A 56478-nucleotide genomic window follows, 5' to 3' on the forward strand; every position below is an offset into this window, starting at 1 on the left:
GATTGATGACGGGCGGGAGGGTTCGGCCCTCCCCCTTGTGCGACCGCCACGCTGTGCAACAGTAAAAGGTTCGATGACAGAGCCATAAAAAAACCGGAGCAGCTGCTCCGGTTTTTTGTATCTGCATTACCCGTTCTATCAGAACTTGTAGGTAACGGAGAAGTAGTGGCTGAAGCCAGAGCTCTTCCAGGGGGTACCGTCGTAGGCGGTAGAGCCATCTTTGGTGCCGTAGGCATCCATGAAGTACTTCAGGCCGTAACCGACAGCGTAGCGGTCAGAGTGCCAGTAGATACCGTGGAAGGTCGCCAGGTTGTCGCTGGTACGGTCGGCACGGTCGTGGGTGTCCAGATCGAAAGCGTAGTCCAGGTAGCCCTGGTAGGAGACGAAGCTGCCGTTGCTGAAGGTGTAGAAAGGCTTGAACCAGTTCATGGCGAACCAGTAACCGTTCCACTCACCTTCTTCTTCGGTGAAGAACTGGTTTTCGGTGGCGTGGCGGGCATACAGGTTCATACCCACTTTACCGAACCAAGGCACCTGTACGTCAGCACCCAGACCGATCATGTTTTCCATCTGGTTGTCGCCGATGTTGTTCAGGGAGGCGATGTACACCTCTTGCACCGGGCCGAAGGAGAGATCTTTACCAGTCAGCGCATCCAGAGACATACGCGGCGCAAACTTCATGAAGAGGTTCTGACCCTTGTGCTTGTCGCTGTGACGGGAATCGAAGATGTCGAACACATCGACGTAACCGTACAGGTCAAACAGACCGGAACGACCGCCAAATTCCATTTCGAAGTAGGTGTCGTTGTAATCTTCTGCACCAGTGGTGAAAGGACGTTGGTCGATGGTATGCATGACGTTGAACTGCATCCACTTGTAATCGTTCTTGTGGATGTCACCACTGTAGTCAGCAGCGAAGGCCGGGGTGGCGGCAGCAGCCAGCAGACCGGCAGCGATCAGAGTCTTGGTAAATTTGGCCATTTTATTGGTCTCTTGTGCGTTAGTTGAGGTTTTCCGTAGCCTGCCCACAAGGAGCGGAAGGGATTCTAGCCAAATAAATTCATCGGAGAAACAAGAGCCGGGGAACTTTATTCGGAAGTGTGAATCTAATCACCCCCAATTTCACGCAAACGCTTGCTATTTATCCTGTTGCGAGAGCAAGTCTCTTCCTCGTTTGGCAACCAGCAAGATCAGGATCAACACAGGAATGCCGAGCAGGCTGGTGCCGATAAAGAAGGTGCTGTAGCCGAACTGTTCGACAAAACGCCCGGAGAAACCCGCCAGCAGCTTGGGCATCAGCAGCATGACGGAGCTGAACAGGGCGTACTGGGTGGCGGAGAAGGCCACGTTGGTCAGGCTCGACAGATAGGTCACGAAGGCGGCCGTCGCTATGCCGGCGCTGAGGTTGTCGACCGAGATGATCAGGGTCAGCAGCTCCAGGTTGTGGCCCACTTCATTGAGCAGGGCGAACAGCAGATTGGTACTGGCGGTGAGCAGGGCGCCGAGGAACAGGATGCGCAGGGTGCCAAAGCGCATCACCAGCACGCCCCCCAGGGCGGCCCCCACCAGCGTCATGATGACGCCATACACCTTGGTGATGGTGGCCACTTCCGTCTTGCTGAACTGCAGGTCCACGTAGAAGCTGTTGGACATCACCCCCATCACCACATCCGAGATGCGATAACAGGCGATGAGCCCCAGGATCAGCATGGCCGAGCCGCCGTAACGGCGGAAGAAATCGGCAAACGGACACCAGATGGCCTCGTAGATCCAGGCGCCGATGCCGGCCAGCGAGGTGGGCCAGCCACGGGAGAGCAGCAGCGCCTTGCGCGCCTCCTGCTGATCGTTCTGACCGGCGAGATCTATGTCCGGTTCGTGGCAGATCAGGGTGGTGATGACGCCGAGGGACATGAGCCCCGCCATCAGCAGATAGGTGAGTTGCCAGCCACGGTAGTCATAGCCGCTGTTGCTGCCGAGCCAGGCCGCTAGCGCCAGTGCCCCCGCGCCGGCCATGATCATCGCCAGCCGGTAACCCGTCATGTAGGAGGCCGCCATGGCCGCCTGCAACCGCTCCGGCGCCGACTCGATACGATAGGCATCGATGACTATGTCCTGCGTCGCGGAGCAAAACGCCACCAGCAGGGCAAACAGGGCGAGCTGGGCGAGCTGGGTCTTGGGATCGCAATAGGCCATGCCCACCAGCGAGAGGGCAATCAGCACTTGGGAGAGCAACATCCAGCTGCGGCGCCGCCCCAGCCAGCGGGAGAGCAGCGGCAGCGGCATCCGGTCAACCAGCGGCGACCACAGCCATTTGAAGCCATAGGCCAGCGCCACCCAGCTCATGTAGCCGATGTCGGTCAGGCTGACATCGGCCTCGCGCAGCCAGAACGAGAGGGTGCCAAACACCAGCAGCAGAGGCAGGCCGGACGAGAAACCCATGGCAAACAGTATGAGGACCCGAGTCTCAAGGTAGACGGCGAGCGAGTCTCGCCAGCTCGGTGTGCGGACAGTGTTCAAATACCTGACTCCTCTGGGAAAATTGCGCCATTTTGTCAGGTTCGAGGGGGATAGCCAAGGCAAGCCGAGCGTGGCGGGTCTGGATTCAGGGGCGCGAACCCATGCAGTGGCGCGGGCAGGGGCCCTCTGTGGTCAGATAGTTGGCACATTCCATCAGCTGCAGGCGCAGCCAGACGTCGGCGATGATCTGCTGCTCATCCCACTGATGCAGGCTGTGCAGCAGGTGCCAGAACACCCCTTCCCGGTCGGTGGCCGGTTGTTTATCTGCGGGTATATGGGGCAAGTCTTGCCAGTGGGAGAGGAGCTGCCAGCTCAAGTCTTCCAACTGCTGATAGGGGATTTCTCGTGCCAGAAAATGACAAACCGCCTGGGCCAGCGGGACTGTGTGTTGGGCTAGGTACTCGTTGCAGGTCACCGGAACCTCCTTCTCCTCATGTGGGCCATACCCCGGGAACATGGGGCAAGGCCAGAGTATAGAAAGGGACGCCGGTGACCCGGGCAAAGACGCGGCGGAATGTGATCCGGCCCGCGTTATTTCTCCGCCAGCAACACCACCTTCTTCAGGATGATGGGGCTGGTGGGCACGTCGTTGGCGCGCAGGATGGAGCTGTAACCCGTCTGCACCTGGGCCAGCTTGTCCAGCACCTCCATGCCCTGCACCACCTGGCCGAACACGGTATAACCGGCGCCGGCATTGGCGTTGAGGTTGTTGTTGTCGGTCAGGTTGAAGTAGAACTGGCGGGTGGCGCTGTCCACGGCCTGGGTGCGGGCCATGGCGATGCTGCCACGCTTGTTGGGCAGACCGCCCTTGGACTCGTTGACCACGGGATCCAGGGTCGGCAGTTGCTGGAACTGCTGGTTATAGCCGCCCCCCTGCACCACGAAGTCCTGGATCACCCGGTGGAACAGGCTGCCGTCATAGCTGCCGTCCGCCACGTAGCGCAGGAAGTTTTTCACCGTCTGCGGCGCCTGCTTGGAGGCCAGCTCCACCACTATGTTGCCGTGGTTGGTCTCCATCCTGACCTTGGGGCCGGCGAACGCCAGCGGGGCGATCAGCATGGCCAGTAACCAGAGTTTTTTCATTTGACTCTCCTCGCTCAGCTCGGCTGACCCTTGAGATAACCACGCAGGGCATTGTCCGCCATGATCTGTTGCAGCAGGCTGCCCAGCTGCTGGTTCAGGATGGATTCCAGCTCGGCCATGGTCGGTTCACCCGGGCCTTCCTTGCTGGAGGACATGTTGAACTGCTTGGTCAGCTTGCTGCCCTGGAAGTCGGCCATCACCTGCAGGCTGACGCGGGACTTGGTGACATAGGTGAAGGTTTTCTCTTCCACCGTGACCGCGGCGCTGGAGATGGCCAGGGTCAGGTTGGTGGTACCGCTGTTGCCCACTTCCAGCCCCTGGCTGCGCAGGCCTTCGGCCAGTTTCTCGGCCAGCAGGTTGTTGAGCGGCTGCTCGCTGTTGACCAGCACGGCGGCCTTCTCTTTCTTCTTGATGGAGAAGACGTAGGCGGCTTCACGCTTGTCGACCCCTTCCAGGGTGATGCGGTTGCCCGAGTAGTACTGCTGATTGGAAGGAATAACCTGCGGGTTGAGCAGGGCGGTTTCCGGCCAGTGAGTCGCACAACCACCCAGCGTCAGGGCGGCCAGCAGCAAGAGTGACTTTTTCATCATGGGTTTCCTTTATCTTTCTGTTTAGCGTTTGATGGCTTTCAAAATAACGAATTTGCTGTTTGACGCAACGACTTGTGCATTGGCAAACAGGCGCTTGAGTTTGTTGTGATAATCCAGGTGACGGTTGCCTACTATCCAGAGTTCGCCCCCCTGGGGCAACACCCGGTGGGCATCGCTGAACATCTGCCAGGCGATATGATCGGTGATCGCCTGCAACTGATGGAAGGGCGGGTTGCAGAGGATCCGATCCGCCGAGCCGACGTCCACCCCATCGAGACAGTTGTTGACCATGAAGCGGGCGCGGGGCAGGGCATCCGGCAGATTGTGTTCGACGTTGAGCCGCGCCGAGGCGACCGCCATGTGGGATTCGTCGATGAAGGTCACCTCCACCTCGGCATCCCGCGCCAGCAGCGCCAGCCCTAGCACACCGTTGCCGCAACCCAGATCGATCACCTTGCGCGCACTGTGCACCGGCAGGTTGTCCAGCATAAAGCGGGCGCCTATATCCAGGCTAGTGCGCGAAAACACGTTGGCATGGTTGTGGATGAGCATGTCTGTACCCTCCAGCGGCCAGACCGTGGGGAAGGGATTGGCCAGCACGGGGCGTTCGGCGGGCGTACCGGCCGGGGTGCAGTGAATGAGGCGTGCCTTCTTCCAGGCCAGCGAGGTGCGGGTCGGCCCCAGGTATTTTTCAAACAGCGCCAGAGTGGAGCTGTGAATGTCCTTGGCCTTGCCGGCGGCGAGGATGCGGGTGGCCGGGGTTGCCACCTGGCGCAGGGCCAGCAGTTGCTGTTCCAGCAGTGCCTGATACTTGGAGACCTTGATCACCACCAGCGCGGGGGACGCAGGCAATGGCGCCAGCGCATCCTGCAGCGTGATGGCATGGGGATCCAGCCCGTTCTCCGCGAGGTTGGCCAGGGTGGCCCGCTCGCTGATATGGGAGTCGCTCACACAGACGGGGGCATGGCCGTGCAGGTAGGTGGCCAGGGCCCCGAAGCCGTCGTTCATGATGATGACGGGGCCGGTCTGCTCGAGTGGCGCCTCTGCCAGGGTATTGATCAGGTACTCGTCTGCCGCATCCCAGGCCTGCAACGGATCCTGGCTCTGGCGTGGATAGCGATACAGGGTCAGACGACAATGAGCCGTGTCGAGAAGGGTTTGCATAAGCGAAGCGTCCAGATGATTCATAAAACAGGCGCCGGCGGGGCGCAAAGTGGCGCTATTCTAGCGGGGGCGGAGAATTTCACCAGCCCGGCGGCACCGGGCGAGGGGCAAAACCGCGCCCCTTTTCCCGTGCCGGACGATTTCGTCATACCGCCAACCCTGGCTACAATGGCCGGACATCCATTTTGGGAGTTTTGCTCGTGACCATGCAACAACAGATCGAGGCCAAGCTGGCCGCTGCCTTGTCCCCCAGCCACCTGGAGGTGATCAACGAAAGCTACATGCACAGGGTTGCGCCGGGCTCAGAGAGCCATTTCAAGGTGGTGGTGGTGAGTCAGGCCTTCGAGGGCCAGCGACTGCTGGCCCGCCATCGCCAGGTCAATGGGGTGCTGGCCGACGAGCTGGCGGGTGCCATTCATGCACTGGCGCTGCATACCTATACGGAGCAGGAGTGGCAGCAACGGGAACAGGCGCCGACGACCCCGAGTTGCGTCAGCAAGAATGGCCCGGCCTAATGCTATTGACGAGTTGATTACTCAATCCTCGATTAGTTAACAATTAATAAACGTTTTTTGGCGGCGCCCCGAGTCCTGGCTCGTGGCGTCGCTCTCCCGCCCAGACATCAAAATTTCTAATCTATTTTCGAACATAAACGCCATTACCTATTTTGAGGTATTAATGGCTAACTCGAGGCAAATCCTGAGGTTTAGTGAAGAAATCGGCGTGATTAAATTTCGATGATTTTGTGATAGAGCGGGGATTTTCCCCATTTTGCATGGCAGTAAACTTGCCATAAGTGCTAAACTCAGGCGCTTTTGAATGACCCTGTATGTTGCTGATTTGTTTGTTTCTTCGACATTTTTTCGCAACATGAACGGGCTCATTCAACAACTCGTCGTGATGTATTTCTCGGCGCTAACCAACCTGTCTTCCCTTAACGGTAGTGCAAGTGAGTATGATTACAATTAAAAGAGGACTGGACATCCCCGTGCTGGGTGCTCCGGAGCAAGTAATCTACGATGGCCCGGCCATCACCCGTGTTGCTACACTCGGCGAAGAGTTCGTGGGGATGCGACCTACTATGTTCGTCAAAGTAGGTGATCGCGTCATTAAAGGTCAGGAGCTCTTCGAAGATAAGAAGAACCCCGGCGTTAAATTCACGGCCCCCGCCACCGGTGTGGTTTCTGAGATCAACCGGGGTGCCAAGCGCATTCTGCAATCTGTCGTCATCGAACTCGATGGGTCCGACGAGCAGGTGACCTTTGAACACTTTGCGTCTGCCGAGCTCGCACAGCTCGCGCGCAGCAAGGTGCAAGAGATCCTGGTCGCGTCAGGCCAATGGACTGCGTTGCGTACCCGCCCATTCAGCAAGGTACCGGCAGTGGGCTCAACCCCGCGCGCCATCTTCGTCACCGCGATGGACACCAACCCGCTGGCCGCCAATAGCGACCTCATCATCAAGGAACAGGCTCAGGCTTTCCTCGATGGTCTGGCGGTATTGACTCGCCTGACCGATGGCGCAGTCCATGTCTGCAAGGGCGAGGCCAGCCTGCCGCACGCTGCCCTGGCGCAAGTCAAAGAGGAAGTGTTCGTCGGCCCGCACCCTGCCGGTCTGCCTGGTACCCACATCCACTTCCTGGATCCGGTCAGCGCCAAGAAGGTGCAGTGGTACATCAACTATCAGGATGTCATCGCTTACGGCAAGCTGTTCACCACTGGCCAGATCTTCACCGACAAGGTGATCTCCCTGGCCGGTCCGAACGTGGTCAAGCCACGCCTGCTGCGCACCCGCATGGGCGCCTGCATCAGCCAGCTGACCAACAACGAGCTGCGTGCGGATGAAAACCGTGTCATTTCCGGTTCCATCCTGAGTGGTGCCAAGGCCGAAGGGGTGCATGACTACCTGGGTCGTTACCACAATCAGGTGAGCGTGCTGGGCGAGGGACGTGAGAAAGAGTTCCTGGGTTGGGTCAATCCCAGCGCCAGCAAGTTCTCCATCACCCGTACCACCCTCTCTCATCTGATGAAGGGCAAACTCATCAACTTCACTACCACCACCAACGGTAGTGATCGCTCCATGGTGCCTATCGGCAACTATGAGCGCGTGATGCCGCTCGACATCCTGCCGACCCTGCTGCTGCGGGATCTGGTCTCCGGTGACATCGACAGCGCCCAGGCGCTCGGTTGTCTGGAGCTGGATGAGGAAGATTTGGCGCTCTGTACCTTCGTCTGCCCCGGCAAGACAGAATACGGCCCAGTCTTGCGTGAGTGCCTGACCAAGATAGAACTGGAAGGTTAAGCGATGAGTTTCAAGCAACTTCTTGAAAATATGGAACATCACTTCGAGCCGGGCGGCAAGTACTCCAAGTACTATGCCCTGTTCGAGGCGGCGTACACCCTGTTTTATACCCCCGGGTCCGTGACCCGCAATGCTGCCCACGTCCGTGATGCGATCGATCTGAAACGCATGATGATCATGGTGTGGCTGGCCGTGTTCCCGGCCATGTTCTGGGGCATGTTCAACGTCGGCAATCAGGCGATTGCCGCCATTGCCCATCTGGGCACGGCTGTCGGTGCCGACACCTGGCAATATGCGCTGGCGCAACTGCTGGGTGCCTCGCTGGATCCGGCGGTTGCCGGTATCGGCAGCAAGATGCTGATCGGTGCCACTCACTTCCTGCCCATCTACCTGACCGTGTTCCTGGTCGGCGGTTTCTGGGAAGTGCTGTTCGCCATGGTGCGCAAGCACGAGATCAACGAAGGCTTCTTCGTGACCTCCATCCTGTTCGCCCTGATAGTGCCGCCGGAGCTGCCCCTGTGGCAAGCCGCGCTGGGTATCACCTTCGGTGTGGTGCTGGCCAAGGAAGTGTTCGGTGGTACCGGCAAGAACTTCCTGAACCCGGCCCTGGCGGGTCGTGCCTTCCTGTTCTTCGCCTACCCTGGCCAAATCTCAGGTGATGCCGTCTGGGTTGCCGTTGACGGCTACTCGGGCGCGACCGCACTGAGCCAGTGGGCCCAGGGCGGCCAGATGGCGCTGATCAACGGTGCCACCGGTCAGGCCATCAGCTGGATGGATGCCTTCCTCGGCAACCTTCCGGGTTCCATCGGTGAAGTCTCCACCCTGATGATCCTCATCGGTGCCGCCATGATCGTCTACATGCGGATCGCCTCCTGGCGCATCATCGCCGGTGTGATGATCGGCATGGTCGCCACCTCCCTGCTGTTCAACGTCATAGGTTCAGACACCAACCCCATGTTCAACATGCCGTGGCACTGGCATCTGGTGCTGGGCGGCTTCGCCTTCGGCATGGCCTTCATGGCAACCGATCCGGTTTCCGCCGCCTTTACCAACAAGGGCAAGTGGTGGTATGGCGCCCTGATTGGCGTCATGGTGGTGCTGATCCGTGTCGTGAACCCCGCGTTCCCGGAAGGCATGATGCTGGCCATTCTGTTTGCCAACCTGTTTGCCCCCTTGTTTGACCATTTCGTGGCGCAGGCGAACATCAAGCGGAGGATCGCTCGTGGCGTTTAATAAAGACTCTACTGTCGGCACCCTGACGGTTGTAACCGGTCTGTGTCTGGTCTGTTCCATCGTGGTCTCAGTGGCCGCCGTGGGGCTGCGTCCGGCTCAGCTGGAAAACAAGGCGCTGGACAAGCAAAGCAACATACTGTCCGTTGCCGGTGTCGATGTCAGCAGCGTGGCCAAGCGTGACCTGGCCCAGCTGTACGGCGACAAGATTGAAGCGCGTCTGGTGGACCTGACCACGGGTGAATTCGTTGACGGCGATGCCGACAACTTCGACACCAAGCTGGCAGCGAAAGACCCGGCCAAGAGCATTCGTCTGGCATCTGCCGACGACAAGGCTGGTCTGCGTCAAATCTCCAGACTGATCCCGGTGTTCTTCGCCAAAGATGCCGAGGGCAAGGTCGACAACATTATCCTGCCGATCTACGGCCAGGGTCTGTGGTCCACCATGTATGCCTTCGTCGCCGTGGCGGCTGACGGTCAGACCATCAAGGGCATCACCTACTATGACCACGGTGAAACCCCGGGTCTGGGCGGCGAGATCGAGAACCCGGCCTGGCAAGGTCTGTTCATCGGCAAGAAGCTGTTCGATCAGGACGGCATGCCGGCATTGCGCGTCATCAAGGGCCATGCTCCGGCAGGTTCCGAGCATGAGATCGATGGCCTGTCCGGTGCCACCCTGACAGGTAACGGTGTACAGCACACGTTCGACTTCTGGATGGGACCCAAGGGCTTCGGTCCTTTCCTGGCCAAGATTCGTGCAGGAGAAATCAACAATGGCTGACAAGAGCGAAATGAAGAAGTTGCTGTTGACGCCTGTGCTCGGCAACAACCCCATCGCACTGCAGGTGCTGGGTGTCTGTTCCGCGCTGGCCGTTACCAGCCAGATGAAGACGGCGTTCGTGATGACGCTGGCGGTGACCGCGGTCACCGCCTTCTCCAACCTGTTCATCTCCCTGATCCGCAACCAGATCCCGAACAGCGTGCGGATCATCGCCCAGATGGCGGTGATTGCCTCGCTGGTTATCGTGGTTGACCAGGTGCTCAAGGCGTATGCCTATGACATCTCCAAGCAACTGTCGGTATTCGTGGGCCTCATCATCACCAACTGCATAGTGATGGGTCGTGCCGAAGCCTATGCCATGAAGAGCGCCCCGCTGCCCTCTTTCCTGGACGGTATCGGCAACGGTCTGGGCTATGGCGCCGTGCTGCTGGTCGTGGCGACCGTGCGCGAGATCCTGGGCTCGGGTACCTGGTTCGGTATCGAGCTGCTGCCGCTGGTGAACAATGGTGGCTGGTACGTGCCTAACGGCCTGTTGCTGTTGCCGCCGAGTGCGTTCTTCATCATTGGTCTGATCATCTGGGGCGTTCGCACCAGGGATCCCAAGCAGGTGGAGGCGAAGGATTAAGGTATGGAACACTATCTGAGTCTGTTGATTCGTTCGATTTTCATCGAAAACCTGGCCCTCTCCTTCTTCCTGGGGATGTGTACCTTCCTGGCTGTGTCCAAGAAGGTCAAGACCGCCATGGGTCTGGGGATTGCCGTTATCGTGGTTCAGACCGTTGCCGTGCCGGCCAACAACCTGATCTACAACTACGTCCTCAAAGATGGCGCCCTGGTCTCCGGCTTGGATCTGAGCTTCCTGAGCTTCATCACCTTCATCGGTGTGATTGCGGCCCTGGTGCAGATCCTGGAAATGGCGCTGGACAAGTATTTCCCTGCGCTCTACAACGCGCTCGGCATCTTCCTGCCGCTCATCACTGTGAACTGCGCCATCTTCGGTGGCGTCTCCTTCATGGTGCAGCGTGACTACAACTTCGTGGAGTCCGTGGTCTATGGCGTGGGGTCGGGTGCAGGCTGGATGCTGGCCATAGTCGCGATGGCAGGGATCCGCGAGAAGATGAAGTACTCCGATGTACCGGAAGGCCTGCGTGGTCTGGGCATCACCTTCATCACCGCGGGTCTGATGGCGCTGGGCTTCATGTCCTTCTCTGGTATTTCCCTGTAATCGGAAAGGAAATATAGATGGAAATTATTCTGGGTGTGGTCATGTTCACCGTGATCCTGCTGGCCCTGGTAGCAGTCATTCTGTTCGCCAAGTCCAAGCTGGTGACCGCAGGTGACGTGACAATCAGCATCAACGGCGACCCGGCCAAGGCTGTCACCAGCCCGGCGGGTGGCAAGCTGCTCGGCGTACTGGCCGGCAGCGGTATCTTCGTCTCCTCCGCCTGTGGCGGCGGTGGCTCCTGTGGTCAGTGCAAGGTGCGGGTGAAAGCCGGCGGCGGCGATATTCTGCCGACCGAGCTGGATCACATCAGCAAGGGCGAGGCCCGTCATGGCGAGCGTCTGGCCTGTCAGGTCACTGTGCGTGGCGACATGGACATCGAGCTGCCGGAAGAGATCTTCGGGGTGAAGAAGTGGGACTGTACCGTCATCTCCAATGACAACAAGGCCACCTTCATCAAGGAGCTCAAGCTGCAGATCCCCGATGGCGAGAGCGTCCCGTTCCGCGCCGGTGGTTATATCCAGATCGAAGCCCCTGCCCACCATGTGCAGTACAAGCACTTCGATATCCCCGAGGAGTATCGCGGGGACTGGGATCGCTTCAAGATCTTCGAGCTGGAGTCCAAGGTCAACGAGCCGATCATTCGTGCTTATTCCATGGCCAACTATCCGGAAGAGTTCGGCATCATCATGCTGAACGTGCGGATCGCGACTCCGCCGCCGAGCAACTGGACTGCGCCTCCCGGCCAGATGTCCTCCTACATCTTCAGCCTCAAGGCTGGCGACAAGGTGACCATCTCGGGTCCGTTTGGCGAGTTCTTCGCCAAGGACACAGACGCCGAGATGGTGTTCATCGGTGGTGGTGCGGGTATGGCGCCGATGCGCTCCCATATCTTCGACCAGCTGCGTCGCCTGAAGACCCATCGCAAGATGAGCTTCTGGTACGGTGCCCGTTCCAAGCGCGAGATGTTCTATGTCGAAGACTTCGACATGCTGGCCGCCGAGAACGACAACTTCCAGTGGCACGTCGCCCTGTCTGATCCGCAGCCGGAAGACAACTGGGATGGTTACACAGGCTTCATCCACAACGTCTTGTTCGAGAACTATCTCAAGAATCACGAGGCGCCGGAAGATTGTGAATTTTACATGTGCGGGCCTCCCGTCATGAACGCTGCCGTCATCAACATGCTGAAAAACCTCGGTGTTGAAGACGAAAACATCTTGCTGGATGACTTTGGTGGTTAATCAATGCACAGTGTTGTAAAGACCTGGCTAGCCTTCGGGCTAGCCTTTTTCTTGACTGGGTGCGGTCAGGAAACGGTCCAATCCAAGCCGGAGATCCACATCACCGGCAGCACCATGGGTACCTACTACTCCATCAAGGTGGCGGACAACGTCATCACGGATCCGGCCAAGTTCCAGGCCGAGGTCGATGTCCTGCTGGAGCGGGTCAACGACCAGATGTCGACCTATCGTCCCGACTCCGAGCTGTCGCGCTTCAACCAGCACCGCAGCTCGACCCCAGTGGTGGTCTCTCGCGATACCGCACGTGTGGTGACTGAATCCCTGCATCTGGGCCGTGAGAGCCGCGGCGCGCTGGACGTGACCGTCGGTCCCCTGGTCAATCTGTGGGGTTTCGGGCCGGATGCACGTCCGACCAAGATCCCGTCCGAGGAGCTGATCACCCAGACCCGCCAGAAGACAGGTCTGGGCAATCTGCACGTGATCACCTCCGCCGATGCCGATACCCTGCAAAAGGACATTCCGGATCTCTACGTGGATCTCTCCGCCATCGCCAAGGGCTTTGGGGTGGACAAGGTGGCCGAGTATCTGGAAGCCATGGGGTCTCACAACTATCTGGTGGAGATCGGCGGTGAGCTGCGCATCAATGGCGTCAACGGCAAGGGTCACCCCTGGCGCGTGGCCATCGAGAAGCCGACCGCCAATGCAGGCTCGGTGCAGGAAGTGATAGTGGCCGGTGACAACGGGGTTGCCACCTCGGGTGAATACCGCAACTATTACGAGATGGACGGCCAGCGCTTCTCCCACACCATAGATCCCATGACGGGCAAGCCCATCCAGCATCGCATGGTGTCGGTGACAGTGATCCACCCCTCCTGCATGACGGCAGACGGGTTGGCGACCGTGTTCATGGTGCTCGGGCCCGAGAAGAGCCTGGCCTATGCCAAGGAGCGCGGGCTGGCTATCTTCGTGATCACCAAGACGGCCGATGGCTTTGAAGAGGCGTATTCAGATGCCTTCAAACAGTATCTGGTTAGAAAGTAAGAGGCAGTAGCATGCAGATTTTCTTGATCACCTTCGGGGTGTTTCTGGCGGTCGTGGTGGCCATGGCCATAGGTTACATCTTCCAGAAGAAGACCATCTCAGGTTCCTGCGGTGGGCTGGGCACGATCGGCATCGAGAAAGAGTGCGATTGTCCGGAGCCGTGCGACAACCGCAAGAAGAAGATGGCCAAGGAAGAGGCCCGTCGCAAGATGTTGATCGACAACCGGATCATCTGAGCGGGTCTGGGGCCGAAGTCGTATTCGGACCCATGCTGGATAGCAGGCGGGCTGACCTTGTGGTCAGCCCGCTTTTTTATGGCGGTGTGCTCAGTAGTCGTATTGGTGACAGGCTTTCTTGTTGAACTCGGCCTGCCAGCGCGCCAGTTCTTCCCGTGTGCCCAGCTCGTCACCCTGCTTGATGGCTTTTTCCAGTGCCGCTATGCGGTCATACAGCCAGCTGCATTCGGCAGTCGGGTTGTCCTTGCTGCTGCCAGGCTGCGGCAGCAGGCAGAACCCCAGCCCTAATCCCAGCCAGAGTGTTTTCATCTCGTCCTCCTTGACCCATGGGGTGGTGAATGGTGCCTTAAGAGTCTATGCCTGTTCGTCGTTTCATGCCGATGGCAGAAACGGCAGCGCTGGGTTAGCATAGGCAGGTTACCTGTTTATCCGTACAGTGGTATGCGCAAAATCATTCACATCGACATGGACTGCTTCTACGCGGCGGTAGAGATGCGGGACAACCCGGCGCTGCGCGAGGTGCCGCTGGCCATCGGCGGCTCGGCAGACAGGCGCGGCGTCATCTCGACCTGCAACTATGTGGCGCGCCGTTTCGGGGTGCGTTCCGCCATGCCGAGCGGCCTGGCCAAGAAGCTCTGCCCGCCGCTGGTGCTCATTCCCGGCCGGATGGCGCTCTACAAGGAGATCTCCCGCCAGCTGCGCGCCATCTTCCTGCGCTACACCGAGCTGGTGGAGCCGCTTTCCCTCGACGAAGCCTATCTCGACGTCACCGACAGCCCCTGCTGTGGCGGCAGTGCCACCCTGATGGCGGCCGAGATCCGTCACGCCATAGTGACCGAACTGGGGTTGACCGCCTCGGCCGGGGTGGCACCGAACAAGTTTCTGGCCAAGCTGGCCTCGGAGCAGCGCAAGCCCGACGGCCTGTTCGTGATAAAGCCGAATGAGGTGGATGAGTTCGTGCGCCAGCTGCCGTTGGCCAAGCTGCCGGGAATTGGGCGCAAGACGGCCGATCGGCTGGAGTCCCAGGGGCTTTACTCCTGCGAGGATGCGAGAGTGCTCAGCAGTGAGGAGCTGATCGCCCGATTCGGCAAGCTGGGAGAGATGCTGACGGGGCGGATCTGGGGTCATGACGATCAGCCCGTGCAGGCCCAGCGGGTGCGCAAGACCATAGGCGTGGAGACAACCCTGGCCAGCGACGTGCTGGATGAGGCCGCCTGCTGGCAGGTGCTGAGCCGGCTCATTCCCGAGCTGGAGCTGCGCTTTGCCAAGGCCTGCCCGGCAGAGGCGCTGATGGGGCAGGGGATCAAGCTCAAGTTTGCCGATTTTCAGCAGACCACAGTCTATCGTCGTGGCGGTTATCAGCCCGAGCTGTTTCACGATCTGCTCCATGAGGGGCTGCTGCGGGCACAGGGCAAGCCCATTCGCCTGCTCGGGCTGGTGGTCGGGCTGCCCCGTGACGGAGAAGTTAACCAGCTCAGCCTGGATTTCGCCTGATAGGTTAAGTTTTTGTTTCCAAAACCGATACACTGAGCACATCTGTACGAAGTTAGGAATGGTGGCATGAGTTCTCTTTCTGTTCAGGGACGCATTACCCTGATCGCCGGTTGTTGTTTGTTGGCCAGTGCCGGTGCCCTGGTCGCCTCTTCTCTCTATAGCGCCGCCCGGATGCAGGATCAGGTGCTGACCTCCACCACTGAGGAGGCGCAGCGTTCGGCCGAAAACTGGATGAAGGCGATGGGATCCGAGCAGGCGGCCAAGGTCACCAGTTATCTGGACGAGGCCTATTTCCGCACCACCCTGCTGGCACAGGGGATCCTGTTCCAGCGCAAGAATGCGGCCGACAACTTCGGCTCCTCCGAGACGCTGCGTGGCGCCGTCAATCAGCAACTGCACGATGCGGCGGCCTCCTCGGCCAATCTGCTCGGTGTCTATGCGGTGTTCGAGCCGGATCAGCTCGACGGGGAAGACAGCAACTACCATGGCTCCAGTGCGCTTGGGGCCAACGACAAGGGGCGCTTTTCCACCTATTGGGCCCGGGTCGACGGCAAGATAGAAGCTGAGGTGCAAAACGAATCCGTGCTGGCGGACGAGAGTCCGACGGCGGCCGGCGGGGTGGAGAACGAATGGTATCGCTGCAGCATCCGCAGCAAGGCGCTCTGTCTGCTCGAACCTTATCTCGACGATGTGGGGTCGCAGAAGGTGCTGATGACCTCGGTGACAGTCCCCCTGCTGGAGCAGGAGACCCTGCTCGGCATGGTCGGGGTCGATATCTCGCTGGCCACCTTGCAAAACCTGGTCAAGGAGATGGATCAGGCGCTCTACGACGGTCAGGGCAAGGTGCTGCTGGTCAGTCACGAAGGGCGCGCCGCCGGGGTGGATGGCTTTGACGTGACCCTGGGCAGCCCGCTGGGCCAGCAATACCAGGCGCTGGCCGGCGATCTGACCGGCTGGCTCGGCCAGGGGCAGACCATGACCCGCTGGAGCCCGGACGGTGCTTTGCTGCAAACCTTCGTGCCGGTCAGGATGCGCGGCACGGCGCAGACATGGGGCATCTATATCGAGCTGCCCCGCAGCGTGGTGCTGGCCTCGGCCCGTCAGCTGCAAGAGGATCTCTCCAGCCAGGCCAATCGCAGCGTGGTCACCCAGATGGTGATCGGCGGCGTGATCTCGGCGATAGGGCTGCTCTGCATCTGGCTGATGGCTCATCAGATAGTGGCGCCCATCCGCGCCGTGGTGGCCCGTCTCAAGGACATAGCCACCGGGGAGGGGGATCTGACCCAGCGCATCGACTTGCATCGCGATGACGAGATAGGTGAGCTGGCCAAATGGTTCAACAGCTTCCTCAACAAGTTGCAGACCACCATCAGTCAGGTGATAGACACGGTCGCCGGTACCCGCGCCAGCGCTGAGCAGGCGGCCCAGGTTGCCGAGCGCACCAGCGCCGGCATGCAGGCCCAGTATCAGGAGGTGGATCTGGTGGCGACCGCCTTCGAAGAGCTGAGCGCCACCGCGCTGCAGGTGGCGGGCAACGCCAACTCGGCGGTGGCGGCAGCCAACCAGGCCGATACCTCGGCGCAGGAGGGCAAGTACGTGGTGGCCGATACCCAGGAGGCGATGCGCAAGCTGATGGCGGTGATCAGCGATGCCAAGCCGGTGGTGGAGCGGCTCTCCGCCAACAGCGAGAACATCAACGACATCCTGGTGGTGATCCAGGGAATCGCCGAGCAGACCAACCTGCTGGCGCTGAACGCGGCAATCGAGGCGGCGCGGGCCGGTGAGCAGGGGCGCGGCTTCGCAGTGGTGGCCGACGAGGTACGCAATCTGGCGGGACGTACCCAGAACGCCATCGTCGAGATCCAGACCCTCATAGGGCAGTTGCAATCCGGTACCCAGGCCGTGGTCAAGGCGATCATGACGGGCCACAGCCAGGCGGATGTGACGCTGACAAAGGTGGATCTGTCGGTCAGCGTGCTGGAGCAGATCATCCATGCGGTGGCCACCATCCACCAGATGAACGAGCAGATTGCCCGGGCGGCGCAGGAGCAGAGCGGGGTGGCGGACGAGATCAATCGCAACGTCAGCAACATTCGCGATGTGAGCCACACCATACGGGCCGAGGCGGCGACCTCCGCCGAAAACGGGCGCGAGTTGTCGGCGCTGGCGGACAAACAGCAGCAGCTGGTGGGACAGTTCAAGGTATAGGGATAAGAAAAAAGGCGCCATCCAACCGGAGGCGCCAAACACATTCAGATGACAGACTGGGTTAAATCGGTCCGATTTAAGCCCCTCTTCCCGCAGAGGAAGAAACACAACACCACAATCGCAGACCACTGACTCACAAAAATCACATGTAAACCAACATGGAAGAGAAAAAGTGAGCCATATGACAACGGATTGCGAAGCGAATTATGTTTATTCACTGGTCGGCCCGCAACCGACAAATTATAATGCGGCCCATTAGAAAAACTCATCGTCGGCTGGTCTCATGTCTCGTCGTTTACCCCCGCTCAATGCACTGAAAGCATTTGAAGCCGCGGCTCGTCACTTAAGCTTCACCCGGGCTGCGGAAGAACTGTTCGTGACCCAGGCTGCCATCAGTCACCAGATCAAGGCGCTGGAGGAGTATCTCGGCATCAAGCTGTTTCGCCGCAAGAACCGCTCCCTGCTGCTGACCGAAGAGGGGCAGGGCTACTTCCTCGATATCAAGGACATCTTCAGCTCCATCTCGGAGGCGACCGACAAGCTGCTGGCCCGCAGTGCCAAGGGGGCGCTCACCGTCTCTCTGCAGCCGAGTTTTGCCATCCAGTGGCTGGTGCCCAGGCTGGTGAAGTTCAGCGAACGCCATCCGGACATAGACGTGCGGATCAAGGCGGTGGACATGGACGAGGGGTCGCTGACCGACGATGTGGACGTGGCCATCTACTACGGCCGTGGCAACTGGCCTGGGCTGAGATCCGACAAGCTGCACACCGAATACCTGATCCCCGTCTGTTCGCCGCTGCTGCTGACCGGCCCCAAGCCGTTGCGCACCCCGGATGATCTGACCCGTCATACCCTGCTGCACGATACCTCCCGCCGTGACTGGAAGGCCTGGTTTCGCCAGCTCGACATAGATGCCCCCAACGTCAATCAGGGGCCCATCTTCAGCCACTCGACCATGGTGATCCAGGCGGCGATCCACGGTCAGGGGGTAGCGCTCGGTCACAGCGTGCTGGCCCAGCCCGAAATAGAGGCCGGTCGCCTCATCTGCCCGTTCGAACAGGTGCTGGTGAGCAAGAACGCCTTCTACCTGGTGTGCCAGGAGCAGCAGTCGGATCAGGGCAAGATAGTGGCCTTCCGCGACTGGATGCTGGAGCTGGTGGAGCAGGAGGAGGCCCGTCGCCGGGCACGGCTCGCCGATGCATGAGGTCTGATGGGTGAGGCACTGAGGTGATTGTGTGAGAGAGGACGTCATGACTGAGGTGATAAGGGAGGGGGCAAGCGATGCCCCCGTTCGCATTTTGCTGGCCCACGGCGCCGGTGCCGGCATGGAACACGCCTTTCTCGCCGAGCTGTCACGCCTGCTGGCGGGGCCCGATGTCGAGGTGGTGCGTTTCAACTTCCCCTACATGAGCAAACGGGCTCAGGACGGCAAGCGCAGGCCGCCGGACAGAGCGCCCGTGTTGCTCGACCATTGGCGTCAGATGGTGCGCGAGTTTGCCCATCCAAGGCTGTTTCTGGCGGGCAAGTCCATGGGGGGACGCATGGCGGCAGAGCTGTATCACGAAGGAGAGGACGAGATGAATGCTGCAGGATTGCTCATTCTCGGGTATCCTTTCCACCCCCCGGCCAAGCCCGACAGCTGGCGGGGCGAAGTGCTCAAGCAGATCAAGACGCCGACCCTGCTGTTGCAAGGGGAGCGCGATACCTTCGGCACGCGCGCCGAACTGGCAGATTTTCCCTTCTCACCCCACGTATCGGTCCACTGGCTGACCGATGGTGACCATGGCTTCAAACCGCGAAAAGCGAGTGGAGTGAGCGAGCAGGAGAACCTGCAACAGGCGGCCGATCGGATAAAGAGTTTTATCGCCGCCACTCGGGTTGAGGCCTGAAGGTGGTGAGCGAGACAAGGAGGAGCCAAGGATGCAGATCCAGCGAGAGTTTCAGCGGCATTGGTTGGTGCTGGCGGGCCTGTTTGGCCTGACGGCCACCCTGCTGGGGGCCTACGGTGCCCACGGCCTGGCGGCGAGCGGCATCACGCCTTCGCTGCTGGCGGCGTTCAACACAGCCGTGCAATATCAGTTTTTTCACGCACTTGCCCTGCTGGTGCTGGGTTGGTGCGGTGTGCGCAGCAAGGTGATCACCTTTGCGGGCTTCGCATTTGTGCTGGGGATCCTCGGATTCTCCGGCAGTATTTACGCCATGGTGCTGCTCGGCAGCAAGGGGCTGGGGCTCATTACCCCGGCCGGTGGCCTCTGTTTTATGTTGGGATGGGCGGCTCTGATATGGGCTGGCTGTCGTCTTGGAGGAAAAAATGAATAATCTGCTGCTTTATTGCCGCCCCGGTTTTGAGAAAGAGGCGGCGGCAGAGATCACCGAACGTGCCAGTAACATGCAGTGTTACGGTTTCGCCCGGGTCAAGGACGACAGCGGTTATGTGATATTCGAGCTGTATGACGAGGAGCAGGCCGATCTGCTGGCCCGCAAGCTGCCGTTCAAGGAGCTCATCTTCATCCGCCAGATGCTGGTGGTGACCCATGAGCTGAAGGATCTGGATCTCTCCGACCGGATCTCTCCCATCCTGGAGGCGGCCGCCAGCTATACCATCTGCGGCGATCTGCGGGTGGAGACAGCCGACACCAACGAGGCGAAAGAGCTGTCGGCCTTCTGCCGCAAGTTCACAGTGCCGCTTCGTCAGGCGCTGCGCAGCAACGAGTTGCTGACCAAGAAGGAGACGCCGCACCGTCCGGTGTTCCACGCCTTCTTCATGGCCAACGATCACCTGCTGATCGGTTACTCCTACTCGTTCAACAACTCCGAATTCCACATGGGCATACCGCGTCTGCGCTGCCCGCCGGATGCCCCGAGCCGCTCCAGCCTCAAGCTGGAAGAGGCTTTCTACGTGTTCGTGCCACGGGAAGAGTGGGACCTGCGCCTCACCTCCGGCATGAAGGCGGTCGATCTCGGTGCCTGCCCGGGTGGCTGGACGCATCAGCTGGTGCGTCGTGGCATGATGGTGACCGCGGTGGATAACGGCACCATGGCTCCCTCCCTGATGGATACAGGCCAGGTGAAGCACCTGCGTGACGACGGTTTTGTGTGGCGTCCCAGCAAGAAGAATATCTACTGGCTGGTGTGCGACATGGTGGAGAAGCCGGCACGGGTTGTTCACATGATTGCCGACTGGTTCCGCGAGAACGACTGCCAGGAGGCGGTGTTCAACCTCAAGCTGCCGATGAAGAAGCGCTACGCCGAAGCTGTGCACAACATAGAAGTGTTGCGCGGCCTGCTCAAGGAGATCGACAACGCCTTCGTCATCCAGGCCAAGCAGCTCTACCACGATCGCGAAGAGATCACGGTACACGTCTACAACAAGTACTGGGTCTCCAAGCTGGAAGCCAAGGACTGACGTCCGGCGCCTTGCCGTGAATGGAAAACAGGACCGACAGCAGAGATGCTGTCGGTCCTGTCGTTTATGCAGACCTAGAAGCGATAGTCGAAGCGCAGGGAGGACTCGCCGTCGGTGAGCTTGAGCTCTATGTCGAGGGGGATGGAGCGATCGGTCGGGCTGAACTCCAGCTTGACCCCGTTGCCGCGCAACTTGATGGAGGTGTTCATGCCACCGGCCTTGAACTTGATCCTGGGTTTGTGCTGCTCGAAGGAGAGGCTGACGCTCTTCTCGGCGGTCAGATTCAGCTGCTGATAGGGGGTGACCTGGCTGTTGCCATCGCTGTCGGTCATTATATCCACCCCGAAGGAGAGCGGTTTGGGCGCCTTGAGCAGCTCGTTTGTATCCATGGTGGAGCGCCAGACCTGGCTGGCTTGCTGGGTGCCGGATGCCGGTAGTTCTTTCCAGGCATTGTCGACCGGTCTGTCTACTGCCATGACACTGCTGCTGATGAGCAGCAGGCTGAAAATAGCGCGCATAATGGATCTCCTTATCCCTTATCTATTGAACATAGTAGCCAATCGATGAGGGGGGTAGCGCGCCGCGAGATAAAACAAAGGGAGCCTAGGCTCCCTTTTAAAATCAATACATTAGACTAGATTACAGCCGATCTATGATGGACTGGGTGAACTCGCTGGTGGAGGCCGTGCCCCCCAGATCCCGGGTGACCCGATCGCCGGATTCTATGGTGGCGCGCACCGCTTCCCGAATGCGTTCAGCCTTGTCCTGCATGCCCAGATATTCCAGCATCTGGATGGAGGCGAGGATCACCGAGGTCGGGTTGGCGATGTTCTTGCCCGCGATATCCGGTGCCGAACCGTGCACAGCTTCGAAGATGGCGGCGCCATCCCCTATGTTGGCACCCGGCGCCATCCCTAAGCCCCCCACCAGACCGGCGCACAGGTCCGAGAGGATGTCGCCGAACAGGTTGGTGGTGACCATGACGTCGAACCGCTCCGGGTACATCACCAGGTTCATGCAGGCGGCATCGACGATCATCTCCTCGCTCTGGATATCCGGATAGCGGGCCGCCACTTCACGGGCCACTTCCAGGAACAGGCCCGAGGTGGACTTGAGGATATTGGCCTTGTGGATGATGGTGACCTTCTTGCGCCCTTCCTGACGGGCCAGCTCGAAGGCGAACTTGACGATGCGTTCGGCCCCGTCGCGGGTGATGATGCTCATCGCCTCGGCGCTCTGGTTATCATCGCTGCGCTTCTGGCCGGCGCCCGAGTACATGCCCTCGGTGTTCTCCCGTACCGTGATGATGTCGATGTTGTCGTAACGGCTGCGGGTGCCCTTGAAAGAGATGACGGGGCGGACGTTGGCGTAGAGGTTGAATTTCTTGCGCAGGGAGACGTTGATGGAGGTGAAGCCGCCGCCGACCGGGGTGGTGAGCGGGCCCTTCAGGCTGACCTTGTTCTTCTCGATCAGATCCAGAGTGGCCTGGGGCAGCAGCTCGCCGTGCTTCTCCAGCGCGACCAGACCGGCATCCGCATATTCGTATTCGAAGTCACAACCGGCGTGGGTCAGGATCTGGATGGCGGATTCTATGATGCTGGGGCCAATGCCGTCGCCCGGGATGACGGTAATTTTTCTTTTTGACATGAGAGGTATCCACTTCTAGGGAACAGAGGGGGAGGATTCGGCCGTTTTATACCATTTCTACACCTAACCCTCCATGTTTCTTTACATTCTATCTGCTTTTGTCAACAGCAAGGGTGAGTCCCGTCATGATTGGCAGGATTGCTGGAGCATGGTGGAGACCCGTCAGGCCTCGCTGTCGGGCACGGGAGGATAGCGTATCTCCCGCAGGTTGAACCCCAGCGGAATATCCCGCTGCAGCTGCACCAGCCGCTGGGCCAGCAGGGCTTCATCCTGGTGCTGGCGCAGCTTGAGCAAGGGCTTGCCGGCGTCCTCCTGCTGACAGGCCGCGAGCAGTGCAGACAAGCTGCCATGTTGTTGCAGCAGCTGGGTCGCTGTCTTGGGGCCTATGCCAGGCACCCCCTTGATGTTGGAGCCACCTATGCCGGTCAGGGCCCAGAAATCCACCAGTTGCGCCGGCTCCACCCCATATTGCTGCTCGACGAAGGCGGCATCCAGCCAGCGCTTGTTGAAGTAGTCGCGGATCTGGATCTGCGGGCAGATAAGTTGGCAGAACCCCTTGTCGGTGGAGATGATGGTGGCCCTGGCCCCATGCTGGGCAATGCCGGTGGCCAGGGTGGCGATCAGGTCATCCGCCTCGTCGGTCTGGGAGAGCAGGGCATCCACGCCGCACTCCCAGAACGCATCCTGCAAGCTGTTCAAGCCTTCGCGCAGCTCGACCGGCATGGGGGTTCGCCCCTCCTTGTAGGCCGGATAGACCTCTTTGCGCCAGCTGTGCACCTCGCCGTCAAATACCGCTATGGCGTGGGTCGGCTCGCTGCCGGCCAGCAGCTTGCGGCAGGTGTTGATGAGGTTGGCACGGGTGGCGATCAGCGCCTGGGCCGGGGTCAGCGCCTGCTGGGCTTGCACCGCATGCAGACGACGGATGAGGTTGAGGGCATCTATGATGAGCAGGTGCGGCCTGATAGTTGACATGGGACACTCTTGGCGGTCGAGACGCGCCATTGTAACAAACAGGCCGGCCTGATGGGGGATTGATGGCATTTGCATGCCAGAGGCAGGTAAAAAAGGGGCGCCAATGCGCCCCTATTTTCGTATCGCGATGCCAGCCTTAGCGCACTATCTCGTAGCAGGGCACGTACTGGCTGCCCGGCAGCTTCATCCGTTGCTGCTTGACGAAGCTCTCCAGCAGCTTGTCCATCAGGTGCATCAGCTCCTTGTCGCCGTGCAGCTTGAAGGGACCCTTCTTCTCGATGGCGCGAATGCCCCCTTCCTTGACGTTGCCGGCGACTATGCCGGAGAAGGCTCGGCGCAGGTTCGCCGCCAGCAGCTGGGGCGGCTGGTTGCGGTGCAGATCCAGGCTGGCCATGTTGGCGTGATCCGGCTCGAACGGCAGCTGGAACTCGGGCTCGATCTTGAGGGACCAGTTGAAGGAGTAGGCATCGCCGACCGACTTGCGATATTCGCGGATCTTCGGCATAGCTTCCTTCATCACCCGGGCCACTTCCGGCGCATCGCCGACGATGATCCGGTAGAGGCTGGTGGCAGGCTCGCCCAGGGTCGCCTTGACGAAGTCATCGATGGCGCGGAAGTAATCGGCGCTCTCCTTCGGACCGGTCAGGATGATCGGCATGGGCTGCCGCTCGTTGGCCGGGTGCATCATGATGCCGAGCAGGTAGAGCAGCTCTTCGGCTGTGCCGACTCCGCCCGGGAATATGATGATGCCGTGGCCAAGACGGACGAAGGCCTCCAGCCGCTTCTCTATGTCCGGCAGTATCACCAGCTCGTTGACGATAGGGTTGGGCGGCTCGGCGGCTATGATGGACGGCTCGGTCAGGCCTATGTAACGGCCGTTGCGCACCCGCTGTTTGGCGTGGCCGACGGCGGCGCCCTTCATGGGCCCTTCCATGGCACCCGGGCCGCAGCCGGTGCAGATGTTGAGCTCACGCAGACCCAGCTCGCTGCCCACCGCGCGTGTGTACTGGTACTCGATCTCGTTGATGGAGTGGCCGCCCCAGCAGACCACCAGGTTGGGATCCGCACCCGGCAGGATCGCCTTGGCGTTGCGCAGTATGGCGAATACCACGTTGGAGATGTGGGTGGAGCTGGTCAGGTTGACCAGCCGGTTCGACTCCAGCTGGGTCGAGACATAGAGGATGTCGCGCAGCACGGAGAAGAGGTGCTCCTGAATGCCGCGGATGATCTCGCCATCCACAAAGGCGTGTTCGGGGGCATTGAACAGTTCGAGTTTGACCCCGCGCTCGCGCCGGATCACATGAATATCAAAGGATTTGAAGCGCTCCAGTATCTCTTTGGAGCTGTCGGTATGGCTACCTGAGTTGAGCACTGCCAGCGAGCAGTTGCGAAACAGTTGATAGATATCGCTGGAGGCTGTTTGTTTGAGGCGATCCACCTCGAGTTGTGACAGCAAGTCCATGCTGCCGACAGGATTGATGTGCGTAATCATAGGTTCCCCTTTCACTCGCTTGTTATCGTTGTGCTTTTCCCTGGGGAGAAAACGGGATGCCCTGTGGCATCCCTTGAATTTGATAGTAGATGTAAGCGGTGGGGCAGGGGAATAGGGGAGAAGTGCGTTTGCTGCTTTTTTAGCCTGCCATCAGGCCAGATTGACCTGATCCCGGCCCGAGTTCTTGGAGCTGTAGAGCGCCTTGTCGGCCCGTTCGAACGCATCCGTGGTGTGATCCCCTTCCCGGAACAGGGTGGCGCCGATGGAGATGGTGATCTCGACCCTGGCATCGCGAAAACGGAACGGAATGCTCTTGATGGTCTGACGCAGAGTCTCCAGCGGCTTCTGGTACTTGTCCGGGTTGATGTTCGGCAGCAGCACCACGAACTCCTCACCACCGAAGCGGGCGATGAAGTCGGTGTCACGCAGAGCCCCCTGCAGCGCCTTGGCAACCACCTTCAACGCCTTGTCACCGGCCATGTGGCCGTAGTTGTCGTTGATGTTCTTGAAGTGATCTATGTCGATGATGGCCAGGCACAGCGGCGTGCTGTAGCGCAACCAGCGCTTGTATTCGAGTTCGAGCCGCTCGTCGAGGGCCGCCCGGTTGTGCACCTGGGTCAGGCTGTCGAGGAACAGCTTGTGCTTCTGGATGGTGAGCCGCTTCTTGTATTCGGCGGTCTCCTCCTTCATCAGCCGCAGTTTGGCCTCCATGGTGGAGAGGCGGGTCAGCAGGTGGCGCTCGCGGGCGGCCATGGCTTCCCTGTCCTGCAACAGCAGGTTGATGGCGCCCATGTGGCCCGAGATGGCGCCCTTGAGCTCATCGAGGGAGTCATGGCTGGCCAGGGTATGATCGATGGCCTTCAGCTCCTTGTCGATGGCCTGACGGGTATCCTGGGTGGCGCTTTGCAGGGCGCGCCCCTCGTCGAGGGATTCGGTGAAGCTGAAATGCACAGCCGAGAGGCTCTCGTTGAGGGTGCTGAGAAACGCCTGGGAAGATTTTCGCTCCTCGCGGGTGCCCTCTATGATGAGCTCGATGATCTGCAGGCAGATCTCGGCCAGCAGCGGCGGCGTGATGCCACCCAGCAACTGGCGACGGATATCCGCCAGGCTCTCGCCGACGGCACCGGCAAAGTCCAGCTCGGTGATGAGCCGCTGCAACTCGTCGGCTATGTGGGCGTGGGTCTTGGCATCAAACGGGATGGTTGGCTCGGGGGAAGATAGTTCGGCTATGGCCACGGCCGGCGTGCTGGCAACGGGAGCCTGCGCCAGCAGGGGCTGGGTCGGCAGCAGCTGGATCTTGATGGCCTGCTGGTAGAACTCCAGCAGCCGGATCACCTTCTTCTGATGATCGCCTATGCCATAGCCATCCGGGCTCGCCAGAAACTCCTTGAGGGACTTGCGGGTATCCTCCGGGAAGCCCTTGATGGACTTGAGCTGCTTGGAGCCAAGGTCGATGGCGGACTTGGTCAGGGTGATGGACTCTTCCAGCGCGTTGCCGTGCTGCTGCAACAGCTTTTCGATGACGGCGAGATCGGCGTCGAGGGCGGAGAGCGGCGGATTGCCATCGAGTTTTTGCTTGAGCTTGGCGAGCTTGTTGTCCAGCTCGCGATCATGGCCGCGACAGGCCTGCATCAACTTGCCGATGAACTGGATGCTGCGGGCGCGCTCGGTGTCGGAGAAAGAGACGATGCCGTCGAGCTCCAGCTGCTTTTGCTGAAGGGATTCCCTGAGTCTGGCCAATTGTCCTGCTACGGCAGCGATATCATTCATTATTCAGGTCGCCCTGTTGTCATTATCGTTTTTGTGTTGGATAGCAACGGCGGTCGAACCCAGTTCCAGACCCAGTTGATTATCTATATCGTCATTGGTCATCCGGCGCTTTCGTCCGTGAAAGTCGAAGCCAATTAACCCATTGCTTTTCATGAGAAGAATTTACTTTTACCAGTCCCTTGTCAATTGCCATCAAGCAGCATTGCCACACATCCCCATTAAAAAACGCGGCCTGTTGGCAATCGATGGCGGCCAGCTCCAGCCAGACACTTTGCTGGTGTTTTTCACTGAGCTGAATGGCTCCGGCCAGTGCCAGATAACAGAGATCGAACAGGCCGTGGTGATCGAGGGCGGTCGCCGCCTTGGGCAGGAAGGGATGGCTGACGATGCCGAGGCTGATGTGGCGATCCAGCGGGTGCTGGCAGGGGAAGGCGGCAAAGGCCGCGAGCAGATCCTGGGCCAGCCGGTGCAGGTCTTCCACATGGCGCTGGGGCACCACGTAGAGCAGGTGGCCTTCACGCAGATCGTAGATGCGCCCATCCTGCGGCGTCAGCCCGTTGACATAGCTGCCGAAGGCCTGCTCTATCTCGCGGCTCACCTGATAGCCGTGCTGCTCCAGGCTGTTGACCAGGAAGGGCACCCGAAACAGCAGATAATGCAGTTTGTCGTCGAATTCGCTGGTGGGCAGCTCGCTCAGATACCAGCGTTCTGACTTTTGCTGGCGTCTGGCCATCTCACGCGGCCAGCGGCTCATCAGCCGCTGCCAGTTGGCAAGGCCGGTGCGCGGCTCGATCAAGATGGCCTCACCCAGTTGCTTGCCTTGCAGGCGGGCGACCCTGAGCTTGAGCCAGAGGGTGAAGAACAGATAGATGAACAGGGTCAGCAGAAGACCCGTGATGACGCTCGACCAGAGGTAGCGATCCTGCTGATGCCGGCTGGTATCGAGCTGTTGTTCCAGCTCCTTGATCTGCTGCTCCCGCTCCACCTGGACATAGTTGTCGCGGATCGCCTCCTGCTCCAGATCGACCTGCTGCTGGCGCACCTGCTCGCTGCGCTGGTGGAAATTCTTGTAGCTGTCCAGCGCCTGCTTGAGGTAGCCCTTCTGCTCGTAGGCCACAGAGAGCAGCCGGAAGATCTCGAACTGGCGCTGGGCATCGCCGATCTGGTTGGCCAGCGCCAGCGCATTTTCCAGCTGCAGGATGGCGATGCCACCCTCCTTCTGCTTGAGGTGCAGCTCACCCAGCAGCAGCAGGGTGTCGATCAGCGGCTCCTTGTCGTCGCCCAGTTCGTGGGACTGGCGGGCCGCTGTGAGGTAGTTGCGGGCCAGGGTCAGGTTGCCGGTTTGCAGATAGGTCTTGCCTATCTCGTACTTGAGATTGGCGATGCGGGTGCGATTGTTGCCCTCGTCCAGCAGATCCAGCGCATTGAAGAAGTAGACCAGCGCCATGTTCATCTCACCCTGATCCCGGTTGAGGCGGGCGAGCACGATCAGCGCATCGCTGAGCAGGGAGGGGTTGCCGAGGGCATGAAAGTAGTTGGCGGCCTCATTGGCGTATTGCAGCGCCTTCTGCGGCTCCTGTTCCGCCTGATAGAGGTTCACTATCTGGTTCGACAGCAGCCCGAGGAAGAGGGGATCCTGCAGTCCCCTGGCCTGTTGCTGGGCGTCGATATAGTCACCGAGCGAGAGCTGGGGCTGCCTGAGGGCATGGTAGAGATCGCCGCTCACCGCGCTGACCCAGGCACTGGCCAGCGGCTCCTTGGTCTTGTTCGCCCAGCGCCTAGCCTCGGCCAGTTGGCGTTTGGCCTCGTCGAACTGGTGCGCCTCTATGCTGGCGTTGGTGCGCAGCAAGCGGCTGTAGACCTGCAGCTGGCTCTCTTTGAGGCTGGGATTGCTGAGCAGGGTCTCCAGCTGGCCGAGCAGGCCGGCGCTGGCGCCATGGGAGTGATCCTGCAGATTCTGGCTGCGGATCTTGAGATAGAGGCCGTGAGCCTGCAACTCCAGTTGCTGCTCCTTGGCGGCCATGGCGATGCCCTGATCGAGCGACTTCTGTGCCGCCTGGAACTGGCCCAGTTGCAGCAGACACTCCCCCTTGAGCAGGTGAGCACCTGTGGCCTGGGCGGCCGTGCCATAGCTCAGCAATGGCTCGCGATAGCCGTACTCCTGGCGATTGCTGATGATTTGCTTGGGATTATTGGCTGTGCGTGTCAGGAAGGCCGAGGTGATCTGGACACATCTGGCAGGATCGGTGAGCACCAGGGTCTGGGCCTGCTGCAGATCGATAGACAACTGCTCCTTGGCCAGATCCAGATCAGGAGCAGACAGGGAGGACATCATCATTGCCAGAAAAAACAGTTGATTCATTGGATTAAGGACAGCACAGGGGTGTGGGCATGTTATCCAAGCCCCCCCCTGCCCGTCCAGCGTTTACTGGCGGGGATGGGGGAAGGGGTCTGGTATCCAAGCCCCTTGTTGTCAGCCGCGTCCAGCGTGGACTGGCAGTGACAGGGGAAGGGGCCTGGTATTCAAGCCCTTCCTGTCAGCCGCGTCCAGCATTGACTGGCAGTGACGGAGGAAGGTGCCTGGTATCCAAGCCTCCTTACTGTCAGCTGCGCCCGGCGTTTACTGGCGGATAAGGCGCAGGTTGGCGGGGGGAACTTCCCAGTCGCTGCGGAACGGGTTGATATCCAGTCCGCCACGGCGGGTATAGCGGGCATAGACGGTCAGCTGGCTCGGGCGACAGAAGTGCTTGAGATCGGTGAAGATCCGCTCGATGCACTGCTCGTGGAACTCGTTGTGCTGGCGAAACGAGATGAGGTAGCGCAGCAGTTTTTCCCGATCGAGGCGCGGGCCGCGATAGTGGATCACCACGGATCCCCAGTCCGGCTGGCTGGTCACCAGGCAGTTGGACTTGAGCAGGTGACTGTGCAGTGTCTCTTCCACCTCCTCGTTGCTCGCCGCCCCCAGCAGCAGCTCGGCATCGAACTCGTAGCAGTCCACCTCTATGTCTTGCTCGTCGATGCACTCCCCCGGCAGGGTCGCAATGTGGTGGGGCGCCTGGGTCAGCGGGAACAGGGTGACGCTCACATCGCTGCCGGCGCAGGCACTCAGATCCTTGACCAGCAGCGCCCGTACCGCTTCCAGCGAGTCGCAACGGGTCTGGTTGAAGGAGTTGAGATAGAGCTTGAACGACTTGGATTCGATGAGGTTGGCGCTGGTCGCCGGGACTGAGACCTCGCCGACGGCCACCATGGGCTTGCCTCTGGCATTGAGCCAGGAGAGCTCGTACAGGGTCCAGATGTCACAACCCTGGAACGGCAGCGTGCCGGTCAGGCCGAGGTCGTCGCGGTTCAGGCTGCGCGGTACCGGCTGCAACAGGGCCGGGCTGTACTGGCTGATGTAGGCGGACTGCTGACCCAGGCTCAGCCCCTGCAAGGCGCTGGCACCTGCGTATCTCTCTTGTTTGCTCATGTGTTTGATGATCCGGACGTTGAATGGGCCATTGCGCTGGCAGCGGCTGGGGCCCTTGCCCCAGGTCGGCGTCGCGGGAGGATTGCCACCCAGTGGCGGCGTCTCGCGCTTCACCTTGTCTGCTCACGGCTTTGATGGTGCAATAGCGGACTTTGGCAGCAATTGTGGGGAATTTCGATGTCGGATCAAGTCTTGTCTGCCCTGGAACACTTTTTTTTACGCTGGCAGCGTGATGGCGAGGCAAGGCGGGGACTGCCCCTGTGTGAATGGGAGGCTGACTGGCGCTCCCCTTGCGAGCTGGATGAGCCCAGAGAGGGGCGGGTCGCCTGGCGTCCTCAGCGGCGCAGTGAACCCGCTGATTTCACGGCCATGGCCGATGCGCTGGAGCTGGTGCTGCATCCCGCTGCCCTTGCCCTGTTTGGCCACTGGTTCAGCCGCCCCATTCCTTGTTCCTACAAGGGGTTGCGCCTTGAGTTGATCCTGCCGTGGAACGAGGCGGATCTGGACCTGCTGAGGGAGAACCTGATCGGCCACCTGCTGATGCTGCGCAAGTTGAAGCGTGCGCCATCTATCTTCATCGCCACCACCCGCAACGAGATGACGCTTATTTCCCTTGATAACGAGAGTGGTCAGGTGTGGCTGGAGTGGCTTGACTCGGGTCGCCGTCTGGCGCTGGCGCCCTCCCTGCCCGATTTTCTCGCGCGGCTGGAGACATTGCCGCAATAAGGGGCCTTGTACAAACCCGAACGAAAAGAGCCTTGCCGTGTGGCAAGGCTCTTTTTCATTGTCCCTTTATCACGGCTGGCGTGGCCCCTAATCCTTGAAGTCCCAGGAGAGGTTGGAGACCAGCCGGCAGGGATCGCACTTGAAGTCGAAGATCTCGTGCAGCGGTTCGGTTAGCGCCCATTCACCGCCACAGCCTGGGCAGGGGCGAGCCTTCTCTTCGGCGGCGCTCAGCCCGCCGACCCGGTAGAGGTAGTAATAGGTAGGAATGCCGCTCAGGGCCTCCAGCCGCTTGCCGAGATCGCTGCCACGGCGTTGCAGTCGGCTGCCTACCTCGCCGATTTCGTGCAATGCTGCGTGTTCGGCGATGGAGCCGTTCATCTGCAGCTGATCACACGCCTCCCAATCCTCCTGCCACTTGATGATCTGCTTGTGGTCGCCGTTGGCGATGGCCGGCAGCCGGTAGAGCGGTATGGGGGCGAAGTGGTCGCCACAGCGCAGTGGCGAGCAGGTGTGCAGGAAGCTGGTGTAGAGCAGCATCCAGCTCGGCCGCTCGTCGGTATGGCCGCAAGGATCCGTGCTGTCGGAGAGCAGATCCACCCCTTGCAGCTGGAGTTTTGGCGCGAGCAGTCCCGCCTGATTGAGCTGCTGTTCAGCCAGTGCCACCTGTTCGCTCTGGTTGTCCGGGTGCAGGCTGTCCTGCTCGGGGCAGACCACCCGGCTGATGAACTGACCCTGCTGCATGCTGGTGGGAAACTCCCGGCCAAGGATCTGGCCCTGATAGCGCAGCATGTCCAGGTAGTTGACTATGGCCCGCTCGGCCTCACCGAGGGAGGTATCGCGATAGCATTCAAAGCTGAGTTCGAGAATGTACATGGGGGCTCAGTCCGGCTGGCGTTGAAGCAGCAGGGCGGTCAGGCGATCGACCTTCTGCTCGAGCCGGTTGAGCTGCTCGCTCAGCTGCTGCAGGTTGACGGCATCGGCCGCTAGCTCGGGCTTGGCAACCGCAGGTGTGGTGGTTGCGGATGGCTCGGTGGGCTGGGGTTGCTGTTTCCACTGGCTCAGCACTTTCAGCAGCTCGGCCATGGGCACGGGCTGGCTGAGGCGAGCCTTGACCATGGCGGTGGAGGGGGCGATCCCCTTCGCGGCCAGTTCGTTGGCAATGCGGATGATCTCTTGGGCGGACATGGGGCTCCTGCGCAGGATGGCGATGATACGGGCTGGACGGGGCACAGAGCTTAACCAAACCGCCTTCGTCTGGAAAGCGGGCTGGCGAGAGGAGGAGGCTCAATCGGTCTGGCGCAGCAGCACATCCAGCTGATCGATGGCTTCCGACCAGTCCGAATCATCCCAGAGTGCATCGCGCAGGAAGTTGGCCTGGGACTGGGTCCAGAAAGCGGCCTCGGGCAGCAGGGTCTGATTGTCCAGCCTGTGTTCGTGGATAAAGCGGTGCAGGTTCAGCTCGTCGTTGGCCAGGCCCAGCTGGGCAAACAGGGCGGACAGGTCGTGGGTCAGGAATTCCATCTCATCTCTCCCGGGGGACATTCCTGAAAATTATAGGCCCGGATCCGTGCCGGCTTGCTATTGCGATGGCATGGGCCCGATGCGGGGTGGCTGGCCTTGGGGCCAGCGGGAGTCGCGCTGGCTGGCTTACTGGGATGGCATGCGATGGGGTGGCAGATCGACGCCGACAATGTGCAGTCCCTGCATGCGCAACTGTCCCTGATAGTGGCTCTCGCCATCGCTGGAAAATTCAAACTCGTAGTAGGTCAACAGTCGCAGTGGCTGATTGGCCAGCGCACGGTGGCTGCGCGCCAGCGACAGCAGTTGCAGGTCGTGATGCTGGCAGTAGCGGCGCATGTATTGCCAGGCGAGTTCGGCCTGGCGGCGCTGATGCCAGAAGGCAGCGCCGATGAGGATAAGCAGCAAGATACCGAGCATTTCACCCATCGAGGGCTCCTTCCTTGTGATGTGGCCTGGTGTGGACCGAGTGGCGAGCCACCCGGCCGTTATTCCATCAGATGTTACGCCGCGGCAAACAGACGGCCTATGGCCTGACCGAGTGCATCGCTGCGCGCCGGATCCCGCAATCTGGCCAGCATATCATCGCGCAGTGCCGGCAGGGTCACCAGTTCGGCAAACACATGGTTGAAGAACTGGGTCGGTTGCAGCGCCAGCTGCTCCAGGAACAGGCCGAGCAGGCTCGGCTCCTTCAGATCGGGCCAGAGGCGACCGGCGATGGCGAGCAGCAGGGCCGGGCTCGGCTGGGTTTGCAGCAGGGTCAGCAGCTTGTTGGTACGCATGGCATTGCCGTTGCAAGAGGCCAGCGCCCGGCACAGGTAGGCCAGGGTTTCCGGGTTGGGCTCGGCGCTCTCCTGCTCCTTGCCGATGCGCTCGAACAGGGCACCCTGCACGGCCGGTGGCAGCGGGACATTTTCCAGGCTCTGGCACAGGGCGTAGAGCGGCGCCTGGGGCAGCCTTGGCAACGCCTTGCACACCAGCGCCAGATTGCGCTCGTCCTGCAGTCGCTCGGCCATGTCGGCGAAGCCTTGCAGGCCCAGCGCCTGCCAGCCTTCGTCGCCGGGTGCCGCCAGATAGTGGCAGAGGGCGTTGTAGTAGGCGGAAGGGGCCTGTTCCAACTGGCGGGCCAGCTTGGCATGCAGGCTGGCCATCTTGGCCTCGGCCGGGCGGAAGGTGTAGGGGTTGTCGGCCAGTCGCTGGGCCTTCTCTTCATCCAGATCGCCGGTCAGCTTGTAGCCCAGGGTCTCGACCACCTGATCCATGAAGAGCTTGGGGCCGCTGCCGATGAGCAGACCGCGCTCATCGAGCGCAAACTTGAGGAACCAGAGATAGTGCCTGGACTCCGCCGGCTGGAAGAAGTGAACGCCGAGCCAGGCGTGCTGTTGCAGGGGCCAGGGATAGGGTTCTTGCTGCTGCTCGATGCGCACGAAGGTATCGCTCGCCAGCGGTCGCACCTGGCGGCCCATGTCGAACAGTTGAAACTGGGTATCGGCCTGGGTCAGAAACTCGGTCAGCGTGTTGATGGTAGACATGATGTGATCCGGCTAAGGGTGATGCGGGCCGATTATAAAGCGGTTGTATCAGATAGCCAGCAGGGGCACCAAGACCGCTTTGTTACAAGCTGAGAAGGGTGCTGCGGGTCAAGCTGTATAAAGCGGTTGCATCAGATATCCTGTGGGGCTCGGCTCTGCGTCCAGCCTGCCAATGGAACATGGCAGAGGGGGAGGGGGACGGTGTATAGTAGCGCCCTTTTTTGATGAGCCCGGCCAGCCTGTGCCCGTTTTACCGGGGAGGTTGACCGGTATGTGGTCATGAGCAAGAGGACGACGAGATGAATCAATATTTGCTGGTAGCCGGCCTGTTGGGTGAACTCACCGCCGAGTTGCAGCGCCTGGAGCGCTGGCAAGATGAGCATCCGGGTGAAGAGGCCCTGGCGAGCGAGCTGCCGTTCTGTGTCGATACCCTGAGCTTCGATCAGTGGCTGCAGTTCGTGCTGATCCCGCGCATGGAGCAACTGGTCATGCTGCAAGCGCCGCTGCCCACCAGCGTCTCCCTCTATCCCATGGCGAGCGAAGTCTACAAAGAAGAGCTGGCCGACGTGGAAGCCCTGCTGCGGTTGATCGCCCGCTTCGATCTGCTGCTCTCCGGCAAAGTGGTTGAGCAATGATGAGTGAGCAGGCAAAGGAAGAAAACGCCTTGCAACTGACCCTGCCCTATCAGAAGGAAACGCCGGTTGGCGGTAGCCTCAATGGTTGCCGTACTAACGACGGCGGCGCGATGAAGCTGACTCTGCTCTATCAGAAGGAAACGCTGGCTGGTGGCGGCCCCCATGGTTGCTGTGCTAAAGACGGCGGCGCGATGAAGCTGACTCTGCTCTATCAGGATGACTGGCTGGTGGCGGTCAACAAGCCGTCGGGCCTGCTGGTGCACCGCAGCTGGCTCGACAAGGCCGAGACCCGCTTCGCCATGCAGATGACCCGGGATCTCATCGGCGGCCGCCACGTCTACCCCGTGCATCGCCTCGATCGCCCAACCTCGGGCGTACTGCTGTTTGCGCTCGATCCTGCGGTTGCCCGCACCCTGACCGAGGCGTTTGCCGCCCGTCGGGTGCACAAGGAGTATCTGGCGCTGGTGCGGGGCTGGGCCCCGGAGCAGGGGGTGATCGATTACCCCCTCAAGGAGCAGTTGGACAAGATAGCCGATGCCATGAGCTCCCCGGATCGTCCGGCTCAGGAGGCGGTCACCGCATTTCATCGCCTGCACCAGGTCGAGTTGCCCCATGCGGTTTCCAAGAAGCACCCCACCAGTCGTTACAGCCTGGTCAGGCTGTTCCCGAAAACCGGTCGCAAGCATCAGCTGCGCCGCCATCTGGCCCACCTGTTCCACCCCATAGTCGGGGATACCAGCCATGGTGATGGCCGCCACAACCGCTTCTTTCGCGAGCAGCTGGGGTGCGAACGCCTGCTGCTGGTGGCCCGCAGACTCAGTTTCGAGCACCCGATCCTCAAAGTCCCGATGCGGATCCAGGCGCCGCTGGGGCCGGACGTCTTGCAGCTGTTTGCCGAGCTGGGCTGGCCCGCCAGCGAGAGCGACTACTGATCTTCACCTGGCCTGCTCACTCACGGTCGGGTGTTGCCTTCGACCGGGTTGTGGCATGCTGTAAAGCCACGCCAGTCAAAGGAATCCGTTATGGCTCAGATAGATATAGTAGTGGGAACCGTTTATGGCGCGGCCATGCTGGTTGCCGAGACGCTGGCTGCGCAGTTGCAGCAGGCCGGACATGTGTGCCAGATCTTCGATGAGGCCGTGTTGGAAGACCTGGACGCCTCCCGCTTCCTGTTGGTGATCACCGCCACCACGGGGCAGGGCGATATTCCGCCCAATCTGCAACCCTTAGCCGCCGCCCTGGCCGATCGGGCTCCCTATATGAAAGGGTGGCGCTATGCGCTCATCGCCATGGGTGACAGCAGCTATGAGCACTTTTGCGGTGCCGGCCGTCAGCTTGACGGCCTGTTGCAGGAGCTGGGGGCCAGGGCTCTGTTGCCCCGTCTGGAGATAGATGCCACCGTCGACGATGAACCGGAAAAAGTGGCGCTGGCCTGGCTAACCGGCTGGGAAAATACACTCTAGTTTTCCCCTCCTTGTGTTCTTTATTTGTCCCCCGTTGGTTTGCCCATGGGGGATGTTTATTTCCGGGCCAGACCAGTCTCAACTGACCATATTTCCCACTTTTTATCCGGTTATTTTTCTGGCATCCCTTCGTTTGGCCGAGCATTTATTTCTGTCATGACCGACATGCAAGAAAATTAAAAGTTCCGCATTGAAAGCGATTTCAGTCATGTTTTTGTCATTGATTTGGGTATTTTCAACTTAATCAGCGAAGCGAATTAATGTTTGATAGCGATTTCAAGCCATGTTTTTTGCTTGTTCGTGTTTTTAATTGGTGAGTTATTGCTAATTTATTGCTTCCCATGTCCTATAAAACCCTCTTGGGTGTGGGGTGGGCGATTTGTCGCCATTTTGTGAATCAGCTCATGTTTGTCCCGAAATTGGCTACCTATAATCGGCCTCGGTTATCACCTAAACGTTTTTATGGTGATAAGAACTTGGATATTCAGGATCACACTCCTCTCAGCGGGAATAAGGAAAATGAAAATGAAAGCAAAGTGGCTCCCGATCGCTGCAGCAGTAACCGCAGCCCTGGCTTCCCAAGCCGCCTTCGCCGTTGATTTCCACGGCTACTTCCGTTCAGGTGTTGGCGTTTCCGGTGACGGAGACATGGTGAAATACAACGTGAACAAGGTTGGTCGTCTGGGTAACGAAAATGATACCTACGGCGAAGTTCAGCTGGGTCAGGAAGTATTCAACAAGGATGGCAAGACTTTCTACGTTGATTCCATGTTCGCCATGGCTTCCAACGGTTCAAACGACTGGGAAGGTACCGGTACCGTTTGTAACTTCGATGCCAAACAGTGCAACGGTGATTCCGATTTCGCCCTGCGCCAGTTCAACGTCCAGGCCAAGGGCCTGCTGGGTTTCGCACCGGAAGCCACCCTGTGGGCCGGTAAGCGTTACTACCAACGTCACGACATCCACATCTCCGACTTCTACTACTGGAACATCTCCGGTGCCGGTGCCGGTATCGAAGGCATCCAGGCCGGTCCTGGCAAGATCTCCTTCGCCTGGGTTCGCAACGACCGCAGCGCGGCCGATGTGTTCGGTCAGTACAACCAGATTGGAACAGACCCGACTACCGGTAATCCAATCTATCGTAAAAACGAAGACCTGAACGTCAACACGCTGGATCTGCGTTATGCCGGTATCCCGCTGTGGAGCGAAGCGTCTCTGGAAGTTGGCGTAGACTACGCACTGGTTAACGAGACCGAAGCGCAGAAACCGCTGAAAAACAACAACATGAAAGACGGCGTCATGCTGACTGCCGAACTGACCCAAGGCATCCTGGGTGGCTTCAACAAGACTGTGCTGCAGTACGGTACTGAAGGTTACTCCAAGACCATGGCCTTCTACGGTGACGGTTCCTGGTACGGTGCCGAAGCCAAAGACGGTGCTGATGGTTTCCGCATCATCAACTGGGGTGTTGTTCCCATGGGCAACAACTTCGAGATGGGTCACCAGCTGGTCTACGGTGTAGGCAACGAGATGTGGGATGGCAACGACAAGGTTGAAGCCATGTCCGCCGTTGTTCGCCCCATGTACAAGTGGGATGACTTCAACAAGACCATCTTCGAAGGCGGCTACTTCAAGGACAAGACCAAGTCCACCAACGGTACCTCTGTTGATGACTCCGGCTACAAGCTGACCCTGGCTCAAGCCTGGTCTGCCGGCTCCAGCTTCTGGGCCCGTCCTGAAATCCGTGTGTTCGCCTCCTACCTGGCCAACGACGAAGATCAGAAAGTCTTCGAAAGCGGCACCTCCAAAGACACCTACCAAGTGGGTGTGCAAGCGGAAGCTTGGTGGTAAGCAGCTGTTTAAGTTAAGTTAGTCACTGCCCCCGTATGGGGGCAGTTTTGTTTCGCCGGGTAACGGCAACCGGGTTATGGAGATAAGAAGAATGAAACTGGTAAAGATGTCTATCGCAGCCGTGGTTACTGCGCTGTTGGCCGGTTGTTCCGGTAGCATGTTGATCCCCGTGCAGGATCACGCATCCATCCTGAGTAATGCCGAACAGGCCAAGCAGGCGCTCTCACAGGCAACCAGCTGCTGCGCTGCTTTCAACGATTTCAATTATGTGAGCTTGCCGGAAGGCGATACCTTGCTGGCCCTCGATGGCAAGCAACCCAGTTTTCAGTTTGACGAGGGGATGAGCTACTTTGCGGCTTATCGCCTGCCAGCCAACACCGGCAACCTGGCCATCAAGGTTGCCTCCCAGGTGAGCAAGACAGTACTGGTGCCTCAGGTCATCATGCTGGATGCCCAGTTCAAGGTGACTCGCGTGCTGGGTGAGTCGGTATTCAGCTACCAGCCAGCCCATCTGCTGGACAACGATCGCATCGAAGGCAAGGTGTTTGTCGATCGCAGCATGCCGGGCAACCCGGCGGCTGAAACCTACATGATTGTCTATGCCCCGGCCAACCAGTTGGCGGGCAGTACCACCATATTGCATCCTTCCAAGGCGTTTGCCCGTGCGAATGGCACGGTCGAGCCGGATATCAAGGATCCCGTGATCCCGCACTCCCCATGGGGCCTGGTGCAGATCGAAGTTGTCGACATGGCCAAGGGGCAGGGTCTTGAGGCCGTCTTCAAACCCGAGTACGCAGACAAGGTGGCGATGAGCCAGGCCGCACCGGCGACCGCTGCCGTGGCGGCTGGCACTGTGACGGCTGCAGCCGTTGCTGCGCCCAGCAAACCCGCACCCGCCATGCTGACCGAAACCGAGGCCTTCTATCAGTCCCAGATCGAGAAAGCGGTGAAAGCCGGTGATATCGACAAGGCGATGCAACTGGTCAATGAGGCCGAGCGTGCCGGCTCGACCAAGGCGAAATCCGTCTTTATTGATGCGGTCAAGCGTTCGCAGAAAGGCTGAATATTGCCCAGTCTTTAAAAGATAATATTTATTTGAGGCCTCCCTTGTTGGAGGCCTTTTTAATCGGTAGACTAAAATAGAAAAAACAGCAAATGGTTACATTAAGTTACAATGCGTTTCTTTCGGCATTAATATGATTGGTTAAAATACAATGCGAAACAGCACTTTTCATATTTATGGCGTAGCATGAAAATGCCGAAATATATCTGTAATCTCCCCGAATTTTCCCTCTGAATTATCTTGTGATCTCCCCTCCAAATTTTTTATTCCCTTGCGCCTGATGGAAGAAATTTCAGATCTGCTGGGTTATATTCAACAGGTCAAAATAAACACCCCCCAATCGAATTCATGCCGATGAAGATGATGCTCGTGATCGTCTATCAATTGGACTGAACCGTTTACGGGAAGACAATTCATTCAGGAGCGCACACATGTTTAAAAATGCTTTCTCTAATCTGCAAAAGGTCGGTAAGGCGCTGATGCTGCCAGTATCGGTCTTGCCAGTTGCAGGTATTCTGCTGGGGGTGGGCGCCGCTCACTTCAGCTGGTTGCCAGAAATTGTCTCCCAATTGATGGAGCAAGCTGGTGGTTCCGTATTTGGTCAGATGGCCCTGCTGTTTGCAGTGGGTGTTGCCCTCGGCTTTACCAATAACGACGGCGTATCCGGTCTGTCAGCCATCGTTGGCTACGGCATCATGACAGCTACTCTGAAGGTGATGGCACCTGTGATGGGTGTTGAAACCATCGAGACCGGCGTACTGGGCGGTATCCTCGCCGGTGGTGTGGCTGCCTGGGCGTTCAACCGTTTCTACAAGATCCAGTTGCCAGAGTATCTGGGCTTCTTCGCCGGCAAGCGTGCCGTGCCCATCATCACAGGTTTCGTGTCCATCGGTCTGGGTGTGATCCTGTCCGTGATTTGGCCGCCAGTTGGTTCCGCCATCGGCGCCTTCTCCGACTGGGCTGCCAACCAGAACCCGGTACTGGCCTTCGGTATCTACGGCGTGGTTGAGCGCTCCCTGATCCCGTTCGGTCTGCACCACATCTGGAACGTGCCTTTCTTCTATCAGGCGGGTACCTGTGTCAACGGCGCCGGTGAAACTGTTCACGGCATCATGACCTGCTTCCTGACTGCCGATGACGCTTCCCGCGCTGCCGGTAACGGCTTCGGTCAGCTGGCCGGTGGCTACCTGTTCAAGATGTTCGGTCTGCCTGCTGCTGCGTTTGCCATCGCTCACGCCGCCAAGCCGGAAAACCGCGCCAAGATCGTAGGTATCATGGCCTCTGCCGCCCTGACCTCTTTCCTGACCGGTATCACCGAGCCGATTGAGTTCTCCTTCCTGTTCATCGCTCCTGTGCTGTACGCGATTCACGCCGTACTGGCTGGTCTGGCCTATGTGCTGACCAACTCCCTGGGCGTGGTACACGGTCACACCTTCTCCAACGGTTTCATCGACTTCGTGGTGCAATCACCCCGTGCCGACAACATGTTGCTGCTGGTGGGTCTGGGTCTGGTCTACGCGGTCATCTACTACGTGGTGTTCAGCTTCGTAATCCGTGCCATGAACCTGAAAACTCCGGGTCGTGAAGACGAGACTGCTGAAGAGACCGTCAGCCAAAGCAAGGACGAGATGTCTGCTGCCCTGGTCACTGCCTTCGGTGGTAAAGAGAACATCGCTTCTCTGGATGCCTGCATCACCCGTCTGCGGGTTGGCGTGAAAGACGTTGCCAAGGTTGACCAGGCTGGTCTGAAGAAACTGGGTGCTGCCGGTGTGGTCGTAGCTGGTTCCGGCGTACAAGCCATCTTCGGTACCAAGTCAGACAACCTGAAAACCGACATGGATATCTGGATGAAGAGCAACTAATCCTGTTGCCTGAATATCAGAGTTCTTGAAGAGGGAGGCGAAAGCCTCCCTTTTTGCTGGGCGAGCGTCAGGGTGATAGCGGGCAGGGACTGGGTCTGTCGAGTTGCTCATCCTGTTGCACCCAAAGGAGTGGGGGTGAGGGGGGCGTTAATGGCCTGCTGCCCCCACCACATGTTGACCCGCCCATGGCATGCGGATCCCGCACAAAGAAAAGGGGCGCCTGACGGGCGCCCCTCGTTGTTGCCGGATCGGGCTTACAACTTCTCCAGATCCCGCTCTATTTCACTGATCTTGTTTTGCACCACTTTTTCCAGGTGGCGCAGGTCACGCAGTATCTTCTGCTTGATGTCCGGGTCGGCCTGGACGTGCACGCCCTGGGTCAGGTTATCCAGCTCATCCACCACGTACTTGAGATTGGCGTTGATCTCGGTGACATCCTTGTACTCATGGGTACCCGAGTCGACCAGCATGGTCTTGCGCTGGCGGGGATATTTGAATTTGACACTCTTGGCGAAGAACTCGCCTTTCTGCTTCTTGAAGTAGATCTTGAGGATGTCGTGATTGGCTTCCTGGCGCAGGGTATAGCTGTCCACTGAGGTGGGTTCCTGGATCCCCAGGCTCTTCAGATTCTCGTACATCGGGCTTCCTCGGTTTGAAACGATCCTGACCCATCTATCTTAACCGAGTCTGTGTGGCTTGCCTGTGACAGGGGCGCCAAAATCAAAAGGGGCCCAAAAGGCCCCTTTTGCCATGATGGCTGGTCGATCACTTATCGATGGCGCGCAGCAGGGCGCTGATACCGACAGCTAGGGCCGCGGGACATTCCTATCATCTGGATGTCGATGCAATCATAAAAAAGGGCGCCTCGAGGCGCCCTTGCAGCAAGCAGTTGGCCATTACTCGTCGATGGAGCGCAGCAGAGCGTTGATGCCGACCTTGGCACGGGTCTTGGCATCCACCTTCTTGACGATGACGGCGGCGTACAGGCTGTATTTGCCGCACTTGGAGGGCAGGGAGCCGGATACGACCACCGAGCCGGCCGGGACGCGGCCGTAGTGGATTTCGCCGGTTTCACGGTCATAGATGCGGGTGGACTGGCCGATGAAGACGCCCATGGAGATGACGGAGCCCTCTTCCACGATCACACCTTCCACCACTTCGGAACGGGCACCGATGAAGCAGTTGTCTTCGATGATGGTCGGGTTGGCCTGCAGCGGCTCCAGTACGCCACCGATACCGACGCCGCCGGAGAGGTGCACGTTCTTGCCGATCTGGGCGCAGGAGCCCACTGTGGCCCAGGTGTCGACCATGGTGCCTTCGTCAACGAAGGCGCCTATGTTGACATAGGAGGGCATCAGCACCGTATTGGGGGCGATGAAGGAGCCTTTGCGGGCGGTTGCCGGCGGCACCACGCGCACACCCGCTTCCTTGAACTGCTCGGCTGTGTAGTCGGAGAACTTGAGGGGAACCTTGTCGTAGTACTGGGCATCGTCGCCCTTGATGATGCCGTTGTCATTGATGCGGAAGTAGAGCAGTACCGCTTTCTTCAACCACTGGTGTACCACCCACTCGCCGGCAATCTTCTCGGCGACACGGGCCTTGCCGGAATCCAGCAGGTCGATGGCTTGCAGGATGGCGGCCTTGGTGGCGGCATCGACTGAGCCGGGAGTGATGGAATCACGGCGCTCGAAGGCCGCTTCGATGATCTGTTGCAACTCGGTCATGACAGGTTTCCTTTAAAAAATTCCGTTTGTTGTATCACACTTTTCCAATTGTTTTTAAGGGCTCAAGCCGATTTCTTCGGGGGAACGCTGATTTATTGTGCTTGAGTGGTCCAACCATTTGTTCTGCTTGATAAATCAGGATGATGAAAGGCGCCTTGTGAGGCCTTTCGCCGGCTTGTCGCTGCCCTCCTCGTCGGCCGACTCCTGGGGATTGAGCTGATTTACCAGCCGCTCTTCCAGCGCGAGCTGCTCGTCCTGGGTCAAGGGTTCGCCCGCGAGAGTGGTGAGACTGAAGAAGTCCTCCACCCGCTCGCCTATGGTGGTGATCTTGGCGGCATGGAGCGACAGGCCGCACTGCTGGAACACGGCACCGATGCGGGCCAGCAGGCCAGGGGTATCCAGCGCCGTCAGCTCCAGCAGGGTGTGGCGGGTCTCCCCCTTGTGGGGCAAAAACACCGCACGGGTTGGTACGCTGAACTGGCGGTGGCGCCGTGACAGCGGCTTGTTGCGCAGCACCAGCTTGCCCGGCTCCTGCAAGGCCTTCTCCAGCGCCTTCTTGATGGTGGCGGTGCGGTTGGGGCTGATGGGCTCGCCGCTCGGCTCCAGCACCACGAAGGTATCCAGCACATAGTCGCTGCGCGAATTCATGATCTGGGCATCGTGGATGTTGAGGTTCTTCTGATCCAGCGCCGAGGCCACGGTGGCGAACAGATTCGGGGTGTCGCGGCAGTAGATGAACACCTCGCTGCCCCCCCGGGTCGGATGCTTGCCGATGATCACCAGCGGGGCCGGGTTGTCGCCATGCTCGATGATCTTGCGACAGTGCCAGGCGATCTGCTCCGGGCTGTGGCGCAGGAAGTAGTCGGCCTTGAAGTCGCTCCACAGCTGGTTGATGGCCTCTTCCGGTACGTCCCGCTGAGCCAGGATCTGCTTGGCCTGGCGCTGGTTCTCGCGAATGCGCAGCCGCATGTCGGGCGGGTTTTCCAGCCCCTGGCGCAGCGCCTTCTGGGTGGCGAAGTAGAGTTCGCGCAGCAGTGTGCCTTTCCAGTCGTTCCAGAGGGTGTCGTTGGTGGCGCAGATGTCGGCCACCGTCAGGCAGTAGATAAGGTCGAGATGCTGCTCGTCTCGCACCTTCTGGGCAAAGTCGGTGACCACTTCGGGGTCGTAGATGTCGCGGCGCTGGGCGGTGACCGACATCAGCAGGTGGTGGCGCACCAGCCAGGCGACCAGCCGGCTCTCGTAGCGATCCAGACCGTGCAACTGACAAAACTCCAGTGCATCGACGGCGCCGAGTTCGGAGTGATCCCCGCGCCGGCCCTTTGCGATGTCGTGAAACAGGGCGGCGATGCTGAGCAGCTCCGGCTTGCGCAGCCGGGTGAACACCTCGTGACAGAGCGGGTGGGTCTGGCGGCTGGCCGGATTGGGAAACTGGTGGATGTTCTTGAGCAGCCGGTGGGTGTGCTCATCGACCGTGTAGGCGTGAAACATGTCGAACTGCATCTGGCCGACGATGAGGTTCCACTGGGGCAAATAGGCCGCGAGGATGCCGTATTTGTGCATCAGGGAGAGCGGCTGGCCTATGCCGTTGGGATGGCGCAGCAGCGCCATGAACAGGCGCCGGCACTCGGGCAGGTCCTGCAGCCAGCAGTTGAGCTTGCGGCGCGCCTCGCGCAGCTGGCGCAGGGTGGCGGAGTGGATGCCGGCAATCTCGGGATGCTGGGCTATCTGGTAGAAGAGCCGCAGTATGGCGGCGGGCTCGCGGCCAAACAGCTCGGAATCCACCGCATCGATGAGGCGACCCCGCAGCTGGAATTCGTCGGAGAGGCGGCGCACGTCCATGGCGGTGTTGCCGAGAATAGCCTCGTCAAACAGCTGCAGCAGCATCTCGTTGAGCTCCGAGACCCGCCGCACCGTCTGATAGAAGCGTTTCATCATCTGCTCGACCGGGCTGTTGCCGTCCCCCTCGAACCCCAGCATCTGGGCCACGGTGCGCTGGCGGTCGAACAGCAGCCGGTTGTCGCCCTTGTTGATGGCCATGTGCAGGGCGAAGCGCACCTTCCACAGGAAATTCTGGCAGTCGAGCAGCTCGCGGTATTCGGCCCGGTTGAGAAAGCCGTGGCTGGTCATCTCGAACAAGGTGGTGGCGCCGAAGTGGCGGCGGGCGACCCAGGCCAGGGTCTGGATGTCCCGCAGTCCGCCCGGATTGCTCTTGAGATCCGGCTCCAGCTTGTAGGCGGTCCCCTGAAATTGCTGATGGCGCAGGGCCTGCTCTTCGCGCTTGGCCTGGAAGAACTGCTCGCTCGGCCAGAAGAGCTGGGGGCCGGTCGCCTCCTTGAGTTGCTGGAAACCCGCCTGGCGGCCGGTGATATAGCGCGCCTCGATCAGGTTGGTGGCGACCGTGATGTCGGCGCGGCCCTGCTCTATGCATTCGGCCACGTTGCGTACCGCCTGGCCCACCTCCAGCTTGAGATCCCACAGCAAGGTGATGAACTCGCCGATGCGCAGCCCCAGCACCTCGTCCAGCTCTTCTCCTTCATAGAGGATCAGCAGGTCTATGTCGGAGTGGGGGTGCAGCTCGCCCCGGCCATAACCGCCCACCGCGATCAGGGTGAGCGCCGTCTTGTCGAAGCCGAACTTCTGCCACAGCCGGGTCAGCAGCTCATCCATGTATTCGGAGCGGGTGGCCACCAGTTCTATGATGTTGTCACCGGCATCGAAACGGGCGTGCAGCCAGCCGAGAAAACGGCTCAGATACTCTTTGCAGTTCTCGCGGGTGAGCTGATCGTCGGGTAACAGATGGGGGGAAAGCAGGCTGGCATCCATGGCATCTCACACTCTCGGTCTGGCCGGATAAAGATCAACCCCGGCGTGTGGCCGGGGCTGAATGTCAAACGTGGCGGATAATGCGGTCGATGGTGTCATCGGGGCGCAGGGTGAGCACCTCGCAGCCATCCTCGGTCACCAGCAGGGTGTGTTCCCACTGGGCTGAGTCGCCGCCATCCTTGGTGGTCACGGTCCAGCCATCTTTCGGGTTGATGCGGCAGTGATACTTCTTGCTGTTGACCATGGGCTCTATGGTGAAGCACATGCCCGGCTTGAGCTCCTGCTTGCCGCCGTTGCGGTAGTGCAGGATCTGCGGTTCCTCGTGGAATTCGCTGCCGATGCCGTGGCCACAGTAGTCGCGTACCACCGAGAAGCCGGCCTTCTCGACGATGGGCTGGATCAGGGCGCCAATCTCTGTGATGCACATGCCTGGGCGCACCTGTTTGATGGCGGCGTACAGGCTCTCCTGGGCAACCTTGCACAGCTGGCGACGCAGCGGTGTGGTCTCACCCACGATGAACATGGCGGAGGTGTCGCCGTGGTAGCCATCCTTGATGACTGTGATGTCCAGGTTGATGATGTCCCCTTCCCGCAATTTCTTGTGGTTGGGGATGCCGTGACAGATGACGTCGTTCACCGAGGTACAGATGGACTTGGGGAAGCCGTGGTAGTTGAGCGGGGCCGGGATCGCCTGCTGCACGTCGACGATATAGTCGTGGCACAGGGTGTTCAGCTCGTCTGTGGTGACGCCTGCCTTGACGTGGGGGGCTATCATGATCAGCACATCGGCGGCCAGCTGGCCGGCAACGCGCATCTTTTCAATCTCTTCCGGTGTCTTGATTTTAATGGACATGGGATCTCTCTTGGGGCCTGACTGCGCATCCTGTCGATGCCCAACAATCAGGTAATGAAAAATAGATGCGTTTGCAATCAGGCCAAAATTTTATCCCCAACCCCCGTTTACTTCCAGTGTGATTGTCATCACAACGTCAAATCCTCTGCCCGGCATCCACTACAGGGATCCATTTTTAGCACCCCGGCCGGTGGTGTCCTGACCAAAGTTATGGTATAAAGCGCGCCGGAATGGGGAACTTGCGTCCGCATTTCATCACCCTTACTCAATAACACACACACATCGACACCTGTACCGGGGTGCCCCTTTGGGGTCGGTTACATGGGATGTGTGGAGGCCTAACCCCAATACAGAGGTATAAAATGGCTAAAGTTTCTATGCGCGACATGCTGCAAGCCGGCGTTCACTTCGGTCACCAGACTCGTTACTGGAACCCGAAAATGAAGTCCTACATCTTCGGTGCCCGCAGCAAGGTTCACATCATCAACTTGGAAAAAACCGTTCCGATGTTTGACGATGCCATGAACTTCATCAGCTCCGTAGCTGCCAAGAAAGGCAAGGTACTGTTCGTAGGTACCAAGCGTGCCGCGTCTGAAGCCGTAAAAGATGCCGCTGATCGTTGCGACCAGTTCTATGTCAACCACCGCTGGTTGGGTGGCATGCTGACCAACTGGAAAACCGTTCGTCAGTCCATCAAGCGCCTGAAAGATCTGGAAACCCAGAGCCAGGACGGTACCTTCGAAAAGCTGACCAAGAAAGAGGCGCTGATGCGTACTCGCGAAATGGACAAGCTGGAGAAGAGCCTGGGTGGTATCAAGAACATGGGCGGCCTGCCTGACGTGCTGTTCGTTGTCGATGCCGACCACGAGCACATCGCTATCAAAGAAGCCAACAACCTGGGTATCCCGGTAGTTTCCATCGTTGATACCAACTCCAACCCGGACGGCGTTGATTACGTCATCCCGGGTAACGACGATGCTATCCGTGCCGTACAGCTGTATCTGAATGCTGCTGCTGACACCGTACTGGAAGCTCGCGCTCAGGACATCGTTGTTCAAGCCGAACAAGATGGCTTCGTTGAAGCTGAGTAATTGATAAGGACTGAAAAGCCCTTATTAACCAAGCTGATGTAATTGGTTAGCAGGGGCCCTTGTGGCCCCTGTTTCTTGTCAATTCAAGACCGAGGATACTGGACATGGCTAACGTTACTGCCGCCCTGGTAAAAGAACTGCGCGAGCGCACCGCCGCTGGCATGATGGATTGCAAAAAAGCACTGGAAGAAGCTGCTGGTGATATCGAGCTGGCAATCGAGAACATGCGCAAATCCGGTCAGGCCAAAGCCGCCAAGAAAGCAGGCCGTATCGCTGCTGAAGGCGTGATTTTCGCCCGTACCGAAGGCAACATTGCTGCCATGATCGAGCTGAACAGCGAAACCGACTTCGTCGCCAAAGATGCCAGCTTCATGGCAATGGGCCAGAAGATCGCCGATATCGCCGCGACCCAGAAAATTGCTGACGTCGACGCCCTGAAAGCGACCGATTTCGGCAACGGTGAGTCCATCGAGCTGACCATCACCAACCTGATCGCCAAGATCGGTGAGAACATGAACCTGCGTCGCGTGATGCTGGTTGAAGGTGACAACCTGGGCACCTACGTTCACGGTTCCCGCATTGGTGTTATCACCAAGCTGACCGGTGGTTCCGCCGAGCTGGCCAAAGATCTGGCCATGCACGTTGCAGCCAACAGCCCGCAATTCGTCAAGCCTGAAGACGTGTCTGCTGAAGTCGTTGCCAAAGAGCGCGAAATTCAGATCGACATCGCCATCAACTCCGGCAAGCCGAAAGAGATCGCCGAGAAGATGGTTGAAGGCCGCATGAAGAAGTTCACCGGTGAGGTTTCCCTGACTGGTCAGCCGTTCGTGAAGGATCCTTCCATGACGGTTGCCGAGCTGCTGAAGAAAGAAGGCGCTGACGTTGTCTCCTTCACCCGTTTCGAAGTGGGCGAAGGCATCGAGAAGCAAGAGACCGATTTCGCTGCTGAAGTGGCAGCCCAAATCGCGGCCGCTCAGAAGGCCTAACCGAACCGGTTTTTCCGTTTCCCCAGACCGCGACTTATGTCGCGGTCTTTATATGACCAGGAATCAGTGACATGAGTACCAATCCCAAGCCTGCATACAGACGTGTTCTTCTGAAGTTGAGTGGTGAAGCCCTGCAAGGATCCGAGGGTTTTGGCATTGATCCGGCGGTGCTGGAGCGGATGGCCCAAGAGATCAAAGAACTGGTTGAGCTGGGTGTTCAGGTCGGTCTGGTCATCGGTGGCGGCAACCTGTTCCGTGGTGCCGGTCTTGCCAAAGCGGGCATGAACCGCGTGGTGGGCGACCACATGGGTATGCTGGCCACCGTGATGAACGGTCTGGCCATGCGTGATGCCCTGCATCGTGCTTATGTGAATGCCCGTCTGATGTCTGCCATCTCCCTGCAGGGCGTCTGCGATTCCTATAGCTGGGCCGAGGCCATCAGCCAGCTGCGCGCCGGCAAGGTAGTGATCTTCTCTGCCGGTACCGGCAACCCCTTCTTTACCACCGACTCCGCGGCCTGCCTGCGCGGGATCGAGATCGAAGCCGACGTGGTGCTGAAAGCCACCAAGGTCGATGGCGTATTCACGGATGATCCGGTCAAGAACCCGGATGCCGTGCTGTACCATGAATTGAGTTATGATGAAGTTCTTGAAAAAGAACTCAAAGTGATGGATCTTGCTGCTTTTACTCTGGCCCGTGACCATGATCTGCCGATCCGCGTGTTCAACATGAACAAACCGGGTGCGCTGCGTCGGGTTATCATGGGTGAGCCGGAAGGCACCCTGATCCACCACATCGGCAAGTAAGACAAGAGATCAGGCTGGAAGGCGCTCTTATTCATTACGCCAGCAAATAAATATGATAGACACGAGCCGCGTGGCGGCTCGTTCGCCAAAAGGAAAACCACTGTGATCAACGAGATTAAAAACGACGCCAAGGACCGCATGGCCAAGAGCGTAGAGTCGCTCAAGACCCAGATGTCCAAGATCCGTACCGGCCGTGCTCACCCGAGCCTGCTCGACGGTATCCAGGTTGAGTATTACGGTGCTGCCACTCCTCTGAAACAGTTGGCCAACGTGGTGGCAGAAGATGCTCGTACCCTGTCCATCTCCATTTTTGACCGCTCCATGATCCAGGCGGTAGAGAAGGCAATCCTGACCTCAGATCTGGGCCTGAACCCGTCCAGCAACGGCCAGACCCTGCGCGTGCCGTTGCCGCCGCTGACCGAAGAGCGTCGCCGCGATCTGACCAAGATCGTCCGTGCCGAAGCCGAAGGTGCCCGTGTGGCCGTGCGCAACATCCGTCGCGATGCCAACGCCGACTTCAAAGCGCTGCTCAAGGACAAAGAGATCTCCGAAGACGACGACCGTCGTGCCCAGGAAGAGATCCAGAAACTCACCGATGCCTTCATCAAGCTGGTGGATGACGCCCTGGCCGCGAAGGAAAAGGAGCTAATGGAAATCTAAGCCTCTGACAGGTATATTACGAGCGCCGTGTAGTGCCCCTGCACGGCGCTTTTGTCTTTGTGGGAGAAATGAATGTCGCTTTTGGCAGCGTTAGGTGATTGTGCCAACTCGTCCTTGCCTCGTCATGTGGCCATCATCATGGATGGCAACGGACGCTGGGCTCAGAACCGTGGCAAGATGCGGGTCTATGGTCACAAGGCGGGCGTGAAGTCCGTTCGTGAGGCGGTGACCTTTGCCGCGCGCGCCAAGATAGAGGCGTTGACCCTGTTTGCCTTCTCCAGTGAGAACTGGCGGCGGCCGGAAGGGGAGGTCAGTGCCCTGATGGAGCTGTTCCTGACTGTGCTGGGCCGTGAGGTCAAGAAACTGCACAGCAACGGGATCCGGCTCAAGGTGATCGGTGATACCGCCCGCTTCAGTGAACGCTTGCAGGCCAAGATCGCCAAGGCTGAGGCCCTGACCGCCGACAACCAGGGGCTGACCCTCAATATTGCCGCCAATTACGGTGGTCAGTGGGATATCGCCCAGGCGGCCCGTAAACTGGCCCGTGCCGTGGCGGCGGGCGAGCTGGACGCCGATGCCATTGATGAGTCCCTGCTGGCCGGGCAAGTCTGCATGGCCGACCTGCCCCCCGTGGATCTGTTGATCCGGACCGGTGGCGATCATCGCATCAGCAATTTTGTGTTATGGCAGCTCGCCTATGCCGAGCTCTATTTTACCCCGGTATTGTGGCCCGATTTCAACGAGGCCGAGTTCAGTGAGGCCGTTGCCTCTTTCGTTGCCCGCGAGCGTCGCTTCGGGTGTACGGGTGAACAGATACGGGAATTGATCGCCGAGCATCAGACCGGCTAAACCCCCTCCCAAGAGAGAGGTTTCTTTTGCTAAAACAACGAATTATTACCGCATTGCTACTGGTTCCCCTGGTGTTGGGGGCGCTATTTTTTCTGCCGTTGAAATTCTTTGCCCTGTTGGCAGCCCTGGTGTTTCTGTTGGCCAGCCGCGAGTGGAGCGGCTTCGTCTCTGCCCAGCCGCAGCAATGGCTGCCGCTGGTGTTCTGTATGCTGCTCGGTGCCAGCCTGTTCTGGCTACCGGTCGAGCAGCTGTGGACCCCGCACTTGCATCCGCTGGTGATGGGCGTGCTCTGGACCGCGGTCAGCTGGTGGCTGCTGGGGCTGCTGCTGGTATTGCGTTATCCCCAGAGCGCCAAGCTGTGGAAAGAGTCCATCTGGCTCAAGTCCCTGTTCGGTCTGGTGACCCTGGTGCCCTTCTTCTGGTCGCTGGTGGCCATCCGTGGTTACAACTTCTATCACGACCCCATGATGGGGGCCTGGATCCTGTTGTTCGTCATGGGGCTGGTCTGGGCGGCAGATTCTGGCGCGTACTTTTTCGGCAAGGCCTTTGGCAAACACAAGCTGGCGCCGGCCGTCAGCCCGGGTAAAACCATCGAAGGCATGGTTGGCGGCCTGTTTACCGCCAGCCTGCTGGCCGTTGCCGTGACCTGGTTCATGGGCTTCGTGCCCGCCAAGATGGCCATAGTGCTGTTCTGCTCCCTGCTGGCTGTGCTGGCGTCCGTGCTCGGCGATCTGACCGAGAGCATGTTCAAGCGGGAGGCGGGCATCAAGGATTCCGGCACCCTGCTGCCCGGTCATGGCGGTATTCTCGACCGGATAGACAGCCTGACCGCCGCCCTGCCGGTATTCCTGCTCAGCTACCTGTTGCTCAGCCAGGAATTCTGATGCCTCGCTCGCTGATGATCCCGGGAGCATCCGGCTCCGTCAGTCTGTTACTCGTTCAGGAGTCTTGATGCATAGTCTGATGATCTTGAAGGCTTTCGGCTCCATTCATTCGTTAGCAAGTCGGGAGTCTTGATGCATAGTCTGATGATCTTGAAGGCTTTCGGCTCCATCCATTCGTTAGCAAGTCGGGAGTGTTGATGCATAACCTGGTGATCCTGGGAGCTTCCGGCTCCATCGGTCAGAGCACCCTCAAGGTACTGCGGCAGAATCCGGGCCGTTGGCAAGTTCTGGCGCTGACGGCGTCCCGCAGCGTGGATGCCATGCTGCGCGACTGTCTCGAATTCTCCCCCCGCTTCGCCGTCATGGTGGATGAAGACGCGGCCGCCATGCTGGCAGGCCGGCTCAAGGCCCATGGCAGTGTGACCCGGGTACTGTCCGGTCAGGCCGCCCTGTGCGAGGTGGCAGCCCATCCCGATGTTCACAGCGTGATGGCGGCCATCGTCGGTGCCGCGGGCCTGGCTCCCACCATGGCCGCGGTGCGTGCCGGCAAGCGCATCCTGCTGGCCAACAAGGAGGCGCTGGTGATGTCCGGCGCTTTCTTCATGGAGGCGGTGCGCGAGCATGGCGCCGAGCTGCTGCCCATCGACAGCGAGCACAACGCGATTTTCCAGTGTCTGCCCGAAGTCATTCAGCGTCAGCCCGGCTTCTGCGATCTGGCGGGAGCCGGCATCAGCAAGATACTGCTGACCGGCTCCGGCGGCCCGTTCCGCTACACCGACATTCAGGAACTGGCGCGGGTCACGCCGGCCCAGGCCATCGCCCACCCGAACTGGTCCATGGGGGCCAAGATCTCGGTGGATTCCGCCACCATGATCAACAAGGGGCTGGAGTACATAGAGGCGCGCTGGTTGTTCAATGCTGCGCCCGAGCAGATCCAGGTGGTGATCCATCCCCAGTCCGTCATCCACTCCATGGTGCAGTACAAGGACGGCTCGGTGCTGGCCCAGCTTGGCAACCCGGACATGTGCACCCCCATAGCCCATGCCCTGGCCTATCCGGCTCGTGTTGAGTCTGGGGTGGAACCTTTGGATTTCTTCAGTGTCGGAGAATTCAGCTTTATCCGGCCCGATTATGAGCGTTATCCCTGCCTGGCACTGGCCATGAACGCCTGCCAGCAGGGGCAGGCGGCGACCACGGCGCTCAATGCCGCCAACGAGGAGGCCGTTGCGGCTTTCCTTGCAGAGCGGATCGGTTTTATGGATATTGCCAGAGTCAATGAGGCCATCATGGCGGCGCTGGGTAGTTCCGCCGTGGGCTCACTGGATGATTTGATTGCGCTGGATGGTGCGGCCCGTGCCCGTGCTCACAATTTGATTGAGGAGCTTAGCTGATGAGTGGTATTTCGTGGCATTGTGCTGCCTTCATCCTTGCCTTCGGGTATCGGACCATGCATGAAATCGAGGTGGCTGACTGATGAGTGCTGTGCTGTGGAATGACAAACATGCCTTGATGACTGCCTCCTTCGATTGTTCGAATGGGTATGATATCGAGGTGATCGGCTGATGGGCGGCGTGTTGTGGAACATAGGTGCCTTTATCGTCGCCCTCGGGCTGCTGGTGGCGGTTCATGAATTCGGCCACTTCTGGGTGGCCCGTCGCTGTGGCGTCAAGGTCGAGCGCTTCTCCATCGGTTTTGGCAAGGCCATCTGGCGCCGGGTCGGCAAGGATGGCACCGAGTATGTGCTGGCGCTGATCCCGCTCGGCGGCTACGTCAAGATGCTCGATGGCCGGGTCGATGAGCTCAAACCCGGTGATGAGCAGCATGCCTTCAACCACAAGAGTGTCTGGGCACGCATGGCCATAGTGGCGGCGGGCCCCATGGCGAACTTCGTGTTTGCCCTGTTTGCCCTCTGGCTGATGTTCATGATCGGCGTTCCTGCCGTCAAACCCGTGGTGGGGGAGGTGCGCCCCGCTTCCATAGTGGCGGCGGCCGGGATCGAACCCGGCATGGAGATCGTCGGTGTCGGCGACAAGGCGACCGGTGACTGGGAGAGCGTGACCTATGCCCTCATCAGCCACTTGGGCGATGATGCCGTGCAGCTCAAGCTGAAGCCAGCCAACACCAGCTATGCGGTGGACAAGACTCTGCAGCTTGCCGGCTGGCAGTTCGATCCGGACAAGGAGTCACCCATCGGCAGCCTGGGGATAGTGCCCCTCGGCGGCAAGGTGCTGCCCGTGGTCGAGGCCATAGTGCCCAAGAGTGCCAGCGAGAAGGCCGGCATTCTGGTCGGTGATCGCATCAAGCGGGTGGGCGAGCAGGAGGTCACCGAGTGGGCCCAGTTCGTGCTCCTGGTGCAGCAGTCTCCGGAGCAGCCACTGCAGCTGGTGGTGGAGCGGGCGGGCAGCGAACTGACCCTGACCCTGACCCCGGATGTGAAAAAAGTGCGGGGCCAGCTGGTTGGTTTTGTCGGCCTGTCACCGCAACTGGTTCCATTACCGGATGAGTATCGAATTCTGTTACAGTATGGGCCTTTGCAAGCCCTGTGGCAGGGAGCCCAGAAGACCTGGAGCCTGACCACACTGACCTTTGACATGATTGGCAAGCTGATTGGTGGCATCGTCTCGCTGGATAATCTGAGCGGCCCCATCTCCATTGCCAAGGGCGCAGGCAGCAGTGCCGATTACGGTCTGGTCTATTTCCTCGGCTTTCTGGCGCTGATCAGCGTCAACCTGGGGATCATCAACCTGTTTCCCCTGCCGGTGCTGGATGGTGGCCATCTGGTCTACTTCCTCATCGAGGCGGTCACCGGCAAGCCGGTATCAGAAAAAATTCAGGAAGTGGGTTTCAGGATCGGCGCCGCCATTCTGATGTTACTGATGGGCATTGCGCTGTTTAATGATTTCGCTCGCCTCTGAGGCCAGAGCATCAACAAGGACACATAAGAACAAAATGGCTGTTAAAAAAGCATTGGTGTTGAGTTGCCTGCTGGGTGCCAGTTTCCTGGCCCAGGCGGCCCCTGCCTCTTTTGTGGTGCAAGATATCCAGGTCGACGGCTTGCAGCGAGTGACGCTGGGTGCCGCCCTGTTGAACCTGCCGATCCGGGTTGGCGATACCGTCGATTCCGTGACCCTGGCCAACGCCATCAAGAAGCTCTACTCCTCCGGCAACTTCGAGGACGTGAAGGTTTACCGTGACGGTCAGGTGCTGCAAGTGGCGGTCAAGGAGCGGCCGACCATCTCCAGCATCGAGTTTTCAGGCAACAAGGATATCAAGGAAGAGCAGCTGACCCAGAGCCTGGAGTCCTCGGGCATCCGGGTGGGTGATCCCCTGGATCGCACCGTACTGAGCTCCCTCGAGAAGGGTCTGGAAGATTTCTACTACGGCGTGGGCAAATACTCCGCCAGGGTCAAGGCCATCGTCACCCCGCTGCCGCGCAACCGGGTCGACCTCAAGTTCACCTTCGTGGAAGGGGAAGCGGCCAAGATCCAGCAGATCAACATAGTCGGCAACAACGTCTTCCCGGAAGAGAAACTGCTGGCCCAGCTCTCCCTCAAGGACGATGTGCCCTGGTGGAACTTCACCGGCGATCAGCGTTACCAGAAGCAGAAACTGGCCGGTGACATCGAGACCCTGCGCTCCTACTACATGGACCGCGGCTACATCCGTTTCGCCCAGGAGTCGACCCAGGTCTCCATGACCCCGGACAAGAAGGGCGTCTACGTGACCCTGAACGTCAAGGAAGGGGATCAGTACAAGGTCTCCGGCGTTCAGCTCAAGGGCGACATGATAGATCGTGGCGGCGAGATGAAGGGCCTGATCCCCATCGAAGCCGGCAGCATCTACTCCGCCAGCCAGGTCACCCATACCGAAGAGGTGCTCTCCAAGTTCCTCGGCCGTTACGGCTACGCCTACCCGAAAGTGGTCACCTTCCCCCAGGTCAATGACAAGACCAAGGAAGTGGAGCTGATCGTCAACATAGAGCCGGGTCCCCGTGTCTATGTGCGCAACATCAACTTCAGCGGCAACGTCACCACCAAGGATGAAGTGCTGCGTCGCGAGATGCGTCAGATGGAAGGCACCTGGCTCTCCTCCGACAGCGTCGAGCAGTCCAAGACCCGTCTCAACCGCCTCGGCTTCTTCGAAACCGCGGAAGTGGACACCAAACGGGTGCCGGGCAGCGATGACCAGGTCGATCTCGACTTCAAGGTCAAGGAGCAGCCAGCGGGCTCCATCAACGCCGGCGTGGGCTATGGTACCGAATCGGGCCTGAGCCTGCAGGCGGGCCTGCAGCAGGACAACTTCATGGGGACCGGCAAGAAGATCGGCATCTCCGCCAGCACCAACAAGTACTCCAAGAGCGTCGACCTCAGCTACAACGATCCCTACTTCACCGTGGACGGAGTCAGCCTGGGTGGTCGTCTCTACTACAACCAGTTCAGTGCGGCCGACGCCAACATAGTCGACTACGAGAACACCACAGTCGGCTTCCGCCTCTCCAGTGGTTTCCCGGTCAACGAGAACAACCGCCTCGACTTCAGCCTCGGCCTTGAGAACAACAAGCTGTCCCAGCCCAACCCCTATCTGCAGGTGGATGAGTTCTGGAAGGTGTACAGCAAGAACAAGGATGGCGACAACCGCATGGTGTTCAACACCGTCGACGTCACCGCCGGCTGGACCCGTTCCACCCTCAACAAGGGCATGTTCCCGACTGCGGGTGACCGCCAGCGTGTGAACGCCAAGGTGACAGTGCCGGGCATGGATCTGCAGTATTTCAAGCTGAACGCCGAAGACGCGCACTACTTCCCGTTCGATGCGGATCACAAATGGGTACTGATGGCCAAGGCTCGCGCCTCCTACGGCAACGGTTACGGCAGCAACGGCAACTATGACCACGTACTGCCGTTCTTCGAGAACTACTTCGCCGGTGGTTTCGATACCCTGCGCGGCTTCAAGAGCAATACAGTGGGTCCGAAGGCGCTCTACTACTACAACCTGAGCGGCAACGACGTCATCCAGGGCACCGACAGCTCTGTGGGCGGCAACGCCCTGGCGGTGGCATCCCTCGAGATGATAGTGCCGACGCCGTTCGCGTCAGAGACCTATCAGCCCCAGCTGCGTACCAGCTTCTTCATCGACGCAGGTTCGGTATGGGATACCACCTTCGACTATGCCCAGTACCAGAACCGCTGCTTCAGTGGTTGCAACTATCTGAGCGACTATTCGGATCCGACCAACTACCGCGCCTCGGCCGGTCTGTCGCTGCAATGGCTCTCCCCCATGGGACCCC

The 56478-nt window shown here is 59.5% G+C and carries 55 protein-coding genes (2 of these 55 only partly in view); 32 read left to right on the forward strand and 23 right to left on the reverse strand.

The window, feature by feature from the left end; genetic code table 11:
• On the forward strand, positions 1 to 6 hold the end of the coding sequence (locus AACQ95_RS17430) for a YajQ family cyclic di-GMP-binding protein (protein ID WP_005311958.1). The gene continues 477 nt to the left of window position 1, outside the view; 6 of the gene's 483 nt are visible here — the last part of the coding sequence; the start codon falls outside the window, past its left edge; its stop codon occupies positions 4 to 6.
• 132 nt (positions 7 to 138) lie between these two features.
• Here the strand turns inward: AACQ95_RS17430 and AACQ95_RS17435 are convergent, their stop codons facing one another.
• The 6 genes from AACQ95_RS17435 to AACQ95_RS17460 form a co-directional block, all read right to left on the reverse strand.
• Entirely contained in the window at positions 139 to 981 is an 843-nt protein-coding gene (locus tag AACQ95_RS17435; protein ID WP_043134423.1) for a nucleoside-specific channel-forming Tsx family protein, read from the reverse strand.
• 156 nt (positions 982 to 1137) lie between these two features.
• Positions 1138 to 2517 carry an AmpG family muropeptide MFS transporter gene (locus AACQ95_RS17440; RefSeq protein ID WP_098984787.1) on the reverse strand — a complete coding sequence of 460 codons (1380 nt, stop codon included), beginning with the start codon at positions 2515 to 2517 and terminating at the stop codon, positions 1138 to 1140.
• Positions 2518 to 2602: 85 nt separating this feature from the next.
• Positions 2603 to 2932: a hypothetical protein gene (locus AACQ95_RS17445; protein ID WP_241279194.1), complete on the reverse strand. Its 330-nt coding sequence runs from the start codon at positions 2930 to 2932 to the stop codon at positions 2603 to 2605.
• A 116-nt stretch (positions 2933 to 3048) separates the two neighbouring features.
• Positions 3049 to 3600 (reverse strand): peptidylprolyl isomerase, encoded by a 552-nt coding sequence (locus tag AACQ95_RS17450; protein ID WP_042867155.1) that lies wholly within the window; start codon positions 3598 to 3600, stop codon positions 3049 to 3051.
• A 14-nt stretch (positions 3601 to 3614) separates the two neighbouring features.
• A complete protein-coding gene (locus tag AACQ95_RS17455; protein WP_043134428.1) occupies positions 3615 to 4187 on the reverse strand; it encodes a YajG family lipoprotein in 573 nt (190 codons plus the stop codon).
• Between the two features lie 24 nt (positions 4188 to 4211).
• Positions 4212 to 5354, reverse strand: coding sequence for a methyltransferase (locus AACQ95_RS17460; protein WP_241279195.1), 1143 nt, complete (start codon positions 5352 to 5354; stop codon positions 4212 to 4214).
• Positions 5355 to 5560: 206 nt separating this feature from the next.
• Here AACQ95_RS17460 and AACQ95_RS17465 point away from each other — a divergent pair, with 206 nt between their 5' ends.
• The 9 genes from AACQ95_RS17465 (at position 5561) to nqrM (ending at position 13407) form a co-directional block, all read left to right on the forward strand.
• Positions 5561 to 5869 carry a BolA family protein gene (locus tag AACQ95_RS17465; protein WP_042867323.1) on the forward strand — a complete coding sequence of 103 codons (309 nt, stop codon included), beginning with the start codon at positions 5561 to 5563 and terminating at the stop codon, positions 5867 to 5869.
• A gap of 440 nt (positions 5870 to 6309) precedes the next feature.
• A complete protein-coding gene (locus tag AACQ95_RS17470) occupies positions 6310 to 7653 on the forward strand; it encodes a Na(+)-translocating NADH-quinone reductase subunit A (protein ID WP_241279196.1) in 1344 nt (447 codons plus the stop codon).
• A gap of 3 nt (positions 7654 to 7656) precedes the next feature.
• Positions 7657 to 8886 (forward strand): NADH:ubiquinone reductase (Na(+)-transporting) subunit B, encoded by a 1230-nt coding sequence (locus tag AACQ95_RS17475; RefSeq protein ID WP_241279197.1) that lies wholly within the window; start codon positions 7657 to 7659, stop codon positions 8884 to 8886.
• Positions 8876 to 9664: a Na(+)-translocating NADH-quinone reductase subunit C gene (locus tag AACQ95_RS17480; protein WP_043134434.1), complete on the forward strand. Its 789-nt coding sequence runs from the start codon at positions 8876 to 8878 to the stop codon at positions 9662 to 9664. Before AACQ95_RS17475 ends, AACQ95_RS17480 begins: the two co-directional genes overlap by 11 nt.
• The gene (locus tag AACQ95_RS17485; RefSeq protein ID WP_042867161.1) at positions 9657 to 10289 is read left to right on the forward strand and encodes an NADH:ubiquinone reductase (Na(+)-transporting) subunit D; all 633 of its coding nucleotides are present in this window, start codon (positions 9657 to 9659) and stop codon (positions 10287 to 10289) included. Before AACQ95_RS17480 ends, AACQ95_RS17485 begins: the two co-directional genes overlap by 8 nt.
• A 3-nt stretch (positions 10290 to 10292) precedes the next feature.
• A complete protein-coding gene (gene nqrE, locus AACQ95_RS17490; RefSeq protein ID WP_005330713.1) occupies positions 10293 to 10889 on the forward strand; it encodes an NADH:ubiquinone reductase (Na(+)-transporting) subunit E in 597 nt (198 codons plus the stop codon).
• 17 nt (positions 10890 to 10906) lie between these two features.
• On the forward strand, positions 10907 to 12130 hold the full coding sequence (nqrF, locus tag AACQ95_RS17495) for an NADH:ubiquinone reductase (Na(+)-transporting) subunit F (protein ID WP_043134436.1): 1224 nt from the start codon (positions 10907 to 10909) through the stop codon (positions 12128 to 12130).
• 3 nt (positions 12131 to 12133) lie between these two features.
• On the forward strand, positions 12134 to 13171 hold the full coding sequence (locus AACQ95_RS17500; RefSeq protein ID WP_043554759.1) for an FAD:protein FMN transferase: 1038 nt from the start codon (positions 12134 to 12136) through the stop codon (positions 13169 to 13171).
• Between the two features lie 11 nt (positions 13172 to 13182).
• On the forward strand, positions 13183 to 13407 hold the full coding sequence (nqrM, locus tag AACQ95_RS17505) for a (Na+)-NQR maturation NqrM (protein WP_042867164.1): 225 nt from the start codon (positions 13183 to 13185) through the stop codon (positions 13405 to 13407).
• Positions 13408 to 13497: 90 nt separating this feature from the next.
• On the opposite strand, the gene AACQ95_RS17510 is transcribed toward nqrM, so the two are convergent.
• On the reverse strand, positions 13498 to 13716 hold the full coding sequence (locus AACQ95_RS17510) for a hypothetical protein (RefSeq protein WP_241279198.1): 219 nt from the start codon (positions 13714 to 13716) through the stop codon (positions 13498 to 13500).
• Positions 13717 to 13848: 132 nt separating this feature from the next.
• Here AACQ95_RS17510 and dinB point away from each other — a divergent pair, with 132 nt between their 5' ends.
• From dinB to rlmM, 6 genes are all read left to right on the forward strand, one after another.
• Positions 13849 to 14901, forward strand: a complete 1053-nt coding sequence (gene dinB / locus AACQ95_RS17515) for a DNA polymerase IV (protein WP_098984778.1) — start codon at positions 13849 to 13851, stop codon at positions 14899 to 14901.
• Between the two features lie 66 nt (positions 14902 to 14967).
• A complete protein-coding gene (locus AACQ95_RS17520; RefSeq protein ID WP_241279199.1) occupies positions 14968 to 17109 on the forward strand; it encodes a methyl-accepting chemotaxis protein in 2142 nt (713 codons plus the stop codon).
• A 283-nt stretch (positions 17110 to 17392) separates the two neighbouring features.
• Positions 17393 to 18313, forward strand: a complete 921-nt coding sequence (locus AACQ95_RS17525) for a transcriptional regulator GcvA (protein ID WP_043134445.1) — start codon at positions 17393 to 17395, stop codon at positions 18311 to 18313.
• 46 nt (positions 18314 to 18359) lie between these two features.
• Entirely contained in the window at positions 18360 to 18998 is a 639-nt protein-coding gene (locus AACQ95_RS17530; RefSeq protein WP_241279200.1) for an alpha/beta fold hydrolase, read from the forward strand.
• A gap of 31 nt (positions 18999 to 19029) precedes the next feature.
• Positions 19030 to 19428 (forward strand): DUF423 domain-containing protein, encoded by a 399-nt coding sequence (locus AACQ95_RS17535; protein ID WP_043134447.1) that lies wholly within the window; start codon positions 19030 to 19032, stop codon positions 19426 to 19428.
• Positions 19421 to 20515: a 23S rRNA (cytidine(2498)-2'-O)-methyltransferase RlmM gene (gene rlmM, locus AACQ95_RS17540; RefSeq protein WP_043134451.1), complete on the forward strand. Its 1095-nt coding sequence runs from the start codon at positions 19421 to 19423 to the stop codon at positions 20513 to 20515. The genes AACQ95_RS17535 and rlmM overlap by 8 nt, the downstream gene beginning before the upstream one ends.
• 74 nt (positions 20516 to 20589) lie before the next feature.
• On the opposite strand, the gene AACQ95_RS17545 is transcribed toward rlmM, so the two are convergent.
• The 7 genes from AACQ95_RS17545 to queF all read right to left on the reverse strand — a co-directional run bounded on the left by AACQ95_RS17545 (position 20590) and on the right by queF (position 29865).
• Positions 20590 to 21033: a hypothetical protein gene (locus tag AACQ95_RS17545; RefSeq protein ID WP_241279201.1), complete on the reverse strand. Its 444-nt coding sequence runs from the start codon at positions 21031 to 21033 to the stop codon at positions 20590 to 20592.
• Between the two features lie 121 nt (positions 21034 to 21154).
• Positions 21155 to 22162: an isocitrate dehydrogenase gene (locus AACQ95_RS17550; protein ID WP_098984774.1), complete on the reverse strand. Its 1008-nt coding sequence runs from the start codon at positions 22160 to 22162 to the stop codon at positions 21155 to 21157.
• A 162-nt stretch (positions 22163 to 22324) separates the two neighbouring features.
• Positions 22325 to 23134 carry a flap endonuclease Xni gene (xni, locus tag AACQ95_RS17555; RefSeq protein WP_241279202.1) on the reverse strand — a complete coding sequence of 270 codons (810 nt, stop codon included), beginning with the start codon at positions 23132 to 23134 and terminating at the stop codon, positions 22325 to 22327.
• A gap of 136 nt (positions 23135 to 23270) precedes the next feature.
• Positions 23271 to 24626: a nucleotide 5'-monophosphate nucleosidase PpnN gene (gene ppnN / locus AACQ95_RS17560; RefSeq protein WP_011705076.1), complete on the reverse strand. Its 1356-nt coding sequence runs from the start codon at positions 24624 to 24626 to the stop codon at positions 23271 to 23273.
• Positions 24627 to 24776: 150 nt separating this feature from the next.
• Positions 24777 to 26396, reverse strand: a complete 1620-nt coding sequence (locus AACQ95_RS17565; RefSeq protein WP_241279203.1) for a GGDEF domain-containing protein — start codon at positions 26394 to 26396, stop codon at positions 24777 to 24779.
• Positions 26397 to 26487: 91 nt separating this feature from the next.
• Positions 26488 to 28758 (reverse strand): hypothetical protein, encoded by a 2271-nt coding sequence (locus tag AACQ95_RS17570; protein ID WP_043134459.1) that lies wholly within the window; start codon positions 28756 to 28758, stop codon positions 26488 to 26490.
• 258 nt (positions 28759 to 29016) lie between these two features.
• Positions 29017 to 29865 (reverse strand): NADPH-dependent 7-cyano-7-deazaguanine reductase QueF, encoded by an 849-nt coding sequence (gene queF / locus AACQ95_RS17575; RefSeq protein WP_103471548.1) that lies wholly within the window; start codon positions 29863 to 29865, stop codon positions 29017 to 29019.
• 177 nt (positions 29866 to 30042) lie between these two features.
• Here queF and syd point away from each other — a divergent pair, with 177 nt between their 5' ends.
• Complete coding sequence (syd, locus tag AACQ95_RS17580) at positions 30043 to 30591, forward strand: SecY-interacting protein (protein WP_241279204.1); 549 nt, start codon at positions 30043 to 30045, stop codon at positions 30589 to 30591.
• An 87-nt stretch (positions 30592 to 30678) separates the two neighbouring features.
• Here syd and AACQ95_RS17585 read toward each other — a convergent pair whose 3' ends face one another.
• The 5 genes from AACQ95_RS17585 to AACQ95_RS17605 form a co-directional block, all read right to left on the reverse strand.
• The gene (locus AACQ95_RS17585) at positions 30679 to 31464 is read right to left on the reverse strand and encodes a Zn-ribbon-containing protein (RefSeq protein WP_042867179.1); all 786 of its coding nucleotides are present in this window, start codon (positions 31462 to 31464) and stop codon (positions 30679 to 30681) included.
• 6 nt (positions 31465 to 31470) lie between these two features.
• Positions 31471 to 31776, reverse strand: coding sequence for a hypothetical protein (locus tag AACQ95_RS17590; RefSeq protein WP_241279205.1), 306 nt, complete (start codon positions 31774 to 31776; stop codon positions 31471 to 31473).
• 99 nt (positions 31777 to 31875) lie between these two features.
• Entirely contained in the window at positions 31876 to 32112 is a 237-nt protein-coding gene (locus AACQ95_RS17595) for a DUF2789 domain-containing protein (RefSeq protein ID WP_043134467.1), read from the reverse strand.
• Positions 32113 to 32238: 126 nt separating this feature from the next.
• On the reverse strand, positions 32239 to 32538 hold the full coding sequence (locus AACQ95_RS17600) for a DUF3301 domain-containing protein (RefSeq protein WP_098984769.1): 300 nt from the start codon (positions 32536 to 32538) through the stop codon (positions 32239 to 32241).
• A gap of 74 nt (positions 32539 to 32612) precedes the next feature.
• Positions 32613 to 33641, reverse strand: coding sequence for a DUF3549 family protein (locus AACQ95_RS17605; RefSeq protein ID WP_098984768.1), 1029 nt, complete (start codon positions 33639 to 33641; stop codon positions 32613 to 32615).
• Positions 33642 to 33940: 299 nt separating this feature from the next.
• Here AACQ95_RS17605 and AACQ95_RS17610 point away from each other — a divergent pair, with 299 nt between their 5' ends.
• The 6 genes from AACQ95_RS17610 to ptsG all read left to right on the forward strand — a co-directional run bounded on the left by AACQ95_RS17610 (position 33941) and on the right by ptsG (position 40515).
• Positions 33941 to 34276, forward strand: coding sequence for a YqcC family protein (locus AACQ95_RS17610; RefSeq protein ID WP_042867184.1), 336 nt, complete (start codon positions 33941 to 33943; stop codon positions 34274 to 34276).
• 191 nt (positions 34277 to 34467) lie between these two features.
• Complete coding sequence (truC, locus tag AACQ95_RS17615; protein WP_043134766.1) at positions 34468 to 35208, forward strand: tRNA pseudouridine(65) synthase TruC; 741 nt, start codon at positions 34468 to 34470, stop codon at positions 35206 to 35208.
• Positions 35209 to 35298: 90 nt separating this feature from the next.
• Positions 35299 to 35739: a flavodoxin gene (locus AACQ95_RS17620; protein ID WP_098984767.1), complete on the forward strand. Its 441-nt coding sequence runs from the start codon at positions 35299 to 35301 to the stop codon at positions 35737 to 35739.
• A gap of 525 nt (positions 35740 to 36264) precedes the next feature.
• A complete protein-coding gene (locus AACQ95_RS17625) occupies positions 36265 to 37590 on the forward strand; it encodes a maltoporin (RefSeq protein WP_290017336.1) in 1326 nt (441 codons plus the stop codon).
• Between the two features lie 91 nt (positions 37591 to 37681).
• On the forward strand, positions 37682 to 38653 hold the full coding sequence (locus AACQ95_RS17630; protein ID WP_043134473.1) for a MalM family protein: 972 nt from the start codon (positions 37682 to 37684) through the stop codon (positions 38651 to 38653).
• Between the two features lie 431 nt (positions 38654 to 39084).
• Positions 39085 to 40515, forward strand: a complete 1431-nt coding sequence (gene ptsG, locus AACQ95_RS17635) for a PTS glucose transporter subunit IIBC (RefSeq protein ID WP_043134475.1) — start codon at positions 39085 to 39087, stop codon at positions 40513 to 40515.
• A gap of 254 nt (positions 40516 to 40769) precedes the next feature.
• On the opposite strand, the gene AACQ95_RS17640 is transcribed toward ptsG, so the two are convergent.
• The 4 genes from AACQ95_RS17640 to map all read right to left on the reverse strand — a co-directional run bounded on the left by AACQ95_RS17640 (position 40770) and on the right by map (position 45915).
• A complete protein-coding gene (locus tag AACQ95_RS17640) occupies positions 40770 to 41153 on the reverse strand; it encodes a DUF3461 family protein (RefSeq protein WP_011705091.1) in 384 nt (127 codons plus the stop codon).
• A 258-nt stretch (positions 41154 to 41411) separates the two neighbouring features.
• Positions 41412 to 42239, reverse strand: coding sequence for a 2,3,4,5-tetrahydropyridine-2,6-dicarboxylate N-succinyltransferase (gene dapD, locus AACQ95_RS17645; protein WP_042867191.1), 828 nt, complete (start codon positions 42237 to 42239; stop codon positions 41412 to 41414).
• 135 nt (positions 42240 to 42374) lie between these two features.
• Positions 42375 to 45062: a bifunctional uridylyltransferase/uridylyl-removing protein GlnD gene (glnD, locus tag AACQ95_RS17650; protein WP_241279206.1), complete on the reverse strand. Its 2688-nt coding sequence runs from the start codon at positions 45060 to 45062 to the stop codon at positions 42375 to 42377.
• Between the two features lie 64 nt (positions 45063 to 45126).
• Entirely contained in the window at positions 45127 to 45915 is a 789-nt protein-coding gene (map, locus tag AACQ95_RS17655; protein WP_241279207.1) for a type I methionyl aminopeptidase, read from the reverse strand.
• Positions 45916 to 46277: 362 nt separating this feature from the next.
• Between map and rpsB the strand changes: the two genes are divergently transcribed.
• From rpsB to bamA, 9 genes are all read left to right on the forward strand, one after another.
• Positions 46278 to 47006, forward strand: coding sequence for a 30S ribosomal protein S2 (rpsB, locus tag AACQ95_RS17660; protein WP_042867194.1), 729 nt, complete (start codon positions 46278 to 46280; stop codon positions 47004 to 47006).
• A 104-nt stretch (positions 47007 to 47110) separates the two neighbouring features.
• Positions 47111 to 47992, forward strand: a complete 882-nt coding sequence (gene tsf / locus AACQ95_RS17665; RefSeq protein ID WP_042038148.1) for a translation elongation factor Ts — start codon at positions 47111 to 47113, stop codon at positions 47990 to 47992.
• Between the two features lie 71 nt (positions 47993 to 48063).
• The gene (gene pyrH, locus AACQ95_RS17670) at positions 48064 to 48798 is read left to right on the forward strand and encodes a UMP kinase (protein WP_042038153.1); all 735 of its coding nucleotides are present in this window, start codon (positions 48064 to 48066) and stop codon (positions 48796 to 48798) included.
• Between the two features lie 102 nt (positions 48799 to 48900).
• Positions 48901 to 49458, forward strand: coding sequence for a ribosome recycling factor (gene frr / locus AACQ95_RS17675; protein ID WP_043134480.1), 558 nt, complete (start codon positions 48901 to 48903; stop codon positions 49456 to 49458).
• A gap of 72 nt (positions 49459 to 49530) precedes the next feature.
• Positions 49531 to 50307 (forward strand): polyprenyl diphosphate synthase, encoded by a 777-nt coding sequence (gene uppS, locus AACQ95_RS17680; protein WP_098984764.1) that lies wholly within the window; start codon positions 49531 to 49533, stop codon positions 50305 to 50307.
• Positions 50308 to 50333: 26 nt separating this feature from the next.
• Positions 50334 to 51191, forward strand: coding sequence for a phosphatidate cytidylyltransferase (locus AACQ95_RS17685; RefSeq protein ID WP_241279208.1), 858 nt, complete (start codon positions 50334 to 50336; stop codon positions 51189 to 51191).
• Positions 51192 to 51388: 197 nt separating this feature from the next.
• Positions 51389 to 52582 carry a 1-deoxy-D-xylulose-5-phosphate reductoisomerase gene (ispC, locus tag AACQ95_RS17690; RefSeq protein ID WP_098984762.1) on the forward strand — a complete coding sequence of 398 codons (1194 nt, stop codon included), beginning with the start codon at positions 51389 to 51391 and terminating at the stop codon, positions 52580 to 52582.
• A 171-nt stretch (positions 52583 to 52753) separates the two neighbouring features.
• Positions 52754 to 54106, forward strand: coding sequence for a sigma E protease regulator RseP (gene rseP / locus AACQ95_RS17695; protein ID WP_241279209.1), 1353 nt, complete (start codon positions 52754 to 52756; stop codon positions 54104 to 54106).
• 34 nt (positions 54107 to 54140) lie between these two features.
• A protein-coding gene (bamA, locus tag AACQ95_RS17700) for an outer membrane protein assembly factor BamA (protein ID WP_043134488.1) crosses the window boundary here: on the forward strand, positions 54141 to 56478 show its 5' portion. Its footprint extends 86 nt past the window's final position; the window shows 2338 of its 2424 coding nt (coding positions 1–2338); its start codon is at positions 54141 to 54143; its stop codon lies off the right edge, out of view.

This window comes from Aeromonas sp. MR19, from assembly GCF_963899305.1.
In the GTDB taxonomy this organism is placed as follows: Bacteria; Pseudomonadota; Gammaproteobacteria; order Enterobacterales; family Aeromonadaceae; genus Aeromonas; species Aeromonas bestiarum.

Bases quoted from the DNA above. Each gene is read 5' to 3' on its own strand.
- rseP (WP_241279209.1), top strand. From the start codon at position 52,754: ATGGGCGGCGTGTTGTGGAACATAGGTGCCTTTATCGTCGCCCTCGGG.
- AACQ95_RS17450 (WP_042867155.1), bottom strand. From the start codon at position 3,600: ATGAAAAAACTCTGGTTACTGGCCATGCTGATCGCCCCGCTGGCGTTC.
- xni (WP_241279202.1), bottom strand. From the start codon at position 23,134: ATGTCAACTATCAGGCCGCACCTGCTCATCATAGATGCCCTCAACCTC.
- AACQ95_RS17460 (WP_241279195.1), bottom strand. From the start codon at position 5,354: ATGCAAACCCTTCTCGACACGGCTCATTGTCGTCTGACCCTGTATCGC.
- AACQ95_RS17600 (WP_098984769.1), bottom strand. From the start codon at position 32,538: ATGGGTGAAATGCTCGGTATCTTGCTGCTTATCCTCATCGGCGCTGCC.
- rlmM (WP_043134451.1), top strand. From the start codon at position 19,421: ATGAATAATCTGCTGCTTTATTGCCGCCCCGGTTTTGAGAAAGAGGCG.
- AACQ95_RS17605 (WP_098984768.1), bottom strand. From the start codon at position 33,641: ATGTCTACCATCAACACGCTGACCGAGTTTCTGACCCAGGCCGATACC.
- AACQ95_RS17470 (WP_241279196.1), top strand. From the start codon at position 6,310: ATGATTACAATTAAAAGAGGACTGGACATCCCCGTGCTGGGTGCTCCG.
- AACQ95_RS17475 (WP_241279197.1), top strand. From the start codon at position 7,657: ATGAGTTTCAAGCAACTTCTTGAAAATATGGAACATCACTTCGAGCCG.
- AACQ95_RS17570 (WP_043134459.1), bottom strand. From the start codon at position 28,758: ATGAATCAACTGTTTTTTCTGGCAATGATGATGTCCTCCCTGTCTGCT.
- AACQ95_RS17610 (WP_042867184.1), top strand. From the start codon at position 33,941: ATGAATCAATATTTGCTGGTAGCCGGCCTGTTGGGTGAACTCACCGCC.
- uppS (WP_098984764.1), top strand. From the start codon at position 49,531: ATGTCGCTTTTGGCAGCGTTAGGTGATTGTGCCAACTCGTCCTTGCCT.
- ptsG (WP_043134475.1), top strand. From the start codon at position 39,085: ATGTTTAAAAATGCTTTCTCTAATCTGCAAAAGGTCGGTAAGGCGCTG.
- glnD (WP_241279206.1), bottom strand. From the start codon at position 45,062: ATGGATGCCAGCCTGCTTTCCCCCCATCTGTTACCCGACGATCAGCTC.
- nqrF (WP_043134436.1), top strand. From the start codon at position 10,907: ATGGAAATTATTCTGGGTGTGGTCATGTTCACCGTGATCCTGCTGGCC.
- AACQ95_RS17525 (WP_043134445.1), top strand. From the start codon at position 17,393: ATGTCTCGTCGTTTACCCCCGCTCAATGCACTGAAAGCATTTGAAGCC.
- AACQ95_RS17520 (WP_241279199.1), top strand. From the start codon at position 14,968: ATGAGTTCTCTTTCTGTTCAGGGACGCATTACCCTGATCGCCGGTTGT.
- AACQ95_RS17530 (WP_241279200.1), top strand. From the start codon at position 18,360: ATGACTGAGGTGATAAGGGAGGGGGCAAGCGATGCCCCCGTTCGCATT.
- AACQ95_RS17485 (WP_042867161.1), top strand. From the start codon at position 9,657: ATGGCTGACAAGAGCGAAATGAAGAAGTTGCTGTTGACGCCTGTGCTC.
- truC (WP_043134766.1), top strand. From the start codon at position 34,468: ATGAAGCTGACTCTGCTCTATCAGGATGACTGGCTGGTGGCGGTCAAC.
- dinB (WP_098984778.1), top strand. From the start codon at position 13,849: ATGCGCAAAATCATTCACATCGACATGGACTGCTTCTACGCGGCGGTA.
- AACQ95_RS17590 (WP_241279205.1), bottom strand. From the start codon at position 31,776: ATGTCCGCCCAAGAGATCATCCGCATTGCCAACGAACTGGCCGCGAAG.
- AACQ95_RS17595 (WP_043134467.1), bottom strand. From the start codon at position 32,112: ATGGAATTCCTGACCCACGACCTGTCCGCCCTGTTTGCCCAGCTGGGC.
- AACQ95_RS17455 (WP_043134428.1), bottom strand. From the start codon at position 4,187: ATGAAAAAGTCACTCTTGCTGCTGGCCGCCCTGACGCTGGGTGGTTGT.
- AACQ95_RS17550 (WP_098984774.1), bottom strand. From the start codon at position 22,162: ATGTCAAAAAGAAAAATTACCGTCATCCCGGGCGACGGCATTGGCCCC.
- rpsB (WP_042867194.1), top strand. From the start codon at position 46,278: ATGGCTAAAGTTTCTATGCGCGACATGCTGCAAGCCGGCGTTCACTTC.
- ppnN (WP_011705076.1), bottom strand. From the start codon at position 24,626: ATGATTACGCACATCAATCCTGTCGGCAGCATGGACTTGCTGTCACAA.
- AACQ95_RS17640 (WP_011705091.1), bottom strand. From the start codon at position 41,153: ATGTACGAGAATCTGAAGAGCCTGGGGATCCAGGAACCCACCTCAGTG.
- ispC (WP_098984762.1), top strand. From the start codon at position 51,389: ATGCATAACCTGGTGATCCTGGGAGCTTCCGGCTCCATCGGTCAGAGC.
- syd (WP_241279204.1), top strand. From the start codon at position 30,043: ATGTCGGATCAAGTCTTGTCTGCCCTGGAACACTTTTTTTTACGCTGG.
- AACQ95_RS17625 (WP_290017336.1), top strand. From the start codon at position 36,265: ATGAAAGCAAAGTGGCTCCCGATCGCTGCAGCAGTAACCGCAGCCCTG.
- AACQ95_RS17620 (WP_098984767.1), top strand. From the start codon at position 35,299: ATGGCTCAGATAGATATAGTAGTGGGAACCGTTTATGGCGCGGCCATG.
- AACQ95_RS17535 (WP_043134447.1), top strand. From the start codon at position 19,030: ATGCAGATCCAGCGAGAGTTTCAGCGGCATTGGTTGGTGCTGGCGGGC.
- AACQ95_RS17630 (WP_043134473.1), top strand. From the start codon at position 37,682: ATGAAACTGGTAAAGATGTCTATCGCAGCCGTGGTTACTGCGCTGTTG.
- AACQ95_RS17500 (WP_043554759.1), top strand. From the start codon at position 12,134: ATGCACAGTGTTGTAAAGACCTGGCTAGCCTTCGGGCTAGCCTTTTTC.
- nqrE (WP_005330713.1), top strand. From the start codon at position 10,293: ATGGAACACTATCTGAGTCTGTTGATTCGTTCGATTTTCATCGAAAAC.
- AACQ95_RS17465 (WP_042867323.1), top strand. From the start codon at position 5,561: ATGCAACAACAGATCGAGGCCAAGCTGGCCGCTGCCTTGTCCCCCAGC.
- tsf (WP_042038148.1), top strand. From the start codon at position 47,111: ATGGCTAACGTTACTGCCGCCCTGGTAAAAGAACTGCGCGAGCGCACC.
- dapD (WP_042867191.1), bottom strand. From the start codon at position 42,239: ATGACCGAGTTGCAACAGATCATCGAAGCGGCCTTCGAGCGCCGTGAT.
- AACQ95_RS17565 (WP_241279203.1), bottom strand. From the start codon at position 26,396: ATGAATGATATCGCTGCCGTAGCAGGACAATTGGCCAGACTCAGGGAA.
- queF (WP_103471548.1), bottom strand. From the start codon at position 29,865: ATGAGCAAACAAGAGAGATACGCAGGTGCCAGCGCCTTGCAGGGGCTG.
- nqrM (WP_042867164.1), top strand. From the start codon at position 13,183: ATGCAGATTTTCTTGATCACCTTCGGGGTGTTTCTGGCGGTCGTGGTG.
- AACQ95_RS17585 (WP_042867179.1), bottom strand. From the start codon at position 31,464: ATGTACATTCTCGAACTCAGCTTTGAATGCTATCGCGATACCTCCCTC.
- AACQ95_RS17510 (WP_241279198.1), bottom strand. From the start codon at position 13,716: ATGAAAACACTCTGGCTGGGATTAGGGCTGGGGTTCTGCCTGCTGCCG.
- map (WP_241279207.1), bottom strand. From the start codon at position 45,915: ATGTCCATTAAAATCAAGACACCGGAAGAGATTGAAAAGATGCGCGTT.
- AACQ95_RS17435 (WP_043134423.1), bottom strand. From the start codon at position 981: ATGGCCAAATTTACCAAGACTCTGATCGCTGCCGGTCTGCTGGCTGCT.
- pyrH (WP_042038153.1), top strand. From the start codon at position 48,064: ATGAGTACCAATCCCAAGCCTGCATACAGACGTGTTCTTCTGAAGTTG.
- AACQ95_RS17545 (WP_241279201.1), bottom strand. From the start codon at position 21,033: ATGCGCGCTATTTTCAGCCTGCTGCTCATCAGCAGCAGTGTCATGGCA.